The organism is Streptomyces decoyicus (assembly GCF_019880305.1).
Lineage (GTDB): Bacteria > Actinomycetota > Actinomycetes > Streptomycetales > Streptomycetaceae > Streptomyces > Streptomyces decoyicus.
The window spans coordinates 1,941,466-1,997,174 of sequence record NZ_CP082301.1 but is presented as its reverse complement, the minus strand read 5'-3'; the positions used below and the strand labels follow the sequence as shown (position 1 = coordinate 1,997,174).

The window sequence follows — 55,709 nt, the reverse complement described above, 5'->3', positions numbered from 1 at the left end:
CCGCCGTCAGCGCACCGCCGACGGCCCGCGCCTCCCGGCCGAGCGAGGTGCCGCCCAGCACGGCCCAGACCGTCGCCGCGGTCAGTGCGACCCGGGCGCCGTTGCGGAGGGGGGACGGGGAAACGGCAGCGCCCTTCACGGCGCGCTGAAGCAGCGCGGCACCGGCGGCGGCACCGCCCGCACACACCACGGCATGCGCCGTCCCGTATCCGCGGTGATCGCGCCACAGCCGGCGCTCGACGGCGCCCGCGGCCCGGCCGAAGGCGGCCACCGGGTGGCCGCGCCGAGGGTCCGCCGCGATCAGGTCGGCGAGGAAGCCGAGGGCCGCGCCGCACGCATATCCCGCGTGTTCGCCGCGCATCGGATCAGACCGCCGTCAGGCCTCGAAGGGGCCCTGCGGCAGCGGGCAGTGGCGATCTGGAAGGGCGGCCGGGCATGGCGGTATGTCCTCACTCAGGGTCCGCGCCCTGGCTCGACGTGACGGCGACAAGAGTCTCCTGGCTCCCCGGATCGGCGAGTCCTCCGGCCTTCCAGTCCCTGTGTACGTCATCGGACGTACACGAGGCGGACCGTGACCTTCGTCGGAGGAACGCTCCCCGGTGACAGTGGCGGGACCGCGCCGGATTCTCACCGGACTTCCTCATCTGTCGCCGAATGGCTCCGGCAGTCCACCACGCCCCGCGAATGCCCGTCAACTCACCCTTGACCTGCGACGCCGCCCTGTGGCACGGGCTGTGGTGCACGCCACAGCGTGGCAGTCGCGTCACAGACGGTTGCCCCCGCCCCTGATCTCACGTCACTATCTGGTGCACGGCGGCGAAGGGGCCGCCGGAAGGGGGCCGGGGGATGCCGCAGAGCGCTGACCGTCATGAGATCCGCATCAGGATCACGGGCACGAACAATCCTGACCAGGACATCGAGGACCTCAAGGCGTGGCTGGAGCGCGAGCCGTGGCTGGACCGGCGCCGGCACGACTGGCGGCTGCGGCCGCGGCCGCAGGACGAGAGCGACGACGGCCCCGGTGACATGGCCGTCGGCGTCGACGACCTGATCCTGGTCATCGTCGGCGCCGTCGCCGCCGAGATGACCAAAAGTCTCACCATCGCCCTCCAGGAGTGGCTGCGACGGCGCCGGGAGGAACGCGACACCGGCGAGCGGCCCGCCGTCGCGGTCGGGAGCGGCGACGGGGACCTGCGCGCGCTCGGCGACGCGGGTCCGGGCGCCGTGGCCCCCGAACACCCCGATCCCGGCAGCCCGGCAGACGGGAGCGGCCGCACCGCCGGGGACTGAGCCGGATGTCCGAATACGACGCACGGGGCAAGGTCAACCGGGCGCTGCTGATCTGTGTCGACGACTACCGCACGCTGCGCCCGCTCCCCGCGGTGAAGGACAACGCCCGGGAACTGGAGCGGGCCCTGCTCGCCCCCGGCACCGACCTGTTCACCAAGGGCGAGGTCGTCACCTGCCGGCCCCAGGAGCCCTGGGAGGTGGAACAGGCGCTGGACACCGTCGTCCAGGAGGCGCGCGGTCTGCTGCTGGTGTACTTCTCCGGCCACGGCCGGGTGGGCCGCGACGGCGGCAATCTGCAACTCATGGTCGGCGCCTCGGAACGGCGTCACAAGACCGTCTCCTGGCAGGACACCGTGCTGTCCTATCTGGACAACGCGCGGGCCGACCGGATCGTGATCGTCCTGGAGTGCTGTTACGCCGGCAATGGGAGCGAGGCCTTCCACTCCTGTCGCAACCCCACGTCGCTGCTGATGGCCGCGCAGCCCAACCGCCGTATCTTCAGCGGCGAGGAGCCCACCGGCGGCAGCGTCTTCACCCGCGCCCTGGTACAGACCCTGGAACGGGGCATCCCCGGCAAACGGTTCGTCACCTTCGAGGACCTCGTCCGGGACCTGCGCGAACAACTGGCCGGTGAACGGACCCCGATGGGCGATGTCTGGGAACCGCGCTCGGCGAAGCACAACACCGTCGACGACGTCATCCTGTCCTTCGCCACTCCCGAGGACCGCCCGCCGACCCCGCTGCGGATCCGCTTACGCCGCTGGCTGAAGTCCTACTTCCGGCACTGGCCCAGACTCCTGCTGATCCTGGCGATCGTCTTCGTACCGGCCACCACGGGCGTCGTCCTGCTCCACCTCGCGAACGGCGAGGCGCCCTGCCCGCCCGCCCTCGAACTGCGGCTGCTCACCGCCCCCGAGGCCGAACCCGCGCTGCGCCAGGCGGCCTTCGACTACGAGATGTCCCAGGCCAACACCCGGCCCCTCAGCGGCGAGGGCGACCTCCCCGACGGCTGCCGGCGCGCCCAGATCACCGTGTACTCCGCCGCCAAGGACCAGGTCGCCCAGGGCTTCGCGGCCGCCGACCGCTGGCAGGGCGAGGCACACGGCACCGGCAAGGGGCGGCCGGGCGACCAGGGCATCGACCCCCTCCACCGGCCGGGACCGCAGCCCGACATCTGGATCCCGGAATCCACCGCCGACTACTACGAGGCCCGCCGCGGTATGCCCGCCACGGGCTCCCCCGCGACCCTGCACTACTCCGCCCCGGTCGCCTACACCCCCCTGGTCGTCGGCATCCCGGCGCGCCGGCGGCTGGACGACGTCGAACTGGCCGGCGCCTCCTGGCAGGAGCTGCTCACCGGAACCGACAGCACCCACCACGACCTCAAGCTCCTGCGACCGAGCCCCGTGCTGTCCGGCACCGGTCTGCTGCACACCATCGGCCTCTACCTCGCCCACGACGGCTCGGGCACCGCAACGGGCGCGCCCGACCTCACCCTCGCCCGGCACGCCGAGGAGCGGCTCGCCGCCCCGGGCAGCCAGTACGCGGGCAGCACCGAACTGCTGTGTTCGCTGCGGCCCGATACCGACGCCGCCGGCTCCGTCGACCGGACGAAGTCCGCGCCCCTGGTGTCGGAGAAGTCCCTCGCCGACTACAACCTGGGCCGCGCCACCGGCAGTTGCCCGGCCCTGGACGCCCCGCTGCCGCTGCGCGACCGCTACGTCGCCTACTACCCCGCGAACGTCCCCGCGCTCGACCACCCCCTGGTCCGCGTCGACTGGCAGGGCGCCACGGACGCCACCCCGCGGCAGGCCGCCGTGGCGGACTTCGCGCAGTGGCTGCGCGCCCGGGACGGCGGCCAGCGCACCCTGACCGCGCAGGGCTACCGCGGGGTGCGGGACAGCGGCCCGCGGCAGGGTTCACCGCTGCTCGACAGCCGCGCGGACGTCAGCCCCCTCGCCTCCACGATCCCCTTCACCGCGGACCCGGGACAGGTCTCCCGGGTCCTGGACGGCTACGACAAGGCGCAGCGGTCCAGCCAGGTGCTGATCCTCATGGACGCCTCCACCTCCATGGCGGACGGCGGCAAGCTCCCGATCGCCCTGAGCGCGGCCGGACGCGCCGTGGAACTGGTCGGCGCACGGCACACCTACGGCCTGTGGACCTTCCCGGACCGCGCACATCCCGAGGACCGTGACGCGGTACGCGAGCTGGTCCCGCTCGGCAGCGCCGACCCCGCCCCGGGCAAGGCCGCGCTGGCCCGGATCGCGGGCAGTCCGGACGGCGAACTGGTCGACCACGGTGCCGCGATGGAGGAGGCGCTGACCCGCGCCGTGCGGAAGATGAAGACGTCCTCGGCCACCAACAAGGCCATCGTGCTCATCCTCGACCAGGACGACGGCGCGGGCGCCGGGCGCGCGGCGGGCGTGGAACGCACCCTCAGCGCACTCGTCAAGGAGGGGCCCCGCGTGCCCCTCCTGGTACTGGCGATGGGCAGATCGGGGTGTGACACCTTCGCCCTCCAGCAACTGGCCGGCGCCTCCCACGGCCAGTGCGTGCCCAGCGGTCCGCAGGCCGTCGACACGCTGGCCGGACGGATCGCCTCCATCGGCACGGCCACGAAGGGGGACCGATGACCACCCCGCGCACCAGGGCGGCCGCCACGCTGGTCTGTCTGGCACTGCTGCCTGCGGTCAGCGGCTGTACGCGGGGGGAGCAGACCCTCCCCGAGCAGGGCGCGATCGTCCTTGCCACCGGCAGCGACCTCAGCAGCTCCGGCATCCGTCAGGATCTGATCCGCGCCTGGGAGAAGGAGCACGGCCGCGAGGTACGGATCGTCAAGCTCCCGGACACCGCCGACGGCCAGCGCAGCCAGCTGCTGGCGGCGGGCCAGTCCGGCAACGGCGGCTATGACGTGCTGAACCTCGATGTCGCCTGGACCGCGGAGTTCGCCGAGGCGGGCGTCATCCGGCCCTGGGCCACCCAGCTGGACGGCGACTTCCTCGACAGCGTGGCCAAGACGGTGGAGTACGACGGCAAGGTGTGGGGAGTGCCCTTCAACACCGACGCCGGACTGCTCTACTACCGCAAGGACCTCCTCAAGGAGTACGGCCGTCCCGTCCCGTCCGACTGGGACGAGCTGGCAAAGACGGCGCAGGACGTGGCGGACGACTACAACCGCAAGGCCGCCGACGAGGCCGGGGGACACCGCAAGAAGCGCCCGACGATGTACGGCATGGTCGCCCAGCTGCGGCCCTACGAAGGGCTGACCGTCAACACCCTGGAGTCGGCCTGGGCCAACGGCGGCGACCCCGACGCCACCAGCTTCACCAAGGACGAGCAGGTCGGCGCGCTCCAGCAGGGCGTCACCGACCTCAAGGGCCGGCTCGACTCGATCATGCCGCACGAGGCCACCACGATGGACGAGACGGAGAGCCGCCGCTGGTTCGCCGACGGCCGCGCCCTGTTCATGCGCAACTGGCCGGTCGAGTACGCGTCGGTCGCCGAGAAGCTCACGCCCGGCGAGCAGTTCGACGTCACCCAGCTGCCGGCCCGCCGCAGCGACGGCAAACGGATGTCCGTACTGGGCGGCCAGAATCTCGCGATCTCGGCCGGCAGCAAGCGGCCGGCCGGCGCCCGGTCCCTGATCGAGGCGCTGACCAGCCCGCGCAGTGAGCGCTGTCTGCTGGAGCGGGGGTTCGCGGCGACCCGCGACTCGGCGTACCGGGAGAGCACCGAGGCGCCGCGCTGCCCGCCGCGGGGCGGTACGGAGCGCGGCGAGCACGGCGCCGCCGGGCAGCCGGAGCCGCGGCCCGACACCCGCACCCTGCACGAGGCGCTGCTGGCGGCCGAACCCCGCCCGCGCAGCGCCCACTACCAGACCTTCAGCAAGGTCGTGCAGCTCGGGGTGTCCGCCTTCCTCAACGGCCGCGGCGGTACGGCCATCGCCGACCGGCTGGCCAGGGAGGCCGATGACGCGCTCGGCGGACGCGGCGTACCAGCGACGAGGCGCCCGGTCCGTCGTCGTTGCCCGCTGCCGTCTCCGGACGGGTCAGGCGGCGACGATCAGATAGATGCCATAGGCCACGGCCGCCGCGCACAGGGCGAAGGCGGCCACCGCACCGGCCCGCGCGCCCGCAGCCGGCACGGCGAGCGCGACCGCGCCGCCTTCCTGCTGCGGCTTGCGGGACGTGCCGACGATGCCGACGGTGAACAGGCCCACGATCCCGACCGTCACCACGAGGGTGACGCCGAAGACCTGGCCGAGAGCTGCCCAATCGATGCTCATGGTGTTCCTTCAGGTGATGACAGCTAGCGGGAGACCGTCGCGGCCTTGGCACGCGGGGCGGATGTCGTGGAGGTTTCGGTGCCGGATGCCGGGGCCGGCACCTCGGCGGTTTCCGGTGCGTCGGCCACCGGGGCCGGCTGGCCTGCCGGGGGAGGGGAGACACTGCGCAGCGCGGTGGTCACCACGCCGGCCGGCTCCACGGCCGGGCCTTCGTTGACGTTGGTGTGGTCGATCGGCTTGCGCCGGGAGGCGGCCCAGATCGCGCCGCAGATGCCCAGCGCGAGGATCGCCACCGCCGCCACGCCCCAGTTGCCCTGTCCGGCGAGGAACGCGGCGCCCGCCGCGACCGCACCCGCGGCCGGCAGCGTCAGGCCCCAGGCGAGGACCATCCGGCCGGCCGTGGACCAGCGCACCACGCCGCCCTTGCGGCCCAGGCCCGAGCCCATCACGGAACCGGAGCAGACCTGGGTGGTGGAGAGCGCGAAGCCGAGGTGGGAGGAGGCCAGGATGGTGGCCGCGGCGCCGGTCTGGGCAGCGAAGCCCTGCGGCGGCTGGATGTCGGTGATGCCCTTGCCCATCGTGCGGATGATCCGCCAGCCGCCCAGGTATGTACCGAGCGCGATGGCGAGACCGGCCGAGGCGATGACCCACAGCGGCGGGTCGGCGTGCGGGGCGACCACGCCGCCGGTGATCAGCGCGAGCGTGATCACACCCATCGTCTTCTGGGCGTCGTTGGTGCCGTGGGCGAGGGAGACCAGGGCGGCGGAGGCGATCTGCCCCGCGCGGTAGCCCTTGGCGGTGTCCGTCTCGTCGCGGTTGCGGGTCAGCCGGTAGGTGAGCCGGGTCGCCGCCATCGCGGCCAGGCCCGCGACGACCGGGGCGGCCACTGCGGGGATCAGCACCTTCATCACGACGGCGTCGCCATGCACCCCGTTGGTGCCGACGGACACCAGGGTCGCGCCGATCAGACCGCCGAAGAGAGCGTGGGAGGAACTGGAGGGGAGGCCCGCGAGCCAGGTCAGCAGGTTCCAGACGATGGCGCCGACCAGGCCGGCGAAGATCACTTCAGGTCTGATGCCGGCGCTCTCGTCGATGATCCCCCCGGAGATGGTCTTGGCCACCTCCACGGACAGAAACGCACCGACGAGGTTGAGCCCTGCCGACATCGCCACCGCGGTCTTGGGTCGCAACGCCCCGGTGGAGATGGTGGTGGCCATTGCATTGGCCGTGTCGTGGAAGCCGTTCGTAAAGTCGAACACCAAGGCCGTGACGATCACGATCCCGATGAGAAGCGTGATGTGTTCCATTCACCCAGGCAATCAGTTCGAAGGTCAGTGTCGTTGGGACCGTACGGAGAGTGGGTGAACGGAAAGTGAACTGGGACAGGCGCAGTGATGACGCCCCCGCAGTGTTCACGCGGAGGCGTCTCCGACGTCACTCCCGTATCACCCGTTGGCTCACTTCATGAGCTGTGCCGGCGCCCCGTACAGGCGGCCCGGCTGTCGTCCCCGTACCTGGACGACGCTAGCGGAGGAGCGGCACATGATGCCCCAACTCCGGCCAATCCTCCGCAGTGGGGCAGATGGCCCTAAATGGCGGATACCGGCCGGGCGGGCCCCCGGCGTACAGTGCCCCGGCCTGCTCGTACGGTGTCGCGCACCACATCCGCTTTTCGCCGCACCGCGCCGGAGGACCCATGAAGGACCACGCCGACCGCCTCGCCGAAGCCTGGGGCGAACTGGTCGCCACCGCCCGCAGGACCGTCGCCGACGGCCTGGTCGTCGGCACCTCGGGCAATGTGTCACGCCGCATCAAGGACCTGATCCTGGTCACCCCCAGCGGCGTCCCCTACGACCGGCTCGGGCCCGGCGACACCACCGCGGTCGACCTCGAAGGACGCCAGATCATCGGCACGCTCCGGCCGACCAGCGAACTCCCGATGCATCTGGCGGTCTACCGCAGCACCCCGGCCACCGCCGTCGTCCACACCCACGCCCCGTATGCCACCGCCGTCTCCACCCTGGTCCCCGAACTCCCGCCGGTCCACTACATGGCCGCGGCGCTCGGCGGCCCCGTGCGGGTCGCCCCCTATGCCCTGTACGGCAGCGACGAGCTCGCCGCGCACATGCTCGACGCGCTCCGCGACCGCACCGGCTGCCTGTTGCGGAACCACGGCACCCTCACCTACGGCGACAGCCTCGACCAGGCACTGGACCGCACCGCCCAGCTGGAGTGGATGTGCCGGGTATGGCTCATCGCGAGCTCCGTACCGGGCCATACGCCGAGCCTGTTGTCGGCCGGTCAGCTCGACGCGGCCGCCGCACAGCTGCGCGGCTACGGCCCGCAGGGCTGACGGGACTTTGACGACAGGCCCCGGGGCGTCGGCCCGGACCCCGTCGCCGCCTCGCCGGTCACCCGCCCGTCTCCGCCAAGTGGCCGCCTCCGGCACCGCTGCGCACACTGGTGAGGTGCGCCTGGTTACCGCGGCGGCCGTGGCCGCCACCACCGTGATCGGTGCCGGGGCGGCCGCCGTGGCGGTCGGCCGGTACGCCAGCGACATTGCCCTGAAACCATCGCCCGACGACCCTTTCCCGGGCGACTCCCGCCTCACCGTGCACTCCGCCACCGAGGAGCGCATCGCCCTCACCCGCAGTCTGGCGTCCCTGCGCCCCGGCACCTACGGGCTCACCGGCTCCGGCTGCCATGCGGTGATCGGCGACGTCATCCACGGCGTCCCGCACCCCGCCGATGCGGTCGTACGCCGCCTGGTGCGGGTTACGCACGGCACCCTCAAACCGGGCAACCGGATGCGGCTCACCCCGCAGGTGCACCTCGGCAACCCCCGTGACGCCCTCGGCCTCGACTGCGCCGACGTCGACATCCCGGGTGAACTGGACGCCCTCCCGGCATGGTTCCTCCCCGGCGTCCGCGACACCTGGGTCATCACCACACACGGGCTGGGCACCACCCGCGAACACCCCATGGTGCTCATGCCGTTCCTGCACCGCCACCGGCTGCCCGTCCTCGACCTGGCCTACCGCAACGACATCGGTGGCCCGCGCACCGCCGACGGCATCAACCACCTCGGCGACAGCGAGTGGCGCGACCTGGACGCGGCGATCCGCTACGCGGTCCGCTACGGCGCCCAGGACGTCGTCCTCTACGGCTGGTCCACCGGCGCGACCATGGCGCTGCGCGCCGCCGCCCACTCCGCACTGCGCGCCCGGATCAGCGGCCTGGTCCTGGACTCCCCGGTCCTCGACCGCAACGCCACCATCCGCGCGCTGGCCACCGCCCGGCGCGTCCCGCGCGCCCTGCTGCCGCTGGTCGTACGCGCCGCGGAGGGCTCCACGGGGGTGCCCCTCGACCGGCCCGCCGACGCCGTCGACCCGGACGTGCTGAACGTCCCCATCCTGCTGTTCCACGGCCCGGACGACCTGATCGCCCCCTGGACGGCCTCCCGCTCCCTCGCCGCCCGCCGCGCCGACCTGATCACTCTTCAACCGGTCCCGCACGCACCGCACGCCGCGATGTGGAACGCCGATCCGCCGAGCTACGAAGAGGCCCTGCGGCGCTTCCTCACCCCGCTCATGTAGCGGCGGCCGGGCCGCCCCGGCCCGGCCGCAGAGCCGGGAACCCACGCCCACCGGACGGCTGCCGTCCCCGCCGGGAGCCGAAGCCCCGATGACGCACGGGCATACGGGGGGACAACTCCCCTCATCAGGGATGGGTCGGCAAGGTGGCGCGGCCCGGGCAGATCGCAAGCCGGGTTCCGATTGGGCTTTCGGGCCGACAGCGGCAACACTGCTCCTGTGACGTCCCGTACCCCGCGCGACTCCCGGCTCCGACTCGTCCCCCGTCAACCGGTTGCGGCCGCCCGCCGGGCGGTGACAACCCGGACCAAGCGTCCGGCGCCCCGCCCGCCCGAGGGCACGCCGCCGCCCGCGGAACTGGCCCGGCAGGCCCGTGCCGTGCTGGCCGGTGCGGCGCGCCTCGCCCGCTGGGCCGACGGCGCCGCCCTGCGCGCCGGTCCGGACGGGGCGCTGCCGAAGGCCGCGGCGGAACGTGCCGCCGAGGCCCTGGGCCTGACGCCGCAGCAGGTCCGGGCCGACTGGGACCGGGCCCGGCTCGCCGGACTCGTCGAGCTCCACGACGGCCTCGCCCGCCCCGGCTGGCGGCTGCGCGCCTGGGACCGCGACGACACGGCCGTGCTGCGCGGCTGGGTCGCGCTCTTCGACGCCTGGTCGCTGGCCCGCCCCGCACCGCCCGGCGCCGGCCCCGCGATAGTCGCCGAAGTCGTCGAGGCGCTGCCGCAGTTGCTGTCCCTGCTGCATCTGTCGGCCGGCCCGGTCCGGCTGCCGGTGCTGCTGGACATGCTGGACCAGCGCGTCGCCGAGCTGCGGACGGAACGCTGCGAGGTCCCCTACGGCCAGGACCCGGCCCCGGGCAGCACCGACGATGCCGCGGTGGCGGCCGACGACGCCGCGGGGGCGTCGCTGGCCGAGCTGCTGGGCTGGGCGCTGGACGCGCTGCTGACCGTCGGCGCGCTGGTGCCGCCGGACGGTGCGCACGACGACGGCTACGCGGCCGCCCATGACGCGTCCGAGGCGCAGCTGACGCCGCTCGGCAACTGGTCGGTGTGGGTCAAGCTGGAGCAGATCTGTGTCGCCGCGCAGGGCCCGGCCGGCCATATCGAACAGTCCGCGGAGGCGATGCTGCGCGGCTGTGCCCGGCTCACCCCCGGCCCGGCCCGCGCCGAATACCGCGCCTGGCTCGCCGCCCGCTCCGTCGGGGCGGCCGTCGAGGAGCTGCTGACCGTGGCCCGCGGTGAGGACGCGCTGCTGCGCGGCCTGGCCTTCGAGGCGCTGCGGGCGGTCGGCGCCCCGGCCGAGCCCGCCGTGCGGGCCGCCGCCGACGAGCCGGGCCTGCGGCCGTACGCCCTGCTGTGGCTGGTCGAGCACGAGGGCGGCGACCCGGAGACGGCGCCCGATGTGCTCACCCGCGAGGAGTCGACCTGGCTGTGGGTGGACACCGCGGCGGCCGTCGCCGACCACGGCGAGACCCAACTGCTGGTGCGGCACCTCGATTCGGCGGTCCAGGGCTCGGTGCCGCGCCTCCTGGCGGAGGTACGCGCCATCGGACACCCCCGTACCGTCCAGGTGCTGGTGGCGCTGGCCGCGGCCCACCCCGACCCGGCGCTCGCCAAGGCCGTCCGGCGCGCGGCGTTCCAGGTCCACACGGGTGGGGTCTGATCCCCACGTTTTTGGCTTTCCCGCCGTGGGGGTTTCTCGCCGTTTGTCGCCCGCTGCGCGGTGCGCTCGCCGTTGCGCCTGCGGCGGGCGGGTGGGCGGGTGTCGGGTGCGGTGACGGGCCTCCGGGGCCTGGTGTGTGGACTGCTTCGTTTTACGCTCCGCTGCGCTCCGCCTTTGCTCTTTCTTGGAGCCTTCGGAAGCAAAGCCCCACACACCAGGCCCCTCCATGGCCGTGCGGGCCCCTCTGGTCGCCTCGTGATGAACAACGTGTCCCGATGTGACCACGAAGTGCACCGGACCACCACCGTTCACCCCCACCTGGCTTTTCCCACCCCCAACGGGAGGGGACGGGCCGGAGCGGGTGGGGTGCCGGACGTAAAGCGAAGCAGTCCGGCACCCCACCCGCGGAGGCCCGTCACCGCACCCCGACAGCCCCGCGCAGCGGACCCCGCCCGCCGCAGGCGCAACGGCGAGCGCACCGCTCAGCGGGCGACAAACGGCGAACAACCCCCACGGCCGGACAGCCGAATACGTGGGAGGTAAACCACTTGCACAGGGCCGTTAGACTGCCTCCCATGGCAGTTCTCCCTTGGGTTCATTAGACGGCGCAGCCCGCTCTCGGACCGTCCGTCCAATCCGCCGTCTTCCTGCCCTGGAGCTTTTTTCCGTGATCACCGCCTCCGGCCTCGAGCTGCGTGCCGGCGCCCGCATCCTCATCGAGTCCGCTTCCTTCCGTATCGCCAAGGGCGACCGCATCGGCCTGGTCGGCCGCAACGGCGCCGGCAAGACCACCCTCACCAAGGTGCTGGCGGGCGAGGGCATCCCCGCCGCCGGCACGGTCACCCGCTCCGGCGACGTCGGCTATCTGCCGCAGGACCCGCGCACCGGCGACCTGGACGTGCTCGCCCGCGACCGCATCCTGTCCGCCCGTGATCTGGACTCCGTGCTCCGCAAGATGCGGGAGAACGAGGACCGGATGGCCAAAGGCAAGGGCGCCACCCGCGACAAGGCGATGAAGAAGTACGAGCGCCTGGAGACCGAGTTCCTGACCAAGGGCGGCTACGCCGCCGAGGCGGAGGCCGCGACCATCGCCGCCAGCCTCGGCCTGCCCGACCGCATCCTCGGCCAGCCGCTCCATACGCTCTCCGGCGGTCAGCGCCGCCGCGTCGAGCTGGCCCGGATCCTGTTCTCGGACTCCGACACCCTGCTGCTCGACGAGCCGACCAACCACCTCGACGCGGACTCGATCGTCTGGCTGCGCGACTACCTCAAGACCTACCGCGGCGGCTTCATCGTGATCTCGCACGATGTCGACCTGGTCGAGACCGTCGTCAACAAGGTGTTCTACCTCGACGCCAACCGCTCGAACATCGACATCTACAACATGGGCTGGAAGCTCTACCAGCAGCAGCGCGAGGCCGACGAGAAGCGCCGCAAGCGCGAGCGGCAGAACGCCGAGAAGAAGGCCGCGGCCCTCAACAGCCAGGCCGACAAGATGCGGGCCAAGGCCACCAAGACCGTCGCCGCGCAGAACATGGCCAAGCGCGCCGACAAGTTGCTCGCCGGCCTGGAGGCGGTGCGCGCCTCCGACAAGGTCGCCAAGCTGCGCTTCCCGGACCCGGCGCCGTGCGGCAAGACCCCGCTCACCGCCGAGGGCCTGTCGAAGTCCTACGGCTCCCTGGAGATCTTCACCGACGTCGACCTGGCCATCGACAAGGGCTCCCGGGTCGTCATCCTCGGCCTCAACGGTGCGGGCAAGACCACCCTGCTGCGCCTGCTGGCCGGCGTCGAGACACCGGACACCGGCGAGGTCCGCCCCGGGCACGGCCTCAAGCTCGGCTACTACGCCCAGGAGCACGAGACCCTGGACCCGGACCGCACGGTCCTGGAGAACATGCGCTCGGCCGCCCCGGACATGGACCTGGTGGCCATCCGCAAGACGCTGGGTTCCTTCCTCTTCTCCGGGGACGACGTCGACAAGCCCGCCGGGGTGCTCTCCGGCGGCGAGAAGACCCGCCTCGCCCTGGCGACGCTGGTCGTCTCCTCCGCCAATGTGCTGCTGCTCGACGAGCCCACCAACAACCTCGACCCGGCCAGCCGCGAGGAGATCCTCGGCGCGCTGCACACCTTCACGGGTGCGGTGGTCCTGGTGTCGCACGACGAGGGCGCGGTGGACGCACTGGAGCCGGAGCGCATCATCCTGCTGCCCGACGGCGTCGAGGACCTGTGGGGCCAGGACTACGCGGACCTCGTCGCGCTGGCCTGATCACGGCGGATGGATCATGCCGTATGGATCATTCGGCCGATGTGTGATCCATCATCTGAGTGAGAACGGCTCGTACACCGGCGAGTCTGCGGCATACGGCCGGGTCCCATGGGCCCGGCCGTCACCATTTCGGCGGCACACCACCTGACCTGCCACTTCTTGCGAAAGGTCGGGCCCGGACGGTCTCCCGGCTGGGCGGAATACGGGATTCCGGGCCGTGCGGGCGGGTGCCGGGCGGCAAAGGATGTCGTACTGACCTTGCGGAATGGGTGGCCAGGAAGCCGGGGAGGGGTGATCATGAGAGTCCAGAGCGCACTTCCCACGAGGAGGCACGGGTGGCCGAGACTCTGAAGAAGGGCAGCCGGGTAACCGGCGCCGCGCGCGAGAAGCTCGCGGCAGACCTGAAGAAGAAGTACGACTCCGGTGCGAGCATCCGGGCGCTGGCCGAGGAAACCGGCCGCTCCTACGGATTCGTGCACCGGATGCTCAGCGAATCCGGTGTGGTCCTGCGCGGTCGCGGCGGAGCCACGAGGGGCAAGAAGGCCGCATCGGCCTGACGGCTGCGACTCCGGGTGCAGCGGTGTCCCCCCGGTCGGCCGACCAGTCGGCCGGGAGGTTACCGTTCAGTCACTTACGCACGCAGGTGCGGCTGGCTGACTCGGAGGCGCTCATGACTCTGCTCGACAAGCACGGTGTGCGACTCACCGTTGACGGTGCGATCGCCACAGTGACCCTCGCCAACGCGGCGAAGCGCAATGCGCAGTCGCCGGCCATGTGGCGGGCGCTTGCCGAGGCGGGTTCGGTGCTGCCCGGAACTGTGCGGGTGGCAGTGCTGCGTGGTGAGGGCCAGTCCTTCTCCGCGGGCCTCGACCGTCAGGCGTTCACGCCCGAAGGCTTCGACGGCGAGCCGTCGTTCATCGATCTGGCGCGCGGCTCGGACAGCGAGCTGGATGCCACGATCGCCGAGTACCAGGAAGCGTTCACCTGGTGGCGGCGCAATGACCTGGTGTCCATCGCCGCCGTGCAGGGCCATGCCATCGGCGCGGGCTTCCAGCTCGCCCTGGCCTGCGATCTGCGGGTGGTCGCGCCGGACGTCCAATTCGCCATGCGCGAGACCAGCCTGGGACTCGTACCGGACCTGACCGGTACCCATCCCCTGGTCGGGCTGGTGGGCTACGCCCGGGCGCTGGAGATCTGCGCCACCGGGCGCTTCGTGCATGCCGAGGAGGCCGAGCGGATCGGCCTCGCCAACCTCGTGGTGCCCGCGGACGAACTCGATGCCACGGTGGCCGACCTGGCCGCCGCGCTCACCGCCCCGCCGCGCGACGCCGTCATCGAGACCAAGGCGCTGCTGGCCGGCGCCGCGGGCCGTACGTACGAGGAGCAGCGACGCGCCGAACGGGCCGCCCAGGCGCGCCGGCTGCGCGACCTCGCGGGCGTGGGGGAGTAGCACCCGCGCACCCGGGCACTGACGGGCGTCCCCGGCCGGGGGCGCCCGTCAGTCCTGTTCCACGGCGGTGACCAGCACGGCAACCGTCGACGGTGCCGCCGGTGCGGCCGCCACCGCCCGGCGTACGGCGCACGAGACATCCAGTGCCCGATAGCCGGGCGCGGTCGCCAGCTGGATCAGCACATGCCCGTCGCTGAACTGCAGCGGACGGGACAGCCCGCCGAGCGCCGGCGCCAGCCGGGCCACACCCGCAACCTCCCGTGCGACGGCGGCGACCCCCTCCGGGCCCTCCTGTGTCGCACCCGTCCGGTCGCCCGTCGCGGGGGTGGCAACGGGGCCTCCCGTATGGGCGGCGGGCGGCGGTGCCGCGGCGGCCGCCTCGGCCTCGTCCCCTTCCAGCAGTCCGGTGACCCGCAGATCCACCACTCCCACCACCAGCCCCAGCTCCCGGACCGCCGCCTCCAGCAGCGCGGTACGCACCTGGTCGGCGAGGGTGGGCAGCGGCCGGTCGGCGACCGCGGCGAAGTCCGCCTCGATCCGCAGCGGGCCGGGCGGCAGTGCGCTCGGCGGCGCCGGCACCGCGGGCTCGGGGGCGTGGGCGGGGTCGGCGACGGACAGCCGCAGCGTGCCGATGCGGACACCGGCCGGCGTCCCGGCGGCCGCCCGCAGCGCCCCGGCGGCCGCCTGCTCGGTGATCCATGATCCGTCCGCGGGCCCGCCGAGCGGCAGTACCCGGCCGATCCCGAGCTGAGCCCGTACCGTCTGCGCCAACTGGTTCGCGGCCACCGCGTCACCCCTTTCCCGGCAGGTCCCCGGACCTGTTCCCGGACACATCCCGGACAACTCCCCAGACTGCCGCACACCGGCCCGTACGGCAGGGCGGTGTGCCGGACGGCGCCGTAGGGAGCACTCTGCTGCCGCACCCCCGGAGCGGACCGGACAAACCGGACCTACTGTGGGCAGCGGAGCGGACCGGCCGCTTCTCCTCGCGGAAAGGGACGTACGGCCATGAGCGAGAGCCAGCAGCATGCGGAGGGACCCCGGACTCCTGCCAAGCGGGGCGGCGGCGACCCCGCGACCCGTGGGCGGACCACCATCGCCGACGGTGTCGTGGAGAAGATCGCCGGTCTGGCGGCCCGGGACGTCGTCGGCGTGCATGCGATGGGCAGCGGTTTCGCCCGTACGCTCGGCGCCGTACGCGACCGGGTGCCCGGCGGCGGCAGGTCCGCGACCGCGACCCGCGGGGTCAAGGCCGAGGTCGGCGAGGTGCAGACCGCGCTGGACCTGGAGATCGTGGTCGACTACGGCGTCGCCATCGCCGATATCGCGCGCTCCGTCCGGGAGAACGTCATCTCCGCCGTGGAGCGGATGACGGGCCTGGAGGTCGTCGAGGTCAATATCGCGGTCAGCGACGTCAAGCTGCCCGACGAGGAAGACGAAGAAGAAGGAGCGGAGCCCCGGCTCCACTGACCGGGCCCGTCCGAAGGGGTAGCGAAGGAGCGCACGATGAGCATGGCCGTGGCCGGCCTCTTGGCCGGAATGGCGCTGGGCTTCGCCGGATACTTCGGCGGATTTGGCGCCTTCGTACTGGTGGCGGCGCTGGGCGCCATCGGCTTCGTGGTCGGCAGATTCCTCGACGGGGATCTCCAGGCCGGTGAATTCTTCCGTCCGCGCAGCAGCGACCGCGACGACCGGCGGCGGTGAAGCCGGGTGGCGACGGTGTCCCCGGCCGCCGCTGCCGCCGGCGTGGCGGCGGGTGAGCGCGGCCAGACCAGAATCGCGGACCGGGTGGTGGCGAAGATCGCCGCGCAGGCGGCCCGGGAGGCACTGCGCGGCGAGTCCCCGCAGGCCCCCACGGACGCGCATGCGACGGTGACGGTGCACCGGCGCGATGACCGCGGGCACTTCGGCGAGGCACGGGTGCGGATCGCCGTGGAACTGGGCTACCCCTCCGACATCGGCGGGCAGTGCCGGGTGGTGCGCCGTCAGGTCGCCGAGCGGGTGAAGGCGTTGGCGAGCATGGAGGTCCCCGAGGTCGCGGTGGAGGTCGAGCGGCTGCACTCCCCGCTGCTGGAAGGCACCCGCGGGAGGGTGCGATGAGCGACGACGACGCGGAGCTGCCGGACACCCGGCGGCTGCCCACCCTCGACAAAACGCCGGACGCGCCGGCCGGGCCGACGCCCTCCGCCCCGGACCCGGCCGCCACGAGCACCGCGGACGACGACCGGACCGGGCGCTTCTGGTCGGACCGGCGGGTGCCGGCCACCGTGGTCGCGCTGCTGCTGCTGGCCGCCGCGGGCCTGCTGCTCTACGACGTGGCCGCGGTGCGCGCCGACCGCTCCGCGATGGCCTGGCGCCGGCGGCTCGCCCATGAACTGGCCACCCGTCATCTCGACGACCCCTGGGTGCTGGGCGCCGCCGCGGTCGCGGCGGTGCTCGGTATCTGGCTGATCGTGCTGGCCGTCACCCCCGGACTGCGCCAGGTGCTGCCGATGCGGCACGTGGCCCCGGACGTCCGTTCCGGGCTGGACCGGGCGGCCGCCGCGCTGGTGCTGCGCGACCGTGCCATGGAGGTCGCCGGCGTCCAGTCCGTGCGGATGAAGGTCAGCCGTCGCAAGGCCAAGGCGCACGCCGTCTCGCACTTCCGTGAGCTGGACGAGGTCCGCGCCGACCTCGACGCCGCGCTCGGCGAGGGTCTGCGGCAGCTGGGGCCGGCCCGCCGGCTCGGCCTGACCGTGGACGTCCGGCGCCCGAAGAAGAGGTGAGCGAGCGATGCGCAGGGTCCGCAGAACGATCAACCGGGTGCTGCTCGGCCTGACCGGTGTGGTGCTGCTCGGCACCGGTGGCCTGGCGCTGTTCGGCGGCCTCGGCCTGCCGGCGAAATGGCATCTGCGCCTGCCCGCCCACTGGCCCTGGTCCCGCCCCGACGACGTGCTGCTCCCCGCGCACCGGCGCACCCACTGGACCGGCCAGGGCTGGTTCTGGCCCCTTGTCATCCTCGTCCTGGCCGTCTTCGTGCTGCTGGTGCTGTGGTGGCTGCTGACCCAGTTCCGGCGCCACCGGCTGGACGAGATCCTCGTCGACAGCGGCGACGGCGAGGGCGCCCTGCTGCGCGGCCGGGCGCTGAAGGACGTCCTCGCGGCCGAAACGGAGTCGCTGGAGGGCGTCGACCGGGCCGGTGTGCTGCTGACGGGCCGCCGGAGCACACCGCGGATCCGGGCCGTGCTGGCCCTCGTCCCGCACGCCGACCCGGGGACCGTGGTCCGGCGTCTGTCGGACGAGGCGCTGGACCGTGCCCGCCGCTCGGCCGGGCTCGACCACCTGCCGGCGGACATCCGGCTGCGCGCGGTCAAGCACCGGCCCGAACGGGTCAGTTAGGCCCTGTCCGCCGGATCAGGGCCGGACAGGGCCCGGCGCCCGTCCGCCGGATCGTGGCGGGTGCCCCGTCAGAAGCCGTGCAGCGCCCCGCCGTCCACGGGCACCATCACGCCGCTGACATACGACGCGGCCGGCGACAGCAGGAACGCGGCGACCCGGCCGAACTCCTCCGGCTTGCCGTAGCGGCCCAGCGGGATCGACGCGGAGTTGCGGGCGCGGGAGCCCTCCGGGTCGCCGGAGAGCGCGTCGAGCTGGGTCATCCGGTCGGTGGCGATCCGGCCGGGCAGTACGCCGAGGACGCGGATGCCGCGTGGGCCCACCTCGTTGGCCAGCGACTTGGCGAAGCCGGCGAGGCCGGGGCGGAGCCCGTTGGAGACGGTCAGACCGGGGATCGGCTCATGCACCGAACCGGACAGCACAAAGCCGATCACGCCGCCCTCCGTCAGCTCGGCGGCGGCCGTACGGGCCAGCCGTACCGCGCCGAGGAAGACCGACTCGAAGGCCGTCCGCCACTGGTCGTCGGTGTTGTCGGCGGCGGTGCCGGGCGGCGGGCCGCCCACGCTGATGAGCACTCCGTCCAGGCGGCCGAAGCGTTCCCTGGCCGCGGCCACCAGACGGTCGGGTGCCTCCGGGTCGGCGTTGTCGGCCGCCACGCCCAGCGCGCGTGCGCCGAGGGGGGCGGCGGCCGCGGCCGCGCTCTCCTCGGTGCGTCCGGTGATCACGACATTGGCGCCGTCGGCGACCAGTGCACGGGCGGTGGCGAAGCCGAGGCCACGGGTCGCCCCGGTGACGACGTACGTCCGGTCGGTGAGTCCAAGATCCATGGCCCTAGTCTGCCTCTGCCCCGTCCCGCAGACCGAAGGCGGCCCCCACCAGGCCGATATGGCTGAACGCCTGCGGATAGTTCCCCAGCTGGCGGCCGGCGGCCGGGTCGTACTCCTCGGAGAGCAGCCCCAGATCGTTGCGCAGGTCCAGCAGCTGCTCGAACATCTCCCGGGCCTCGTGCCGCCGGCCGCTCAGCCGCAGCGCGTCGACGAGCCAGAACGAGCAGGCCAGGAAGGTGCCCTCGTCGCCCGGCAGCCCGTCGACCGAGCCGCCCTCGGTGCTGTAGCGGCGCACCAGTCCGAGGGGGGCACCTTCCATGCTGTCAGGGCAATGGGGGAGGGTCAGCTCGCGGCGGACGGTGTCGATGGTGCTCACGACCCGCGGGTCGTCGCCCGGCAGAAACCCGACACGGGGGATCAGCAGGGTCGCGGCGTCCAGCTCCCGGGAGCCGTAGAACTGGGTGAAGGTGCCGCGGTCGGCGTCGTAGCCGCGCTCGCACACCTCGCGGTGGACCTCGTCGCGCATCGCCCGCCAGCGTTCGACGTCCCCGCCGAGTTTCGGGTCCGCCTCGATCGCCCGCACCGCCCGGTCGGCCGCCACCCAGGCCATGACCTTCGAGTGCACGAAGTGCCGGCGCGGCCCGCGGATCTCCCACAGCCCCTCGTCGGGGTCGCGCCAGTTGGACTCCAGGTAGTCCACCAGCGCGCGCTGGATGCTCCAGGCGTGTGGTTCCGACGCCAGCCCGGCCGTGCGCGCGATGTGGAAGGAGTCGAGCACCTCGCCGTAGACGTCGAGCTGACGCTGTTCGACGGCGGCGTTGCCGATGCGTACGGGAAGGGAGTCGCAGTATCCGGACAGCCACGGCAGCTCGGCCTCCGGCAGCCGCCGCTCACCCGCCAGCCCGTACATGATCTGCAGATCGTCGGGGGCGCCGGCCACCGCACGCAGCAGCCAGTCCCGCCAGGCGCCGGCCTCCTCCAGATACCCGGCGGAGAGCAGACAGTTCAGGGTGAGGCTGGCGTCGCGCAGCCAGCAGTAGCGGTAGTCCCAGTTGCGTACGCCGCCCAGCTCCTCGGGCAGCGAGGTGGTGGGGGCCGCGACGATGCCGCCGGTGGGCGCGTAGGTGAGCGCCTTCAGGGTGATCAGCGAGCGGATCACGGCCTCGCGGTACGGCCCGTTGTAGCGGCAGCGCGCGGACCAGGTGTGCCAGTCGTCCAGGGTGTCCTGGAGCGCCTCGAACGGGTCGATCTGTACCGGCCGGGGCTCGTGCGAGGGGTGCCAGGTCAGCACGAACGCGGTGCGCTCGCCGGCGGTGACGGTGAAGTCCGAGCGGGTGCTGAAGTCCTTGCCGTAGGTGGTGCCCTGGGAGGGGGTGCGCAGCCACACGGAGTCCGGCCCGGCGACCGCCACCCGGCTGCCCTCGGCGGCGCGCACCCAGGGCACCGCCCGCCCGTAGTCGAACCGCAGCCGCAGCACACCGCGCATCTCGACGCTGCCGCTCAGGCCCTCGACGATCCGTACGACATCGGGCTGGCGGTCGCGCTGCGGCATGAAGTCGATGACCCGGACGCTGCCCGTGGGGGTCTCCCACACCGTGTCGAGGATCAGCGATTCGCCGCGGTAGGAGCGCTGCGCGCGGGCCTCGGAGGACCGGGGGGACAGCCGCCAGTGGCCGTTGTCCTTGCCGCCGAGGAGTGCGGCGAAACAGGCCCCGGAATCGAAGCGGGGCAGGCACAGCCAGTCGATGGAGCCGTCGCGGCCGACGAGTGCGGCGGTCTGCAGATCGCCGATGAGCGCATAATCCTCGATGTGTGGGTGCACTCAGCGCCTTTTCCCGCCCGGAGGGCGCGCCACGCGGGGGTGGCGGCTGTCCGGGCTACGGGCCGCCGGCCGGGACCGGCGGTGCGTCCTCGCCGGCTGCCTCGGCCTCCCGGGCGTCGCCCTGTTCGGCCTCCCGGGCCTGTTCGGCCTCCTCGGCCGCGGCAGCCACCCGGTCGCGCCGCTCCCGGCGGACGAGGATGACCCAGCCGACCGGCACCGCCGCCGCGAACAGCCACCACTGGACCGCATACGCCATGTGCGGGCCGATGGAGTCGTGGTCCGGCTCGGGGACCAGCTCGGGCTTGCCGCCGGGCGGCTCGGGCCCGGTCTGCTCGATGTAGCCGCCGAGCAGCGGCCGGCCGACCCGCTCCGTCTGCTCCTTGCTGTTGATCAGCATGATCTGGCGGGCGGGCAGGCCCCTGGTGTCCTTGATACCGCTGACGGCGGTGGTCTCGTCGGCCATCATCCGGCCGGTCACGGTCACCTTGCCGCGGGGAGCGGCCGGGACGTCCGGGAACTTGGTGAGGTCGTTGCCCGCCGAGATCCAGCCGCGGTTGACCAGTACGGCCCGGCCGTCGCCGAGGACCAGCGGGGTGAGCACGTAGTAGCCGATGCTCTGCTCGTCGGCGGCGGTGCGCTGGCGGACCACGACCTCGTGCGCGGTGTCGTAGGTGCCGGTGGCGGTGACCGTGCGCCACATGTCGTCGTGGGGCAGGTCCCGGCCGGGGGCGGTCAGCTCGGTGACCGGGACCGGCCTGGCGGCCAGGCTGCTCGCGATCAGCTGGTTCTGCGCCACCTTGTGCTCATGGCGGTGGAGCTGCCAGAAGCCCAGCTTGATCATGACGGGGATCAGCACGAGAGCCACGAGGGTGAGGATCACCCACTGCCGGGACAACAGGAAGCGGTACACGGCTTCGACGGTACCTGGGGCGCCGCGGTCCCCGGGCTGCGGGTCCCCCCAGCGGTGGCGGGGGCGGCTCCGGCCGCGCCCGGCCGGCGGGCCGTGCGGACCCGGCCGGCGGGCCGTGCGGACCCGCCCGGCGGACCGGGTGGATCAGACCCGGTCGACGATGCCCACCCTCCCGTCCGACCGCGCGCAGTGCGCACCGCAGTACCACTGCCCGTCGGCCTCGACGCCCTGGCCGATGATCTGGCACCGGCAGTGCTCACAGATCGGCGCCATGCGGTGGATGGCGCAGGCGAAACAGTCGAAGACATGCACCGCGCCCTGCGCGTGCACCTCGAACGTCATGCCGTATTCGTTTCCGCAGACCTCACAACGTGCCATGCGCCACAGGGTGCGGGCGGCGCCCCTGCGGGGCGAGGTGCCGACGGGTGTGTTGGGCGGGCTTCACCCGGACGCAGGCGCCGGGGCGGCCGGCTCGACATCCTGGAGCAGCTGCATGAAGGCCGCCTCGTCGATCACGACCGTGCCGTACGAGGCGGCCTTGGCGGTCTTGGAGGTGTTTGCGTCCGGGTCGTTGGTCACCAGCAGACTGGTCACCCGGGACATGCTCGTGGCGACATGGAGTCCGGCCTCGATCGCCCGGTCCTCCAGCAGCTCGCGGTCCACGGAGGTATCGCCCGAAAAGGCGACCCGCATCCCCTGGACGAGCCGGCCGCCCGCCTCGTAGCGCCCCGGGTTGGGGTACGGGCACGCCGGGCGCTTACGGGACGGCCGCCAGGTCGTGGGGCGGTACGCCGCGGCGCTGGAGTGCTGCCGGGGCGCGGGGGCGTCCGACCACTCCGTCAGCGGCTGGCAGTTCAGCAGCGGCAGCCGCAGATTCTCCCGCGCGGCCCGGTGCAAACCGGGACGGAATGCCTCGGCCAGCACCCGGGCGTCGTCCAGCGCATGGTGGGCGCGCTCCTGCACCACGCCGTAATGGGCGGCGAGGGACTCCAGCTTGTGATTGGGCAGCGGCAGCCGCAGCTCCTTGGACAGCGCGATGGTGCACAGCCGCTGCTGCACCGGTGCGGTCGCCGCGGCACGGGCGTACTCGCGGGCGATCATCGACCAGTCGAACATCGCGTTGTGCGCGACCAGCACCCGGTCCGCCAGGCGCCGGGACAGCTCCGGGACGATCGCCGGGAAGAGCGGGGCGTCGGCCAGCACGGCGCTGGTGAGCCCGTGGATCCAGACCGGCCCCGGGTCCCGCTGCGGGTTGACGAGGGTGTACCAGTGGTCCTGGACCTCGCCCTGTGCATCGAGTTGATACACGGCGGCGGAGATGATCCGGTCGTCGCGCGCCAGGCCCGTGGTCTCGACGTCGACCACCGCGTATCCCTCGGGGTAGGCGGACGGCCAGGGGGCCGGCGGCGTCTGCGGGCCCGGCTGCTGGCCGATCTTCGGCGCGATCGGGTCGGCTGCTGCCATGCGGTCTTCGAGCATGGTCACTGAGGATAAGGGCCGCCACCGACAGCCACCGAACCGGCGTGGGGCGCGCGGGCCGGCCGGTGCGCCTGGCGCCCCGGCACATCGGGGGTCCGCACGGGAGTTGACGGGCATCCACGCGGCCGGGCCCCCGGCGGGAAGCGGCCGCGTCAGGAGCCGGGGCCCACGGGGGAGAGCAGTGAGGTCACCAGTGCCTCCAGCGAGACGAGGAACAGCCGCCCGGTGTCGACCGGGCCGGCCAGCGCGCGGGCCAGCGCCGGATCGTGCCCGGCGGCGGGGGAGTCCCAGAGCTCGCCCTCGCTCGGATGCTGCGCGGGCGACCGTTCGCGGTTGCGCTCGACCAGGACGAAGCCGACGACCTGGAACTGGATGGCCCGCACCGCCTCGGCGGCCGTCTCGCCGCGCAGCCCGGCGGCGTGCATCTCATGGATCAGCGCCTGCTGCGCGGGCAGGAACATCCGCTCCGTCAGACCGCGTTCGTGCACCATCGCGATCAGCTGCGGCCGTTCGCGCAGCGCCGTGTGCAGCGTACGGGCCACCGAGATGATGCGCGCCTGCGGTGTGCGCCCGGTGGGGTGGATCTCGCCCATCTCCCGCACGGTGCGTTCGACGAGGGCGTCCAGCAGCGACTCGCGGTTGCCGACGTGCCAGTAGATGGAGGTGACGGCGGTGCCCAGTTCCGTGGCGAGCCGGCGCATGGTCAGCGCCCCGGGGCCGTGCGCCCGCACCAGCCGGGCGGCGGCCGCCAGAACCTCTTCGCCGGTCAGCGCCGTACGTGTCATATGCCCCTCCTTATCTCTCAACTCCCTTGCGCACAAGGCCCTTTACCCTTCGTCCCGCTCGGTGTAACAGTGTTACAGGCGTCTCGCGCAACCCCCGTAAGTCACCGACGACGAAGGGTGGTACGACATGGCACGCATTCGCTACGGAGCGCGCACCGAGGAGGAACTCACCGCGGCGCGCACCGCGAGCTCCCGGCTCCCCGACATCTGGTCCACCGGTGTGGTCGCCGTCTGGGAGAGCGACCCGGACGCCGTCGCGGCCGTCCTCCCGCCGCCGCTCGCGCCCACCGGACGTCCGCTGGTCCGCGTCAGCATCAGCAAGGTCGCGCTGCCCGGCTACCCCCTGGGAGCGGGCTCGGTCGCCGTGGCGGCCGCGCACCGGGACGTCGAGGGCTGGTATCCGCTCGTCATGCCGATGACTCACGAGCGGGCCCTGACCGGCGGCCGGGAGGTCTTCGGCGAACCCAAGAAGCTGGGCGAGGTCACGGTCGAGCGCGACGGCCCGGTGGTGCGTGCGGCGCTCGCCCGGCACGGCATCGCCTTCGTCGAGGTGCGCGGCGCGGTGAGCGGTCCGCTGCCGGTCCCCGAGCCGGCCGGGAAGACCGACTTCTACTTCAAGTTCCTGCCCGCCGTGGACGGTTCGGGATTCGACACCGACCCGGTGCTGGTGCACTGCCTGCGCCACGAGAAGGTCCGCAAGCTGGAAAAGATCACCGGCGATGTCGTCCTCCGGGAGTCGATGTACGACCCCGTGGCCGACCTCCCCGTACGCACCCTCGTCGAGCTCACCCTCGGCGAGAAGACCACCGACCAGCAGGGCCGGGTCGTCGAGCGGGTCAGCGCCCGGTCCCTGCTGCCGTACGTCCACCAGCGCTACGACGACCCACGTCAGCTGCACGACGGACCGCCCGAGGGGAGCGTCTGATGCGGTGTCCACCCGGAGGACGGCTCCCCGGACCCCGGCCGCAGAAGCGGGCGGCCCGACCGGCACGGAGAGGTGAACGGGCATGGAGCTGAAGGCCGGACAGGTCGCCGTCGTCACCGGCGCCGCGAGCGGCATCGGCCTGGCCATGGCGCGCCGCTTCGCCGCGGACGGGCTGCGGGTCGTCCTCGCGGACGTCGAGGAGGAGCCGCTGCGTGCCGCCGCCGACGAGCTGACCGCGGACGGCGCCCGCGTACTGGCGCGCACCGTGGACGTCGGCGTACGCGAAGAGGTCGCGGCCCTCGCCGACGCCGCGTACGACGCCTTCGGCGCCGTCCATCTGCTGTGCAACAACGCGGGGGTGGGCTCCGGCGCCGAGGGGCGGATGTGGGAGCACGACCCCAACGACTGGGCATGGGCGTTCGCGGTGAACGTCTGGGGCGTCTTCCACGGCATCCAGTGCTTCCTGCCCCGGATGCTGGCGGGCGGCGGGCCCGGCCATGTCGTCAACACCTCCTCGACCGACGGCGGTGTCGCGCCGCTGCCCACCGCGTCCGTCTACGCCGTCACCAAAGCGGCCGTGGTGACCATGACCGAATCGCTCTACGCCCATCTGAGGGCCGAGCGGGCCCCCATCGGCGCCTCGGTGCTCTTCCCCGGCCCGCACATGCTGCGCACCGGCCTGTGGGAGTCGCACCGCAACCGGCCCGCGCGTTATGCCAAGGCCCGGCCGCGCCGGACCCCGTACCGCAGCCTCGCGCAGTGGGAGTCGGCAATGAAGGAGGCCGGGAAGGAGGTCGCCTTCACGCCCGTGGAGGACGTCGCCGCGCAGGTCGTGGACGGCATCCGGGCCGCCCGCTTCTGGCTGCTGCCGCCCGGTGAGCACACCGACGCGCAGATCCGGGCGCGGTCCGCCTCGATGCTCGATCGCAGCACCCCCGCGTATCTGGAGCACTTCATTCTCGACCCGGACGACTGAGGGAGCAGCCGCCATGACGGACCCACAGGGCCCCACGGACCGGCCGGACGCGCAGGACCCCCGGCACGAGCCGTACCTGATCATCTCCTCCGACTGCCACGCCGGACTCCCCACCGAGGAGTACCGCCCCTACCTCGACGCCCGTTTCCACCGCGCCTTCGACGAATTCCTCGGCGGCCGGGACGCCCGCCGCGCGGAGGCCACCCGCCTCGGCATCCGCAACGAGGCCTTCGCCGACCGCTGGTTCCGGGACAACGAGGAGGGCCTGCGCGGCGGCTGGGACCCCGCACAGCGCAGCAAGGAACTCGACGGCGACGGCGTGGCGGCGGAGGTCGTCTTCCCGGACGCGGATGCCGTCGACAGCGGTACGGCGGCCCCCTTCGGTGTGGGCCTCGGCCTCTCCGGCGACCAGGACCCGGACCTCGGCATGGCCGGTGCGCAGGCGCACAACCGCTGGCTCGCCGACTTCGTCTCCGCACACCCCGAACGGCACTGCGGGGTGGCGCTGTTGCCGGTCACCGCCGAGGTCGACCGTGTCGTGGCCGAGATCCACCGTGCCAAGGAGTCCGGGCTCGGCGCCCTGATGATCCCCTCCATGTGGGTCGACAAGGAGCCCTACCACGACCGCCGTTACGACCCGGTGTGGGCGGCTGCGGCCGCCTGCGCGATGCCGGTGCTGACCCACTCCGGGGCGGCGCCCCGTCACGAGTACGGCAGCCACCTCGGGATCTATGTCTCCGAGGTGACCTGGTGGCCCGCGCGCCCCCTGTGGTTCCTGCTGTGGTCCGGCGTCTTCGAGCGCCACCCGGGTCTGAAATTCGGGATCGCCGAATCCGGCTGCTGGTGGCTGCCCAACCTCCTGTGGTTCATGGACCGCCTCTACCTGGGCGCCCACGGCGGCAAGAAGCTCTCCCCGTTCGCGGAGCTCAGGCAGCCGCCGCACGCGTACCTGGACCGGCAGGTCTTCGTCTGCGCCACCAACACCAAACGCCGCGAGCTCGCCCAGCGCTACGAGATCGGCGTCGACAACATCCTCTGGGGCAGCGACTTCCCGCACCCCGAAGGGACCTGGCCCGACACCCGCGCCTGGCTGAAGAAGACCTTCCACGACATTCCGGTCAGCGAGACCCGCCGGATGCTCGGCCTGGCCGCGGCCGAGAACTTCGGCTTCGACACCGCCGCCCTGGCCCCGCTGGCCCGCCGCATCGGCCCCACACCGGCCGAACTCGGCCAGAGCGCCGACCAGGCGGCGGTCGAGGCCTCCTGGGCCCGCTCGCGCGAGGTGGGCCGCCACTGGCTGACGGACCACGACTTCCCGGTACTGGGGGCCGCGCAATGACGCACCGACCCGACGACCGCTACACCGTCATCTCCGCCGACTGCCACGCCGGCGCCGACCTCCTCGACTACAAGCCGTACCTGGCCTCCCGGCACCACGAGGCCTTCGACGCCTGGGCGGCCTCCTACGTCAACCCGTACGAGGACCTGCTCGCCGACACCGCCGACCGCAACTGGAACTCCGGCCGCCGGCTGGCCGAACTGGAGGCCGACGGCATCGTCGCCGAGGTGGTCTTCCCGAACACCATCCCGCCGTTCTTCCCGAGCGCCTCGCTCGTGGCCCCGGCGCCCACCCGCGAGGAGTTCGCGCAGCGCTGGGCGGGCCTGCGCGCCCACAATCGCTGGCTCGCCGACTTCTGCGCCGACGCCCCCGGCCGCCGGGCCGGAGTCGCCCAGATCCTGCTCCACGATGTCGACGAGGCCGTACGCGAAGTCCGCCGCGCCAAGGAGGCCGGCCTCACCGGCGGCATCCTGCTCCCCGGCACCCCGCCCGGCTCCGGCCTCCCCGAGCTCCACTCGGAGTGCTACGACCCGCTCTGGGCGGTCTGCGCGGAGCTGGAGGTGCCCGTCAACCACCACGGCGGCTCGGCCTCCCCGCCGCTCGGCGACGAGCCCGCCGCCCGCGCCGTCTTCATGGTCGAGACGACGTGGTTCTCGCACCGTGCCCTGTGGCACCTGGTCTTCGGCGGTGCCTTCCGCCGCCACCCCGGCCTCCGCCTCGTCCTGACCGAACAGGGCTCCGGCTGGATTCCCGGCGTCCTGGACATGCTGGACTACTACCACGGCCGGCTGGTCGCGGCCGCGACCGCTTCCCGGTCCGCCACCGCCGAGTCCAAGTTCGGCACCGGCCTGGCGGCGGCCATGGGCGGCTCCCCCTCCGGGATCTGGCGCGAGCACTGCTTCGTGGGTGCCAGCTTCATGCGCCCGCATGAGGTCCCGCTCCGTCACCGCATCGGCCTCGACAAGATCATGTGGGGCAGCGACTACCCCCACGACGAGGGCACCCACCCGCACTCCCGCGAGGCCCTCCGCCTCGCCTACGCCGGCGTCCCGGCCGACGAGACCGCGGCCATGCTCGGCACCAACGCCGCCCGCGTCTACGGCTTCGACCTCGCCCGCCTCGCCCCCCACGCGGCCCGCGTCGGCCCCACGGTCGCCGAACTCGCCGCACCCCTGGAAAAGATCCCCCCGGACGCCACCAGCCCGGCGTTCGCACGGGGCGGGGCGGTGCGGGTGTGGTGAGGGACGGCCGGAGCGTGCGGGCCGGGAATCGGGGCGTCGGCGACCCGCCCACCCCCTCGGACCGTTTCGACCTGCACGCCGACGGCCTGGCCGGCCTGGTGGACCAACTCGGCACGGCCCACGGTCTGCCCGGCTGATCACGTGGCTGTCGCGGGGGCGGCAGGTGAAGCGAGCACCGCCAGGTGATCAATAGGGGCCCTTTACACCTGGGGCCCCAGTACCCGCGCCGTCTGCGCCACCTCCGCCACCGAGCCGTCCTCGCCGACGCCCACCCGGCGGAGCGTGGCCCCCGGCTTGCGGGTGACGACGTCCACCAGGCGGCCGTCGCGGAACAGCCCGGCGGCGCCGTCGTCGACCGCCCAACCTCCTGGCAGCGCACGGTCGTTGACGGCCGCCAGATAGCCGGGCCGGCGCCCCGGCTCGCTGTCGTAGTGCGGGCAGAGGCTGCCCGGCAGCAGCCCCAGCCCGTCGGACAGCGGCACCGGCGGGCCGAAGGAGTCGGAGAAGGCGCTCTCGAACCAGCAGCACGCCCCGGCGCTGATGCCGCACAGCAGCACCCCGGACTCGTACGCCTCGCGCAGGATCGTGTCCAGGCCGTGCACCCGCCAGACGGCAAGCATGTTGGCGGTGTTGCCGCCCCCGACGTAGACGATGTCCTGCGCGAGGACGAATGCCCGCAGACCGGTCACGGTGCGCCGGAACAGCTCCAGGTGGCCCGTTTCGCAGTCCCGCGCGCCGAACGCCGTGTGGAACGCCTCGATGTACCCCGGCGCATCACCGCTCGCGGTCGGCAGAAAACAGACCTTCGGCCGGTCCTGCCCGGCGGCGTCCAGCACGAAGTCGTCCAGCAGGGTGTCGGGGTCATCGGAGAAGCCGCCGCCGAGCAGGGCGATGGTGGGGGTGCGGGCCATCGGACCTCGATTCCGGGTCGTCGCGGGGAGCTGCGCCGGACCATCGTCGCGGAGCAGCTGACAGCACGTCTTACATACTTCTCGGTAACAACCCCTAGCGGCACCGCTGTCCACGCCTTTATGGTGCGTGGCATGCCGCACCTGCCCGATGTCGTGTTGTGGTCCGTACCTGCCTTCGTGCTGCTCGCCGTGGTGGAGATGGTGAGCTATCGCCTGCATCCCGACGAGGACGCGGAAGGCTATGAAGCCAAGGACGCCGCCACCAGCGTCGGCATGGGCCTGGGCAGCCTCGCGTTCGATGCGCTGTGGAAGATCCCCATCGTGGCGATCTACGCCGCGGTCTACGAACTCACCCCGCTGCGGATACCCGTGCTGTGGTGGACGCTGCCGCTGATGCTGCTCGGACAGGACTTCTTCTACTACTGGTCGCACCGCGGCCACCACGTCATCCGCGTGCTGTGGGCCTGCCATGTGGTGCACCACTCCAGCAAGAAGTTCAACCTCACCACCGCCCTGCGGCAGCCCTGGACGACCTGGACCGTCTGGCCCTTCTACGTCCCGATGATCGCTCTCGGTGTCCATCCCGCCGCGATCGCCTTCACCTCCGGGGCCAACCTCGTCTACCAGTTCTGGGTGCACACCGAGCGGATCGGCAAACTGCCCCGGCCCTTCGAGTTCGTGCTCAACACCCCGTCTCACCACCGGGTCCACCACGCCTCGCAAGGCGGCTACCTGGACCGCAACTACGGCGGGATCCTGATCATCTGGGACCGGATGTTCGGCTCGTTCGCCGCCGAGACCGAGCGGCCGGTCTACGGGCTCACCAAGAACATCGAGACCTTCAACCCGCTGCGGGTGGCCACCCATGAGTACGCCGCCATCGCGCGCGACCTCAAGGCCGCGGACAGCTGGCGCGAGCGCGCCGGGCGGGTCTTCCGGGGGCCGGGCTGGCAGCCGGCCCAGCGGGCGGCCGTGGCGGAGAGCCCGAAGGCCGGCCGGCCGGGGGCCGGGGCGCGTGCCTCCGTCGAGGAGCCGGCCGCGTGACCGCCCGGTGGCCGCGGGCCGTACGGCCGCTGCTGTGGGCCTTCGCCGTACTGGCCGCCGTGCACCTGGCGGCGCTGCTCGCCGGCGTCCCGGCCGTCGGGCAGCTCACCAAGCCCGTGCTGATGCCGGTGCTCGCCGGATACGCGCTGGCGCGCGGCGGCCCGCCGCTGCTCGCCGGTGCGCTGCTCTTCGGCTGCGGCGGCGACACCTTCCTCCAGATCGGCGGGGACCTCGCCTTCCTGGTGGGCATGGGCTCGTTCGCCGCGGGGCACGTCTGCTATCTGCTGCTCTTCACCCGGTACGGGACGGCGCCCGGGGACGGACGGCGGGGACGGATGGCCGCGGCCGGTGCCGCGTACGCCGTGCTGCTGGCCTGCACGGTCGTGCTCCTGTGGCCGGACCTCCCGGCAGATCTGCGGATCCCGGTCGCCGGCTACAGCCTGCTGCTCACCGCCATGGCGTTCGGCGCGCTCCGGGCCGGCCCCTGGGCCGCCGTCGGCGGGCTGCTCTTCCTGCTCTCCGACACCCTGATCGCGAGCGGTATCGCGCACTGGCCGCAGCTGCCGGGCCCACAGTTCTGGATCATGTTCACCTATCTCGCGGCCCAGTACGGGCTGGCCGAAGGGGTGTTGCGCGCCGCCGCCACGGCCCCGCGGCCCGCACCACGCCGGACGCAGGCGCCCCGGACGGCAGGCGTACCGTAACCGGGTACACCCTCCGGATAAGCAAGGACAACGCCCCCGCATGCGCGCCACCACCATCCATGCCGCCCACGACATCCGCATCGACGAGGTCCCCGACGCCGCCGTCCTCAAGCCCCACGACGCCGTGGTGCAGGTGCTGCGGGCCTGTATCTGCGGCAGCGACCTGTGGGCGTACCGGGGTGAGGCGGCGCGGGAGGCGGGGCAGCGGATCGGCCATGAGTTCCTCGGCGTGATCGCCGAGACCGGCGCCGAGGTGTCCGGTCTCGCCGTCGGCGACCTCGTGGTGGCGCCCTTCATGTGGTCCGACGGCCGCTGCGAGTACTGCGCCGACGGTCTGACCACCTCGTGCGTGGACGGCGGCTTCTGGGGCGAGCCCGGCTCCGACGGCGGCCAGGGCGAGGCCGTCCGGGTGCCGTACGCCGACGCCACCCTGGTCAGGCTGCCGGCCGAAGCGGCGGGCGACGACCGGCTGCTGACCGGCCTGCTGGCGCTCTCCGACGTCCTGGGCACCGGCCATCACGCCGCCCTCGGCGCGGGCGTACGGCCCGGCTCGACGGTCGCGGTGGTCGGCGACGGCGCGGTCGGCCTGTGCGGGGTGCTGGCCGCCAAGCGGCTGGGCGCCGAACGGATCATCGCCCTCGGCCGCCACCGGGCCCGGACCGATATCGCCCGGACCTTCGGCGCCACCGATGTGGTCGCCGAACGCGGCGAGGCGGCCGTCGCCGCGGTCCGCGAGCTGACCCGCGGCCAGGGCGCCCACGCCGTCATCGAGGCGGTCGGGACCGAGCAGTCGATGCGCACCGCGGTCGGCATCACCCGGGCCGGCGGGGCCATCGGCTGGGTCGGCGTGCCGCACGGCAGCGGCAGCGGCCTGGACATGCGCGCCCTCTTCGACCACAACATCGCCGTCCGCGGCGGCGTCGCCCCGGTCCGCAGCTACATCCCGGAACTCCTCCCCGACGTCCTGAACGGCACCCTCGACCCCGCGCCGGTCTTCGACCTCACCGTCGACCTGGCGGGCGTCCCGGACGGCTACCGCGCCATGGACGACCGCAGCGCACTGAAGGTGCTGGTCAAGCCCTGACCGGCGGGCCGCACAGGCGCGGGCCCGTCCGGCCGGACGGGCCGCCGCTTGAGTCTCCCGCCGTGGGAGACCCGACAGTGGACGGCATGTACGAGGACGGCACGGCCCTGCTCACCATCGGCGCGCTGGCGCGCCTGACCGGCATCCCGGTCAAGACCATCAGGAACTGGTCGGACCAGGACCTGCTGCCGCCCGCCGCCCGCACCCCCGCGGGCTACCGGCTCTACGGCCCGGGCGCCCCGGCCCGCCTGGAGATCGTGCGCAGCCTGCGCGACCTGGGCATCGGGCTGGCGGCGATCCGGTCCGTACTGCACCGCGAGCGCACGGTCGCCGAGACGGCGGCGCAGTGGGCGGACGCGCTGGACGCACAGATCCGCACCCTTCAGTTGCAGCGCGCCGTGCTGCGGGCGGTGGCCGCGCGGGGGAGCGCAGCAGAGGAGCTGCCGAACATGACCGAACTGGCCCGCCTGTCGGCCCGGGAACGCCGCCGGATCATCACGGACTTCGTCGAGGACGCCCTCGACGGTGTGCACGCCCCCGCCTACCGCAGCGGCCTGCTGGCCGCCGTCCCCGAACTGCCCGACGACCCCACTGCCGAGCAGATCGGTGCCTGGACCGAACTGGCCGCCCTGGTCCGCGAGCCGGAACTACGGGCGGCGCTGCGCCGGCTGGCCGAGTACAGCGCGCGTACGGGACCGGTGGCCGGCGAGGCGCACGCCGCGGGGGAGACGGACCCGGACCCGGCCGGGCGGGAGCAGGACGCCGTGCGCGTCGCGGAGCTGATGCGGCTCCGCGGAGAGGAGGCCGTCACGGCCGGCCTCGCCCCGGACTCCCCGGCCGCGGAACCCGTCGTCGCCGAGCTGGTCGCCGCCTGGCTGCCCACCCAGGCCGGTATTGCCGACCCGCCCGCCGAGGACGGCCCGCAGGCCCGCGGCCGGCTGCTGGAGCAGTTGGAGACCGCCGCCGAACCGGCCGTCGAACGCTACTGGCAGCTGCTGTGCACGGTCACCGGCCGGCCCGTTCCGCCCCGCTGGGACACCGCGGGCGCCTGGACCGCGGCCGCGCTGCGCGCCCACCCCCGGCCGTACGAGCTGGACCGGTCCGCGTTCGACGGCACCGATCCGGACCGGGTGATGCACGCCTACGTGCAGGTGACCCGGGACGTGGGTGCGCTGGTCGCCGCCGTACGGCCCGAGGACCTCGACCTGCCGACACCGTGCGCGGGGTGGAGCGTACGACAGCTGCTCGACCACATGGTGTGGGAGAACCTGATGGCCACCTCGATCGCCGAGGACGCCCCGCGGGGCGACCACGCCGCCGACCACCTCGGCGACGACCACCGCGCGGCCTTCGCGGACTCGGTGCGCGCCGCCCTCGCCGCCTTCACCGGCAGCGGGATGCTCCACCGCACCTACGGTCCCTACGAGGCGCCCGGCGCGATGATCGTCCAGCAGGTCGTGGTCGAACTCCTCGCACACGGCTGGGACCTGGCGCGCGCGACGGGCGCGCCGACCGGGCTGGCGCCGGAGGCCGCCGAGGAGACCCTGGCGGCGGCCCGCCGGATCTACGGTGCCGCGCCGCGCACCGAGGGCAGCTCGTTCGCCCTGGAGCGCCCCGCCCCGCCCGGCGCCGGCGCAGCGGACCGGCTGGCGGCCTACCTCGGCCGCGACCCGGTCTGACGTCCCCGCGGGCCCGCGCGCACCGCACGGAAGAGGGCCGGGTCACACACCACCCGGCCCTCCCGCGTCCCTCCCGTCTACCGTCCGGGAGTTACTTCTTCACCGCGTCCAGCGCGTCGACGATGCCGTAGCCGTAGTGGCCGTTGACATGCTTGGTGCCGGTGCAGGTCGCGTCACCCGTGGGGCAGCCGGGGTTGTCCGCCTGCTCCTTGAGGAGCCACTGGAGTTCCTGCGGGCTGGACTTGGGGTGGGCGCTCTTGAGCAGCGCCGCGACGCCCGCGACATGCGGGGTCGCCATGGACGTGCCGGCCAGGTAGGCCCAGTCGCCGCCCGGCATGGTGGAGAGGATGTTGCCGTTCTTGGCGGGCAGCTCGGGCACCTGCTTCGAGTCACCGCCCGGCGCGGCCACATCGATCTGGCCCAGGCCGTAGTTCGAGTAGTAGGACCTGAGCTTGTTGACGCCGGTCGCTGCGACCGTCACCGTGCCCGGCAGCTGGGTGGGAACGTCCCAGCAGGTCTTCGGGTTGATGGTGCGCTCGACGGGGGTGGAGTCGTTCGGGCTGGAGGCGTCGGGAAGCTGGGGCGCCGCCAGGTCGAGGTTGGAGTTGCCCGCCGCGGCGATGTTGATCGCGCCCTTGCGCTGGGCGTAGCTCGCCGCACGGCCGACCGCGTCGATGATGGCCGCCTGGTCGGCGTCATCCTTGCAGTTGAACATCCACGGGTCGACGTAGTAGCTGTTGTTGGTGACCTCGACGCCGTGATCGGCCGCGAAGACGAAGGCACACACCACGCTCTCGGCGTAGAAGAGGCTCGTCTCCGGCTCGCTGACCTTGAGGGCGGAGATCTTCACGCCCGGCGCGACCCCGGCCACACCGGCGCCGTTACGGGCCGCGGCGATCGTGCCCGCGACATGGGTGCCGTGGTAGTCCTCGTCCGGGTTCCAGGGGCGCCAGGCGCCCTTGGAGGTGTCGGCCACGCCGCCCACGCAGTTGGCGGACTGCTTCGCCGAGAAGTTGGGCTTCAGATCGGGGTGGGTGTCGTCCACACCGGTGTCGATGATGGCGACGGTGACGTCCTTGCTGCCCGGGTTCACCTTCGCGGCCTTGTCGGCCTTGATGGCGGGCAGGTCCCACTGGAGCGGTTCGAGCGGCTCCTCGCCGTTCGCCTTCGCCGCCTTGCCGGCCGCCATGAGCTGGGACTTCGGCAGGTCGATCTTCTGCGGCTTGCCGACGTCGGTGGTGCCCTGTGCCTTCAGCGGCGCGGTGCGGGTCGCGCCCGCCGACTGCACGCCCGGCACCGTCCGCAGGGAGGCGGCGAACTGCGGGTTGGCCGAGTGGACGACGATCACGCCTATCTGCTCATGGGCGATGATCACCTTCCCTCCGGCCTTGGCTATCGCCTTCTCGACCTTGCCCACCGTGGCATGGCCGGGCGTGGTGTTCACGACGTACGACAGCAGCGGGCCGTCGGCCGAGGCCGCGGCGGCCGGGACGGAGTCCTGGGACGCGGCGGTGGCCGCGTTCGGGAGGAAACCGAGGGACGCCGTCAGAGCCAGTCCGAGCGGTACGGCCAGCGCCCGCATGCGTCTGGATCGGGGATGTGCCATGGATACTCCACATCATCCGTGAGACCGTCCGTGGCGCGGTTTGCGCACGGGCGGATGCAATGAGATGTGAAGTTATCGGCGATCACTCCTGCGCAGCAATGGAATGCGGAGAAAAAACGGGGAGAAAACCCGCCAGGAGCGTGGAATTGATAGCGCGTCAGCCGATGTCGGCACCGTTCCGGCAGGTCGGCGGGCCGTTCAGCCGTGGCGTCGCAGCGTGGTGATGCTCAGCGGAGGCAGCGCGATCCGCGGACCGTACCAGCGGCGCACGGCCGTGGCCGTCTCCGGCCGTGGCTCCGACGGGGCGACGGCGAGCGGCGCCGGCAGCCGGATGCTGCCGTAGGGGCGCCGGCGGGGAGCGGGTGGCTGCGGGGCCTGCTGGGGCGGCGGATTCACACCGGGCTCAACGAAGCGGCCCGCGTGCGGTGGCGGTCGGCGCGGGCATTCCCGGTTTCTTCTGGGATTCAACCAACGCACCCCTGTCGTATCGTCCGATGCACCTCTACCATGCGTGATCTAGATCACTTACGTGAGCTTTATTGCCGGCCCGGGCTCTGCCTGCGCCGATCCGCCGGACCGGCACGGGAACCCGCCCCTTCGCGTCAGGAGATTCCGTGAGCGCCGCACCGACCCTCGACCCGGGAACGCACGAGCCGCCCGACTACATCCAGGTGCAGTCGAGTGCGGAATTCGATGAACTCCGCCGCGCACACCGCTCGTTCGCCTTCCCGCTCACCGTCGCCTTCATCCTCTGGTACCTCGGGTACATACTGCTGTCGAGCTACGCCGGCGGCTTCATGGGGACGAAGGTCCTGGGCCACATCAATGTGGCGTTCGTCCTCGGCATCGGCCAGTTCGTCACGACCTTCCTCATCGCCTGGTGGTACTCCCGGCACGCCGCCGCCAAGCTCGACCCCAAGGCCGAGGCCATCAAGGCCCGTCTGGAGGGCGACGCATGAGCCCCCTCCAGCAGCCGCTCGTGTCCCAGCTCGCGGCCGGCGGCGCGAGCGAGCACCGCGCCCTGATCATCGCCCTCTTCGCGGTCTTCGTCGCCGCCACCCTCGGCATCACCGTCTGGGCCGGCCGGCAGACCAAGGGCGCGGAGGACTTCTACGCCGGCGGCCGGCAGTTCAGCGGATTCCAGAACGGCCTGGCCATCTCCGGCGACTACATGTCCGCCGCCTCCTTCCTCGGCATCGCCGGCGCCATCGCCCTCTTCGGCTACGACGGCTTCCTCTACTCCATCGGCTTCCTCGTCGCCTGGCTCGTCGCGCTGCTCCTGGTCGCCGAACCGCTGCGCAACTCCGGCCGGTTCACCATGGGCGACGTCCTCGCCTACCGGATGCGCCAGCGCCCGGTCCGTACGGCCGCCGGCACCTCCACCATCGTCGTCTCGATCTTCTACCTGCTCGCCCAGATGGCGGGCGCGGGCGCCCTGGTCACCCTGCTCCTGGGCATCACCAGCGAGGCGGGCAAGATCCTGGTCGTGGTCCTCGTCGGCATCGTGATGATCCTCTACGTCACCATCGGCGGCATGAAGGGCACCACCTGGGTCCAGATGGTCAAGGCGGTCCTGCTGATCGCCGGCACCCTGCTGATCACCTTCCTGGTGGCGCTCAAGTTCCACTTCAACCTCTCCGAACTGCTCGGCGCCGCGGCGCAGAACAGCGGCAAGGGCGCGGCCTTCCTGGAGCCCGGCCTCAAGTACGGCGCCACCGCCACCTCGAAGATCGACTTCATCTCGCTGGGCCTCGCCCTCGTGCTCGGCACCGCGGGCCTGCCGCACATCCTCATCCGCTTCTACACGGTCCCCACCGCCAAGGCCGCCCGTAAGTCCGTGAACTGGGCGATCGGCATCATCGGCGTCTTCTACCTGATGACCATCGCGCTCGGCTTCGGCGCCGCGGCGCTCATCAAGCCGGAGGAGATCACCGCCGCCAACAAGGCGGGCAACACCGCTGCCGCGCAGCTCGCCGAGGTGATCGGCGGCGGGGCCGGATCCACCGGGGGCGCGGTGCTGCTCGCCGTCATCTCCGCGGTCGCCTTCGCGACGATCCTGGCGGTGGTCGCCGGCCTCACCCTCGCCTCGTCCTCGTCCTTCGCCCACGACATCTACGTCAATGTCATCCGCAAGAACAAGGCCACCGAGAAGCAGGAGGTCGGCGCGGCCCGCTGGGCGACCGTCTGCATCGGCGCCGTGGCCATCGTCCTGGGCGTCTTCGCCCGCGGTCTGAACGTCGCGGGCCTGGTGGCGCTCGCCTTCGCGGTCGCCGCCTCCGCCAACCTCCCGACGCTCCTCTACAGCCTGTTCTGGAAGCGCTTCACCACCCAGGGCGCCCTGTGGTCCATCTACGGAGGCCTCCTCTCCTCCGTCCTCCTGGTCCTCTTCTCCCCGGTCGTCTCCGGCAAGGAGACCTCGATGTTCCCCGGCGCCGACTTCGACGTCTTCCCGCTGGAGAACCCGGGCCTGATCTCCATCCCGCTGGGCTTCCTGCTCGGCTGGCTGGGATCGCTGCTGTCCAAGGAGGAGCCGGACGTCCAGAAGTACGCCGAGCTGGAGGTCCGCTCGCTGACCGGGACCGGAGCCCACTGAGGCGGTCCTGCCGAGCCGTCCCCGCGGAACACGGGCGGGGCGCTGTCGTAGATCTCTACGACGGCGCCCCGCCCAGCTCGTGCTTCTCCTCCCTGCTCCCTGTCACACCCATCGCGTAGGCTCGATGATGTACTGATCCACCGAAGGAGACGTACGGAGCCATCACTCTTGGGGAGGGGGCCCAGTGCTCATCGACACTTACGGTCGCGTGGCCACCGACCTGCGCGTTTCGCTCACCGACCGGTGCAATCTGCGGTGTACGTACTGCATGCCGGAAGAGGGCCTGCAATGGCTCGCCAAGCCCGACCTGCTGACCGACGACGAGATCGTCCGGCTGATCGGCATCGCCGTGCGGGACCTGGGCATCGAAGAGGTCCGCTTCACCGGCGGTGAGCCGCTGCTCCGCCCCGGGCTGCCCGGCATCGTCGAGCGCGTCGCCGCCCTCACCCCGCGCCCCCAGATGTCACTGACCACCAACGGCATCGGTCTGCAGCGCACCGCCGCCGCCCTCCGCGACGCCGGCCTGGACCGCGTCAATGTCTCCCTGGACACCCTGCGGCCGGACGTCTTCCAGGCCATGACCCGCCGCAAGCGGCACGACGACGTCCTGCGCGGTCTCGAGGCCGCCCGCGCGGCCGGTCTGACCCCGGTGAAGGTCAACACCGTCCTGATGCCGGGGCTCAACGACGACGAGGCCCCCGACCTGCTGGCCTGGGCGATCGCGCATGACTACGAGCTCCGCTTCATCGAGCAGATGCCGCTCGACGCCCAGCACGGCTGGAAGCGCGACGGCATGATCACCGCAGGTGACATCCTCGCCTCGCTGCACACCCGCTTCGCGCTCACCCCCGAGGGCCAGGACGAGCGCGGCTCCGCGCCCGCCGAGCGCTGGATCGTCGACGGCGGCCCGCACCGCGTCGGTGTGATCGCCTCCGTCACCCGCCCGTTCTGCCGGGCCTGCGACCGCACCCGGCTGACCGCCGACGGCCAGGTCCGTACGTGCCTGTTCGCCACCGAGGAGACGGATCTGCGCACGGCCCTGCGCTCCGAGGCCCCCGATGACGAGATCGCCCGCATATGGAAGCAGGCGATGTGGGGCAAGAAGGCGGGCTCCGGCCTGGACGACCCGTCCTTCCTCCAGCCGGAGCGCCCGATGTCCGCGATCGGCGGCTGAGCCGGCCGGGTCTCGCGAGCGGCGGTTGCGCCGGTCCGGCGTCAGCGGCCGGCGGCCGGCGCCTCCCACTCCTCCAGCGTCACGACATCCTTGAGGAAGCCGCGCACCCCGAGGAACTGCGACAGATGCTCCCGGTGCTCCTCGCAGGCCAGCCAGGTCTTGCGCCGGTCCGGAGTGTGCAGCTTCGGGTTGTTCCAGGCCAGCACCCATACGGCGGGGGCGCGGCAGCCCTTCGCGGAACAGATGACGGCGCCCTCGGCGGCTTCCTGGGGATTCGGGGAGTTCACGGCCTCAACCCTACGTCCTGCGCTCACAGCCCCGGGCCCGGCTTCTTCACCCCGGGGCCCTTGCGGACATGACGACGCCGGGCAGCCACGGGGGGAGCCGCCCGGCGTCGGTCCGTCGCTCCGACGGGGGATGCGGAGCGCGTACGCAGTATGTCACGGGGGATGGTGCGTAGTGCACCGGAACTCCATGATTGATCTGAGCTTTTCTTGAGCTTTGCAGACCGGGTGATGATCAGCTGGGGTCATGTGGCGAGGCGGAAGAGTCCGCTGCCGGCCGCTCCGGAACGGATTCCGCCGGAGCGTCGTCGGCGCCCGGCGTCAGCATCGGCCTGGTCGGGCCCGCGACGAAGGTCTGCGGGAGCGAAGGGGCGTTCTCCCGGCCCGCGTTGGCGATGACCACCGCGATATACGGCAGCGCCAGCCCCAGCACCAACGTCGCGATGGCAATGGGCCGTTCGACGTTCCACAGCACGACGGTCAGCACCACGGCCACCGTCCGCACCGCCATCGAGATCACATACCGCCGCTGCCGTCCGCGCACATCCTCGGACAGTCCCTGCCGGGCCCCGGTGATCCGGAAGGCCTGGCCGCTGCTCTGCTTCCGCATCACGTTCCACCGCCTGGTCAGTCATGCCGGATTCTCCCCGGTATCCGGTCGGTTTCCACGGTACGCCCCGGCTGCGCCGCCTTCGAGACCGGGTCGGGCCCCCCTTCGGCCGGGTCTGCCTGCGCACCTTGCGTACGGCGGCCCCCGGCGTGCGCCGTAGCCGATGCGGAGCGACACTGACGAGGCGACCGTCATCTGCACCGTGCCGCAAGAGGAGTCGACATGACGTGGTTGTGGGCCATCATCGTGGGCCTGGTGCTGGGCCTGATCGCGAAGGCCATCATCCCGGGCAAGCAACAGATCCCGCTCTGGCTGACCGTGATCTTCGGCATGCTGGGCAGTGTCCTCGGCAACTGGGTTGCCACCGGCATCGGGGTCAATGACACCAAGGGCATCGACTGGATCCGGCACCTGCTGCAACTGGCCGGCGCGGTGGTTGTCGTCGCCGTCGGTGACCGTCTCTGGGTCTCGATGCGGGGCCGCAAGAGACACGCCGCCTGAGGGAACGACACGGGCGGCCGGCGCGCATCCATGCGCACCGGCCGCCCGCCCCTCTGCCGTATCAGCGGCCTTCGAGCTGAGCCAGCTTCCGGCCGGCCTTGAGGTAGGCGACCCCGGCCGTGTCCGCCAGCTTCTCGGCCAGCACCTCACCCAGCGGACGGACCGAATCGGCCTCCGCGAGCACCACGGTCTGCTGCCCGTCCTCGCCCTCCACGACCAGCCGCAGCGCATTCTGCTTGGCCAGCCGCCGCGCCGCCGAGGCGCTCGGCGTGAACTCCAGGATCTTGGTCAGGACCGTGGCCACCGTCTCCGCGCCGTGCGCGGCGACGTCGACGACCGGCAGCGACTCCACATCCGAGAACGACTTCTTGGAGAACTGGGCGATGAAACCGGCCCGCGCCGCCATCGCCGCCTCCAGGCCGTACAGCGCGGCCACGACCTCGCCCGCCAGGACCTTCTTGAGGTCCATCGGGTGCAGCGAGCGGTCCGCGACCCGGCCCAAGGCCAGTGCGATCTCCTCGTCCGTCCACTCCGTCCAGGCCTTCAGGTACGGCTCCATCAGCCGGTCCGGCACCGACATGATCTTGCCGAAGACATCGTCGGCGGACGCGTTCAGCCCGACGTAATTGCCCTTGGACTTGGACATCTTGGCGCCGGTGCCGTCCGTGCCCTCGATCAGCGGCATGGTCACCACCAGCTGCGGCTGCTGCCCGCGCAGCTCCATCAGTTTGCGGCCCATCTGGAGGTTGAGCAGCTGGTCGGAGCCGCCCAGCTCCACATCGCACTCCAGCGCCACCGAGTCCAGGCCCTGCGCGACGGGGTACAGCAGCTCCGTCATGGTCAGGCCGGAGCCGGCCGCGAGACGGTTGCGGAAGTCCTCGCGCTGCAGCAGCTGGGAGGCCGGCACCTGGGCGAGCAGCGAGAGCAGCTCCGGGAAGGTGTACGGCGCCAGCCACTCGCTGTTCTGCCGGAAGCTGACCTTCTCGAAGTCGAAGAAGGGCCGCACCTGTTCCCGGTACGTGGCGAGATTGTGTGCGATGTCCTCGTCGGTCAGCGGCGGCCGCTCGGCCGTACGGCCCGACGGGTCGCCGATTTTGGCGGTGAAGTCACCGATGATCAGCGTGACGTCATGGCCCAGCCGCTGGAACCGGCTCAGGACGATCAGCGGCACCGCATGCCCCAGGTGCACATCGGTCGCCGTCGGGTCGATGCCCAGCTTGATGTGCAGGCCCTTGCCGGCCGCCCGGCGCTCCTCGATCCGCTCGGCCAGCTTCTCCACGCCCGGCAGGACCTCGACCGTACGGGCCGCGATCAGCTCGGCCTGCTCCTTGGCGGGCAGGTCCGTCAGGTCGAGATAGCGCCGCGCGCCCGTCTCCTTGAGCAGCTCCTGGACCGTGGCGTCCGAGGAGAGGTCGGCGGAGAGCTGGGTGGTGGCGCGGGCGACGGATTCGCCGAGGCGTGTCATGGCGTTCCTGATCGATCGTGGTTCCCAAACGGGAGGACAAGCGGACAGTCTATTAGCCCCGTACGACACTCCCGCGCCGTCCGCCCGCCGTCCGCCCGCCGCCCGTCCCGCCCGGCGGGCCCGCCGCCACCGGCCGGGCGTACGCCGACGGCCTCACACCCCGCGGCTGACCGAGCTCATATTGAAGTCCGGGATGCGCAGTGCCGGCATCGCGGCGCGGGTGAAGTAGTCGCCCCACTCGCGCGGCAGGGTCCGCTCGGTACGGCCCGCCTCCACCGCCCGGGACAGCAGATCCACCGGCGATTCGTTGAACCGGAAGTTGTTCACCTCGCCGACCACCTCGCCCTTCTCGACCAGGTAGACGCCGTCCCGGGTCAGCCCGGTCAGCAGCAGCGTCGCCGGGTCCACCTCGCGGATGTACCACAGGCAGGTCAGCAGCAGCGTCGGGCCGTCATGGCCGGCGGCCGCCACCATCTCGTCCAGCGAGCGTGAACTCCCGCCCTCCAGAAGGAGGTTGTCGATGCCCGGGGCCACCGGCAGGCCGGTCAGTCCGGCGCTGTGCCGGGTGGTCGGCAGCCGGTTCAGCACGCCCTCGCGCAGCCACTCCGTGGCCGTCAGCGGCAGCCCGTTGTCGAAGACCGAGGCATCGTCGCCGGAGGAGTGCGCCAGGACGAACGGCGCACACTCCAGACCGGCCGCCCACGGGTCGCTGCGCAGCGTCAGCGGCAGCTCGCTGAGCCGCTCGCCCACCCGGGTACCCGCCCCGGGCCCCGTCGCCCCGCCGTTGCCGTCCGACGGCCGGGAGAAGACCGTACGGCCCTCGGAGGCATCCCGGGCGCCGGACGACCACATCTGGTAGACGAGCAGGTCGGCGACGGCGGTGGGCGGCAACAGCGTGTCGTACCGCCCGGCGGGCAGCTCGATCCGCCGCTCCGCCCAGCCCAGCCGCCGGCCCAGCTCGGTGTCGAGCAGCCGCGGATCGACGTCGCCGAAGTCGCGGGTCGCCTGTCCGGCCCATGCCGAGCGGGTGCGGTCGGGAGACTTGGCGTTCAGCTCCAGCGTCCCGGTGGGCTGGTCGTGCCGGAGCCGCAGCCCGGACGAGGTCCCCAGATACGACGAGACGACATCGTGCTGGGCGAAGCCGTACAGCTCACGGCCGCCCGCACGGGCCTGCCGGAAGGACTCGCCCAGGGCCGGGGCGAACGCCGCGAACACCTCCGAGGAGGTCTCGGCAGGCGCATCGGTGAAGTCCGCGGACGCCTTCTCGCCCCCGACCAGCGGCTGGGCGTCCTCGGCCGGACCGGCGTCCCGGGCGGCCGCCTCGGCGGCCCGCACCAGCGGCTCCAGGTCGTCCGCGGTCACCGCGGAGCGCGAGACGACACCGGACGCCGTGCCCTGGCCGCCGTTCAGGGTCGCCACGATCGTGAGGGTGCGGCCGCGGGTGACCCCGTTGGTGGTGAGCGCATTGCCCGCCCAGCGCAGATTGGCGCTGGAGCTCTCATCGGCGATGACCACACAGCCGTCGGCCCGGGAAAGTTCCAGGGCCCGCTCGACGATCTCGTGCGGCCTGTTCCTGCGCGGCGTACGCGTGCTCATCGACCGGCCTCCTGTGTGGTGTTCGGGCTGTGCCTTTGCGGGGGCGGCCCCCGGGCGCGACCGCGGACATCGGACCCCACCGGCTCAAACCGGACGCTGCGGGGTCTGGTGATGACTCGGTGCCGACCTGGGAGCAGAGCTTACCGAGCGCTCTGCGCACGGGCGGAGACGCAGATCGGCCGCGCGGCGCCGGTGGCGGGGAGGCCGTCGCTGCGAAGGCTCGCCCCACCGGGGGGCGCCGTGCGCGAACGGCTCCAGGCCGTTTGTCCCGTGCGGAGGGGCTCGGCCGGGCTGCCGGAGGGGCGCTCACGTGGCTGCACCCGTACCTTCCTCCTATGGACTTCCACATCACGGCGGAGGAGGAAGGCATTGTCTTCCGTATCGCCGAGCGCCTCCGGGCCGGTGACTCCCCGACGGACGACGACCTGGCCGAAGAGCTGGGGGACGAGGTCCGGCCCGATCTCCGGTCCCTTCTGGAAAAGGGGTGGCTCGTCGTCGACGCGGACCGCTCCCTGAAGCTCTCCACGATTGGCCAGGCGGCTCTTTCCAGTCGGCGCGACGTCGGGGGCTCCCAGGCGTGAGGAAGCCCCGTTCGCCGGCCGCCGAGGGCTCACGGACGGGGCTTCACCGAGGCCGGACAGGCATTACCGGACCGGACTACCGGACCGGACTACCGGACAGGGCGACGGGACAGGACGACGGGACAGCCCTCAGCCGTCGTTCGTGCCGTCGTCGGGCACCCAACGCAGCACGTCGCCGGGCTGGCACTCGAGTGTGCGGCAGATCGCGTCGAGCGTGGTGAACCGCACCGCCTTGGCGCGACCGTTCTTCAGGACGGCGATATTGGCCGGCGTGATACCGACGGCAGCGGCGAACTCGCCGACCGACAGGTGGTGTTTGGCGAGCTGGAGGTCGAGGTCGACGATGATGGCCATCAGATCACCTCGGCGATCTCGGTCTCCAGATCCGTCGCCTTGCGCAAGAGGCTGCGCATGATGACGACGAGCATCGCGAATGCCGCCCCCACGCCGACGCCCGCGACGGCGGCGGCGAGGGCCCCGATGAGCTCCATGCCGTCATGGGGAGAGGGAATGTCGGCCACGGCCAGATGCCCGGTGACGCCGATCGCCAGCAGCGTCGCCACGATCGAGGACCCGATGATGGTGTCCACCCACCGGAAGGCCAGCGGCGTGAAGATCGCGCCGCGCCGGACCATGGCGAGCAGCATCCACACTGCGACGAGCGCGACTTGGACGCAGGCGATGCCGATGATCGCCACGGTCACGTACGGCGCGGCGAAGGGGGCGTAGGGAGGGAAGCGCTCGACCTCATCGGCCGCCGTCGTCGGGATGATGACGACCTGGCCGAAGAGGCCGACGGCCATGGCGGCGACGACGCCGATCCGGAGCGTGGCGATGAAGAAGCGATGCATGTATCGATTATCGATTGGTTCCTATCGAAAATCAATCGATCTCGCCCCGGGGGTGTTCCAGCGGCACGTGAGGCACGTGAGACACGTGAGACACATGAAGCTCGTGAAGTACGTGGGGTGGGTGAGGTGTTGGCCGGTTTCCGGTGGCTCGCCTGCCCGACCGGCGCCTTCGCCATGACTGCGAGATCCCAAGGCGCTGGGCGCCGGTGCGGCCGGCCGGAGACAGGCTCATCTAGGGGAAGTCCTCAGCAGGACCGCCCCGGCCAGGTGCCACGGAAGTGCCGAAGTCCCCCTCGTGCGGCAGGGGTTGCGTCCATCACTCGGACGTGCGGTGCGTATCGGATTGGTGGCAGGCCCGTGGCGCGGGTGCACATCAACCGGAGTCCGGCGCCCGATCCGTGCGAGTGCATTGCTCGGTGCAACGGGTCAGGTGCGGAGTTGAACCGTGCTGCGACGCGCAGGGTTCGGCGGTCGGGGAGCTGGGATGACGCTCGGGCGGGCGGGTCGTCCGAAGTGCACGGCAACGCCTGGTGAGTAGAGCACGCTCGCCGGTGTTCCGCTCTGCTCGGGAAGTCCCGCGGCCGTCACCAGGTTCTCGTGACACTCGATCAGCTCGGCGCGGTGCAGTGGCCACCGTGGGTGGGTGTTCGGCAAGTACATCGACTGCCCGAAGAAGCTGTTGTGCATGCCCCAGCGCGCGGTCAGGAAGTGCTCGAGCGCGGTGGGCTCCTCGATCCGTTCACCGAGCCGTATGGTCACCCTGCTGTGTGCGCCGTGCGGTCCGGGCCAGCGGCGACGGCTGTGGTAGCTGATCGTGTCGGCGCGGCGAGTGATGGTCATGCGGGACCACAGATACGGCAGTCGGAAGAAGGTCCGCGCGATCGCCACGGGGATGAGGCGGGAGGCATCGAGCGAGCGGAAGACAACGCCTCGGCGCCCGAGGGCATCCACGGTGTACAGGCGCACGTTCGTCTCCGGGAAGGTGCCCAGATACGGCACGCCGGGCAGACGGAACCATCCGACGCGATGCATGCGAAAGGCGACCAGTCCGACATAGGTGGCGCCATCGAACGTATCGGGCACCGTACCCGCGGGCAGGAGTGGCGCGACGTCGGCGGGGTCGACGGCCCAGTGCACAAAGGCCAGATCCAGCCACGACTGGGTGAGGAGAGGGCGCGGTGTCGAGTGCACTGGATCCGGGGTCACGGATTCAGGGGCGAGCGGGGCGGGCGACACTTCGGCAGCATCGCACACCCTCCATTCCCAGCTCCGGGGTGGCCCGTGCTCGACGATTGCATGTCGACCTGGTGCAGGCTTCGGGCCCCGGTGCGCTGCCGCTCAGGAACGCCCCGACTCCTCCGCGGTGTTCAGGATGTTCACGTTCCGGAACAGTGCCGAGGGGCAGCCGTGGGACACCGCGGCGATCTGTCCGGGCTGCGCCTTTCCGCAGTTGAAAGCCCCTCCGAGGACGTAGGTCCGGGGCCCGCCGACGGCTTCCATGGAGCCCCAGAACTCAGGGGTGATTCCCTGGTAGGCGACATCCCGGACCTGCCCGCAAAGGCGTCCGTTGCGGATCGTGTAGGCCCTCTGCTGGGTGAACTGGAAGTTGTACCGCTGCATATCGATCGACCAGGAGCGGTCGCCGACGACGTAGATGCCGCGCTCCACCCCCGAGATCAGCTCCTCGGTGGACGGTCCGTCCGCCGCCGGCTGAAGCGAGACATTCGCCATCCGCTGGACCGGCACATGGCCCGGCGAGTCCGCGTACGCGCATCCGTTGGAGCGCGAAAAGCCCGTCAACTTCGCCATTCTGCGGTCCAGTTGATAGCCGACCAGGGTGCCGTCCTTGATCAGGTCCCAGGACTGTGCGGCCACCCCCTCGTCGTCGTAGCCGACCGTCGCGAGCCCGTGCTCGGCGGTCCGGTCGCCCGTGACATTCATGAGCTCGGAGCCGTACGCCAGCTTCCCGAGCTGGTCGAAGGTGGCGAACGAGGTCCCCGCGTAGGCCGCCTCGTAGCCCAGCGCCCGGTCCAGCTCGGTCGCATGGCCGATCGACTCGTGGATCGTCAGCCAGAGGTTGGAGGGATCCACCACCACGTCGTACGCGCCGGGCTCGACGCTCGGTGCCCGCATCTTCTCGGCGAGGTGCTCGGGGATGCGGGCGAGTTCGCCGTCCCAGTCCCAGTGGTCCCCGGTCAGGTACTCCCAGCCGCGCCCGGCCGGCGGGGCGAGGGTGCGCATCGAGTCGAAGTCGCCGCTCGCCGGGTCCACCGCGACCGCCGTCAGCTGCGGATGCAGCCGCACCCGCTGCTGGGTGGTGCTGGTGCCCGCGGTGTCGGCGTAGAACTTGTTCTCCTGGACGGTCAGCAGCGAGGCGTCCGCATGGGTCACGCCCTTGGCGGCCAGCAGCCGTGCGCTCCACTCCGCCAGCAGCCCGCTCTTCTCGGTGTCCGCCACGTCGAACGGATTGATGTCGTACGACGAGACCCAGGTGCGGTCCGGGTGCGCGGGCTCCTCCGCCAGCTCGACCCTGCCCCCGCTACCGCCCAAAGTGCCCTCGGCGGAGCCGGCGGCCGCGATCACCTTCGCCGACAGCTTGGCCATCGCCACGGCCTGTGAGGCCACCCGCGCCGCCGCGTCCATCGTGAGATCCACGCCGGAGGCGAACCCCCAGGCCCCGCCGTGCACCACCCGGACCGCGTACCCGAGGTCGGTGGTGTCCGAGGTCCCGGACGTACGGGCGTCCCGCAGCCGCCAGGAGGCGCTGCGGATGCGCTCCAGGCGGAAGTCCGCGTGGTCGGCGCCCAGCGCGCGGGCGCGGGCCAGCGCCGCATCGGCCAGCGCAGGCAACGGCAGCGCCAGGAATGCTTCGTCAACGGCATGGGGTGCAGGCAAGGAGTCCTCCCGTGGTCGGCGCCTGCATCATGCCCTGCGGCGCGCCCGCGGCCCAGGGCGCGGCGGTGCGCGGCGTGGAGAGTCGGCCGGTGCGGCGCCGTGCGCCCGGCCTGTACGGCACGGCCCGCGGGGCCTGCCCAGGGGCGGGCTCCGGTGGTGGTTCTGTGGAGACCCGACAGTGACCGGCGCGCGTGCCTGTCCGTGCTGGATTCCACCTAAGGGCCCCGTGACCGATAGTTTCGTATCGAACGCAGGACGGACAGAAAACGGAAAGGGTGATCTCTTGAGCCGCTCGGTTCTGGTCACCGGAGGTAACCGCGGCATTGGCCTCGCCATTGCCCGTGCCTTCGCCGAGGCAGGCGACAAGGTCGCCATCACCTACCGCTCGGGCGAACCGCCCGCGGGGTTTTTGGCCGTGAAGTGCGACATCACGGACAGCGAGCAGGTCGAGCAGGCGTACAAGGAGATCGAGGAGAAGCAGGGTCCGGTCGAGGTGCTGGTGGCCAACGCCGGCGTCACCCGTGACCAGCTGCTGATGCGGATGTCCGAGGAGGACTTCACCTCGGTCCTGGAGACCAACCTCACCGGCACGTTCCGGGTGGTCAAGCGTGCCAACCGGGCGATGCTGCGGGCCCGCAAGGGCCGGGTCGTGCTGATCTCGTCCGTGGTGGGCCTGATGGGCGCCGCGGGCCAGGCGAACTACGCCGCTTCCAAGGCCGGCCTGGTGGGCTTCGCCCGCTCGCTCGCCCGGGAGCTGGGCAGCCGCAACATCACCGTCAACGTCGTCGCCCCCGGCTTCGTCGACACCGACATGACCCGCGTGCTCACCGACGAGCAGCGGGAGGGCATCGTGAAGCAGGTGCCGCTCGCGCGGTATGCACAGCCCGAGGAGATCGCCGCCTCGGTCCGCTTCCTGGCCTCCGACGAGGCCGCGTACATCACTGGAGCCGTCATTCCTGTCGACGGCGGATTGGGCATGGGTCACTGATCAGCATGAGTGGAATCCTTGCAGGCAAGCGCATCCTGGTCACGGGTGTCCTGACCGAGTCGTCGATCGCGTTCCAGGCGGCCAAGGTCGCCCAGAACGAGGGCGCCGAGGTCATCCTCACCGGCTTCGGCCGGCTCTCCCTCGTCGAGCGGATCGCCAAGCGGCTGCCCAAGCCCGCCCCGGTCATCGAGCTGGACGTCACCAACCAGGAGCACCTGGACGGGCTGGCCGACAAGATCCGCGAGCACCAGGGCGAGGGCGCCCGCCTCGACGGCATCGTGCACTCCATCGCCTTCGGCCCGCAGGGCGCCTTCAACTTCCTGGAGGCGGAGTGGTCGGACGTGGGCACCGCGGTGCAGGTCTCGGCGTACTCGTACAAGTCGCTGACCATGGCCTGCCTGCCGCTCATGGAGCACGGCGGCGCGGTCGTCGGCCTCACCTTCGACGCGCAGGTCGCCTGGCCGAAGTACGACTGGATGGGCGTGGCCAAGGCGGCGCTGGAGAGCACCAACCGCTACCTCGCGCGTGACCTGGGCCCCAAGGGTGTCCGCTGCAACCTGGTCTCGGCCGGCCCGATCAAGTCGATGGCCGCCAAGTCCATCCCCGGCTTCGAGGAGCTGGCGGACGTGTGGAACCACCGCGCCCCGATCGGCTGGGACCTGGCCGACCCGGAGCCGGCCGGCCGCGGCGTCGTCGGCATGCTGTCCGACTTCTTCCCCCGCACGACGGGCGAGATCGTGCACGTCGACGGCGGTGTGCACATGATGGGCGCCTGACGCCCGCAGCGCATCCGTACTGCCCGTTCCGGTCCGCCGGGGCGGGCAGTACGCGTTTGCGGGGGAGGGGCTGCTCGAGGCCGGTGCCACCCGCCGAGGTGAGATGCCCCGGGCGTCAGCCGCGCTCCGGGAGGATCCGGCAGCCGAAGGGGTGGGCGCTCGCCTCGGCGGCGGCCAGGTCGCCGTCGCCCGCACGGATCGCCTCCACCAGCCGGGCATGGTCCATATGCGCCTCGGGCCGCAGCTCCTCGCCCACGTCGGCCCGCAGGAAGTCGCGCAGCACACCCCCGAGGTCGGCGTAGATCTCGGCCAGTACCTCGTTGTGCGAGGCCGCCACGATCGCCATGTGCAAGGTCGCGTCCGCCTCCACGAAGGCCTCCGCGCCGCCGGACTCCCAGGCCCGCTCGCGCCGCTCCAGCAGGTTGTCGATCTGCCGCAGGTCCTGCGCGGTGCGACGCTGCGCGGCGAGCCGGGCGGCCGTCGCCTCCAGGGCGCTGCGCAGCTCGGCGACGTGGCCGGGCTCGGCCGCCGCGAACCGGCGGTTCATCACCCCGGCCAGTTCGCTGGTCGCCACCACGTACGTGCCCGAGCCCTGCCGGATGTCCAGCAGCCCGTTGTGCGCCAGCGCCCGTACGGCCTCGCGGACGGTGTTGCGGGCCACCCCGAGCTGCTCGACGAGCGCCGGCTCGGTCGGGATCCGGGATCCCACCGGCCATTCGCCGGACGTGATCTGGGCGCGCAGCTGCGCGATCACCTGGTCGGCCAGCGCGGACCGGCGGGGCGAGGTCAGAGGCATGGCTGCGCTCCGGGGTGAAGGTGCGGACGGACGGCGGCGCGGCGCCCGGCGGACCCTGCCGGTCCCCGGCGCGGACCGGCACAGCAGAGGCTATCGACATCGGCTGGACAAGCATTCATCCCATGATTCTATGATGGCGTCTATGGCAGACGACGACCTCGCGACCCTCGGACCCGCCGCCGAGCCCCGTACGACCCCCGCCCCCCGGCCCGCCGACGGCGCCGGACACCCGCAGCCGGGCCCCGCAGAAGCCGCCCCGGAGGCCCTCCCGGCGACCGGGCCGGCCGGCCGCTGGCTGCCGCGGATCGTGATCGCCGGTCTCGTCCTCGTCGCGCTCAACCTCCGCCCGGCCATCACGAGCCTCGGCGCCCTCCTGGAGGAGGTCCGCGACGGCCTCGGTATGAGCGGCACCGTCGCCGGGCTGCTGACCTCCGTACCCGCGCTGTGTTTCGCCGCCTTCGGCTTCGTCGCGCCCCGGCTGGCCAGGCGCTGGGGGCCGGGCGCGGTCGTCTGCGCCGGTATGGCGGCGATCGCCGTGGGTGTCGCGGTACGCCCGTACGCCGGCGGCACCGGCGGCTTCCTCGCGGCCAGCGCGCTGGCCCTGGCCGGCATCGCGGTCAGCAACGTCCTGATGCCGGTCGTCATCAAGAGCTGGTTCGCCGACCGGGTCGGCTCGATGACCGGGCTCTACTCCATGGCGCTGGCCCTGGGCACCTCGCTCGCCGCGGCCCTCACCGTCCCCATGACCGATGCGCTGGGCGGCAGTTGGCGGACGGGTCTGGCGGTGTGGGCGGTGCTCGCCGCGGCCGCCGTGCTGCCCTGGCTCGTGGTGGTACGCCGGCGCAGGGCCGCCGCCGCACCGGCCACGGACGCCGCGGCAGGCGCCGGGGAAGCCCCCCTGCGGATCACCTCGTCGCCGACCGCCTGGGCGCTGGCCGTCTTCTTCGGCCTCCAGGCCACCGCCGCGTACATCACGATGGGCTGGATGCCGCAGATCTTCCGGGACGCCGGGGTCTCGGCGGGCACCGCGGGGGTACTGCTGGCGGTCACCATGGCGATGGGCGTCCCGCTCTCCTTCGTCCTGCCGCGGCTGGCGTCCCGGATGCGGCATCAGGGCCCGCTCGCGGTGCTGCTGGGCCTCTGCGGCCTGGCCGGCTACGCCGGACTGTGGCTGGCACCGGCCGCCGGCGCCTGGGCCTGGGCGCTGCTGATGGGCATCTCCAACTGCGCCTTCCCGCTGGCCCTGACGATGATCGGGATGCGCTCGACCAGCTCCGCCGGGGTCGTCAAGCTCTCGGCCTTCGCGCAGAGCGTCGGCTATCTGATCTCCATACCCGGACCGCTGCTGGTCGGCACGCTCTACCAGCACAGCGGCGGCTGGGGGCTGCCGATCGCCCTGATGGCAGGGCTGATGGTGCCGCAGATCGCGGTGGGGGTGCTGGCCGGCCGGGACCGGCGCATCGAGGACGAGAGCTGAGTGCGACACTGGGCGGTATGCCAGTGCTCGAACCGAATCCGCAGGGCGGCCAGAAGAAGCTGCTCCTCGTCCTGGGCGCCATGCTCGGCGTGACCGTCCTCGTCGCGATCATCGCGAGTATCGCCGCACCCTAAGCGTTACGGGACAACCCTTAGGGCTGTCCCGGCGGACCGCTGCCGAGGTCCCGCGCGGGGCGGGTAGGGGGTATCCCCACCATCCCCTAGGGGGCCCGGGTCAGGGGTAAGTGGGTGGTTTCCCGGGTGGGAACGGCCGCCGGAGATCCGTAGCTTCGAAGGACACCGCACGCCGCGGTGGGCGCCGCAGCCGCGGCCGCGCAGCCCTTCGAGCCGCCCCGGAGGCGATCCGCATGTCCGCCGCGTCCAGACGGTCACCCTCAGCCAAGGACCCCGGCCGGCGGACGCGGCTGCCGTGGTGGGCGCCCGCGCTCCCGGTGGTCTCCTTCACGGCCTTGCTGGTGCTCGCCGCGAGCCCCGCAGCGGCGAGGGCCGCGAGCACCCCGCAGGGCCTGCCCCCGCTGCTGGAGCTCCTGGCCCAGATCCTCCGCGCCGGTGCCTGGTGACCGCCCGCGCCCGCGCGTAACCCAGCAGGGGGAGCACTTCAACACCCCGCGCCCCGCGCCGCCTTTCGTGCGAAGCTGGGACGCATGAGCGCCGATACACCCCGCCGGATTGTCCTTCTCCGACACGCCAAGGCCGAATGGTCGGAGACCAGCGATCATGAGCGTCCGCTCGCCGAGCGCGGCCGCAAGGATGCCCCGGTCGCCGGCCGCTGGCTGGCCGGAGCCGGGATCACCCCCGACCTGACCCTGTGCTCGACGTCAGTGCGCACCCGTGAGACCTGGAAGCTCGCCGTCCATGAACTCCCGCAGCGACCCAAGACCGTCTATGAGGAGCGGATCTACGAAGCCTCCCTGGGCGAGCTCATCGCGCTGCTGAACGAGACCTCCGACGACGTGACCGACCTGATGCTGGTCGGGCACAACCCCGGCGTGCACGCCCTCGCCGATGCGCTCTCCGGCGACGCCGAGGGCGATCTGCTGCCGCGGATGAACCGCAGCGGCTTCCCGACGGCCTCCCTGGCCGTGCTCTCCTTCAGCGGTCCCTGGAAGTCCCTCGAGCACGGCGTCGGACGGCTGGTCGCCTACTGGACGCCGCACGAGTGATCCCGCCGCCCCGGCGCACGAAGCGTGCGGGGCAGCGGCAGGACGCGACGAGGGCCCCGGCTGTCTCTGCCGGGGCCCTCGTGCGTGCGGAGTCGCTGCTCAGCAGGGGTACGCCGTGCCCGGGTCGTCCGGGCCGGGGCGTTCACCCGACGTGGGTGTCCGCCGCCTCGACCTCTTCGCGGGTGATGCCCAGCAGATACAGCACGGTGTCCAGGAACGGCACATTCACCGCGGTGTGCGCCGCCTCCCGCACCACCGGCTTGGCGTTGAAGGCGACACCGAGCCCGGCCGTGTTGAGCATGTCGAGATCGTTGGCGCCGTCGCCGATCGCCACGGTCTGCGCGAGCGGCACCCCGGCCTGCTGCGCGAACTCCCGCAGCAGCCGCGCCTTGCCTGCCCGGTCCACGATGTCGCCGGTGACCCGCCCGGTGAGCTTGCCGTCGACGATCTCCAGAGTGTTGGCCGAGGCGAAGTCCAGCCCCAGCTCCTCCTTGAGTGCATCGGTGACCTGTGTGAAACCGCCCGAGACGACGCCGACTTGGTAGCCGAGCCGCTTGAGGGTGCGCACCAGGGTGCGGGCCCCGGGGGTGAGCCGTACCTCCTTGCGCACGGCCTCGACCACGGACGCGTCGAGCCCGCCGAGCAGCTCGACCCGGGCATGCAGCGACTGCTCGAAGTCCAGCTCACCGCGCATCGCGGCGGCGGTGACCTCCGCGACCTCGGCCTCACAGCCGGCGTGCGCCGCGAACAGCTCGATGACCTCGTCCTGGATGAGCGTCGAGTCGACGTCCATCACGACCAGCCGCTGCGCCCGGCGCTGGAGCCCGGCCGCCACCACCGCGATGTCCACCCCGAGCTGTGCGGCCTCGGGGGCCAGCACCGTGCGCAGCGCCTCGGTCGCCGCACCGGAGACCGCGAACTCGACTGCGGTCACCGGATACTTGGCAAGCCGGAAGATCCGGTCGATGTTGCCGCCGCTGGCCGTTATGGCGGCGGCGATCGCGGCCGCGGTCTCCGCGGTGAGCGGATGCCCCAGCACGGTGACGTGCGAACGTCCGGTGCCGCGCGGACGGTTGTCGCCCCGGCCGGAGATGATCTCCGCCTGGAGGTTCAGCGACTCGGCCCAGCTGTGCACGGTGGCCCGCAGGTCGCCCTCGGAGGAGCCGGTGGTGCCCTGGGCGGGGGAGGGGGAGGTGACCAGTGCGCACAGCGTGATGCGTCCCCGGGTCACCACCTGTTCGATGTCCACGACATCGACGGAGTAGGCAGCGAGGGTGTCGAAGAGACCTGCGGTGATGCCGGGCCGGTCCTTCCCGAAGATCTTGACGAGAAGGGTCGGTACGTCATCGCCCGGTACGGCGGTGGCAGGCGGGATCTGCGATGCGCTCATGGTGCCCTTACGGTAACCGCCGGGCGATCGCGTCCGTACGCGTGTCCGGGGTTCGGACCGGCACGGCCCGGTGGCGCCGCGCCCGCACCCCCGCCGCCTCCGGGCCCGGCGCCCCGTCGATCGTTATGGAGTCGTGTCCGGGCGCCGGGCCAGGGGCACCCGCTCCGGTGCGCCAACACCCTTGCCGTGGTGACGGGTTCGGCACGTTCACGGAACGCGACCGCGACGGACCGCGCCGTCGGTCAGGTATTTCATCCGTTTCCTCCCATGATGCGGCCTCCGGGGCGGACGTGCAGGACATCCCCGGCGGGCGCTGCCGCTCCCCGCCGCAGCCCGCTCCGTCCGGAACACCCGTAATCCGGTGATCCCTGCCCATCCATGGGTTCTTCCCGTGCTCCGGGGGAGTTTGACGGGCACCGCAGCGAGCCCCTCGCACCCCGGTCCCGTCCCGGTTTCCGGTCGGAGGGCCGAGCCTGAAATAGTTCCTCACGATGTTCGCCATCCCTAGACTTCCCATACAGGGCGTCACTCGGGGGACTATGTAATGGGGCATGGAGTGCCTGAACTCGTACTCGAATTGAACGGCAGGACCTGGACGCTCGACCCGTCCCGGTCCTACAACGTGGGGCGTGATCCGCAGGGCGACATGGTGCTCGACGACGCCAGGGTCTCCTGGCGGCACGCCACCGTGCGCTGGGCCGGGCGCGGCTGGATCATCGAAGACCAGGGCAGCACCAACGGCACGTACGTCCAGGGCCAGCGGATCCACCAGATGGAGATCGGCCCCGGCTCGACCGTGCATCTGGGGAATGCCACCGACGGTCCCCGGGTGACCCTGTCCGCCGGGGCGCCGGCCGCCGACGCCTTCAGCGCACAGCCCGCGATGGCGCCGCAGCAGCAGGCCGCGCAGGGCCGGCAGGCGCCGCCCGCGCACCAGCCGCCGCCCGCCCAGCAGGGCTGGCAGGCGCCGCCGCAGGGCGGGCAGCAGCCCTACGTCCCGCCACAGCAGGCCCAGCAGCCTCCACAGGCCCAGCAGCCTCCACAGGCCCAGCAGCCTCCGCAGCAGGCCCGGCAGGTCCAGGAACGCCCCGCGCAGAACGCGGGCGGCGCGCCGGTCCACGGTGACCGCAGCCCGACCACGTTCCACCGCCTCGACACGGGCCGGGTGATGCGCATCGGCCGTGCGCTGGAGAACGAGCTGGTCGTCTCCGACCTCCAGGTCTCCCGCCACCACGCCGAGTTCCGTGCCACCCCCGACGGCCGTTTCGAGATCCACGACCTCGGCAGCCACAACGG

At 72.2% G+C, this 55,709-nt stretch carries 57 protein-coding genes, 1 pseudogene and 1 riboswitch (2 of these 59 only partly in view); of the genes and pseudogenes, 35 read left to right on the top strand and 23 right to left on the bottom strand.

Translation table 11 applies throughout. The features are described 5' to 3' along the window. Positions 1-361, bottom strand: partial view of a cobalamin biosynthesis protein gene (locus K7C20_RS08800; RefSeq protein WP_053209900.1) — the start only. 707 nt of this gene lie to the left of the window's left edge; the window shows 361 of its 1,068 coding nt (coding positions 1-361); its start codon is at positions 359-361; the stop codon falls past the left edge of the window. A 129-nt stretch (positions 362-490) separates the two neighbouring features. Continuing rightward, a riboswitch (cobalamin riboswitch) is annotated at positions 491-642 on the bottom strand. Between the two features lie 204 nt (positions 643-846). Here K7C20_RS08800 and K7C20_RS08795 point away from each other — a divergent pair. The 3 genes and pseudogenes from K7C20_RS08795 to K7C20_RS08785 form a co-directional block, all read left to right on the top strand. Then, positions 847-1,290, top strand: a complete 444-nt coding sequence (locus tag K7C20_RS08795; protein ID WP_053209899.1) for a hypothetical protein — start codon at positions 847-849, stop codon at positions 1,288-1,290. 5 nt (positions 1,291-1,295) lie between these two features. After that, positions 1,296-3,926 (top strand): caspase family protein, encoded by a 2,631-nt coding sequence (locus K7C20_RS08790; RefSeq protein ID WP_053209898.1) that lies wholly within the window; start codon positions 1,296-1,298, stop codon positions 3,924-3,926. Continuing rightward, positions 3,923-5,005, top strand: a pseudogene (locus tag K7C20_RS08785) (extracellular solute-binding protein); the annotation flags it as partial. The gene K7C20_RS08790 and the pseudogene K7C20_RS08785, both read left to right, overlap by 4 nt. 336 nt (positions 5,006-5,341) lie before the next feature. Here K7C20_RS08785 and K7C20_RS38125 read toward each other — a convergent pair. Both K7C20_RS38125 and K7C20_RS08780 read right to left on the bottom strand, forming a co-directional pair. Continuing rightward, positions 5,342-5,578: a hypothetical protein gene (locus tag K7C20_RS38125; RefSeq protein WP_053209896.1), complete on the bottom strand. Its 237-nt coding sequence runs from the start codon at positions 5,576-5,578 to the stop codon at positions 5,342-5,344. Between the two features lie 23 nt (positions 5,579-5,601). Further along, positions 5,602-6,885, bottom strand: a complete 1,284-nt coding sequence (locus tag K7C20_RS08780; RefSeq protein WP_030089081.1) for an inorganic phosphate transporter — start codon at positions 6,883-6,885, stop codon at positions 5,602-5,604. Between the two features lie 389 nt (positions 6,886-7,274). Between K7C20_RS08780 and K7C20_RS08775 the strand changes: the two genes are divergently transcribed. From K7C20_RS08775 to K7C20_RS08750, 6 genes are all read left to right on the top strand, one after another. After that, positions 7,275-7,931 (top strand): class II aldolase/adducin family protein, encoded by a 657-nt coding sequence (locus tag K7C20_RS08775; RefSeq protein WP_030089083.1) that lies wholly within the window; start codon positions 7,275-7,277, stop codon positions 7,929-7,931. A gap of 115 nt (positions 7,932-8,046) precedes the next feature. Next, positions 8,047-9,174: an alpha/beta hydrolase gene (locus K7C20_RS08770; protein WP_030089085.1), complete on the top strand. Its 1,128-nt coding sequence runs from the start codon at positions 8,047-8,049 to the stop codon at positions 9,172-9,174. A 216-nt stretch (positions 9,175-9,390) separates the two neighbouring features. Next, complete coding sequence (locus K7C20_RS08765; protein ID WP_078953442.1) at positions 9,391-10,830, top strand: hypothetical protein; 1,440 nt, start codon at positions 9,391-9,393, stop codon at positions 10,828-10,830. A gap of 667 nt (positions 10,831-11,497) precedes the next feature. Beyond that, positions 11,498-13,096 carry an ABC-F family ATP-binding cassette domain-containing protein gene (locus K7C20_RS08760; RefSeq protein ID WP_030087498.1) on the top strand — a complete coding sequence of 533 codons (1,599 nt, stop codon included), beginning with the start codon at positions 11,498-11,500 and terminating at the stop codon, positions 13,094-13,096. A 335-nt stretch (positions 13,097-13,431) separates the two neighbouring features. Beyond that, positions 13,432-13,653, top strand: a complete 222-nt coding sequence (locus K7C20_RS08755) for a helix-turn-helix domain-containing protein (RefSeq protein WP_006606369.1) — start codon at positions 13,432-13,434, stop codon at positions 13,651-13,653. A gap of 113 nt (positions 13,654-13,766) precedes the next feature. Then, on the top strand, positions 13,767-14,546 hold the full coding sequence (locus K7C20_RS08750; protein WP_030087501.1) for an enoyl-CoA hydratase/isomerase family protein: 780 nt from the start codon (positions 13,767-13,769) through the stop codon (positions 14,544-14,546). A gap of 48 nt (positions 14,547-14,594) precedes the next feature. On the opposite strand, the gene K7C20_RS08745 is transcribed toward K7C20_RS08750, so the two are convergent. Beyond that, positions 14,595-15,332 (bottom strand): hypothetical protein, encoded by a 738-nt coding sequence (locus K7C20_RS08745; protein ID WP_053209894.1) that lies wholly within the window; start codon positions 15,330-15,332, stop codon positions 14,595-14,597. A gap of 222 nt (positions 15,333-15,554) precedes the next feature. Here K7C20_RS08745 and K7C20_RS08740 point away from each other — a divergent pair, with 222 nt between their 5' ends. The 5 genes from K7C20_RS08740 to amaP are packed head-to-tail and all read left to right on the top strand — an operon-like array spanning position 15,555 to position 17,924. Beyond that, positions 15,555-16,016, top strand: coding sequence for an Asp23/Gls24 family envelope stress response protein (locus tag K7C20_RS08740; protein ID WP_030087504.1), 462 nt, complete (start codon positions 15,555-15,557; stop codon positions 16,014-16,016). 36 nt (positions 16,017-16,052) lie between these two features. Next, on the top strand, positions 16,053-16,250 hold the full coding sequence (locus tag K7C20_RS08735) for a hypothetical protein (RefSeq protein ID WP_030087506.1): 198 nt from the start codon (positions 16,053-16,055) through the stop codon (positions 16,248-16,250). A 6-nt stretch (positions 16,251-16,256) separates the two neighbouring features. After that, entirely contained in the window at positions 16,257-16,646 is a 390-nt protein-coding gene (locus tag K7C20_RS08730) for an Asp23/Gls24 family envelope stress response protein (protein WP_209443993.1), read from the top strand. Continuing rightward, entirely contained in the window at positions 16,643-17,311 is a 669-nt protein-coding gene (locus K7C20_RS08725) for a DUF6286 domain-containing protein (protein WP_053209893.1), read from the top strand. Before K7C20_RS08730 ends, K7C20_RS08725 begins: the two co-directional genes overlap by 4 nt. Before the next feature lie 7 nt (positions 17,312-17,318). Then, positions 17,319-17,924 (top strand): alkaline shock response membrane anchor protein AmaP, encoded by a 606-nt coding sequence (gene amaP / locus K7C20_RS08720; protein ID WP_030087509.1) that lies wholly within the window; start codon positions 17,319-17,321, stop codon positions 17,922-17,924. A 68-nt stretch (positions 17,925-17,992) separates the two neighbouring features. Here the strand turns inward: amaP and K7C20_RS08715 are convergent, their stop codons facing one another. From K7C20_RS08715 to K7C20_RS08690, 6 genes are all read right to left on the bottom strand, one after another. Next, on the bottom strand, positions 17,993-18,748 hold the full coding sequence (locus K7C20_RS08715) for an SDR family oxidoreductase (RefSeq protein ID WP_053209892.1): 756 nt from the start codon (positions 18,746-18,748) through the stop codon (positions 17,993-17,995). Positions 18,749-18,752: 4 nt separating this feature from the next. Then, entirely contained in the window at positions 18,753-20,570 is a 1,818-nt protein-coding gene (locus K7C20_RS08710) for a glycoside hydrolase family 15 protein (RefSeq protein ID WP_030087513.1), read from the bottom strand. 55 nt (positions 20,571-20,625) lie between these two features. Continuing rightward, positions 20,626-21,480, bottom strand: coding sequence for an SURF1 family cytochrome oxidase biogenesis protein (locus K7C20_RS08705; protein WP_030087515.1), 855 nt, complete (start codon positions 21,478-21,480; stop codon positions 20,626-20,628). A 144-nt stretch (positions 21,481-21,624) separates the two neighbouring features. After that, positions 21,625-21,858, bottom strand: a complete 234-nt coding sequence (locus K7C20_RS08700) for a hypothetical protein (RefSeq protein WP_030087516.1) — start codon at positions 21,856-21,858, stop codon at positions 21,625-21,627. A gap of 63 nt (positions 21,859-21,921) precedes the next feature. After that, positions 21,922-22,959, bottom strand: coding sequence for a DEDDh family exonuclease (locus tag K7C20_RS08695; protein ID WP_078953441.1), 1,038 nt, complete (start codon positions 22,957-22,959; stop codon positions 21,922-21,924). A gap of 152 nt (positions 22,960-23,111) precedes the next feature. After that, positions 23,112-23,744 carry a TetR/AcrR family transcriptional regulator gene (locus K7C20_RS08690; RefSeq protein ID WP_030087522.1) on the bottom strand — a complete coding sequence of 211 codons (633 nt, stop codon included), beginning with the start codon at positions 23,742-23,744 and terminating at the stop codon, positions 23,112-23,114. 127 nt (positions 23,745-23,871) lie between these two features. On the opposite strand from K7C20_RS08690, the gene K7C20_RS08685 reads away from it, so the two are divergent. From K7C20_RS08685 to K7C20_RS38970, 5 genes are all read left to right on the top strand, one after another. Further along, positions 23,872-24,669, top strand: a complete 798-nt coding sequence (locus tag K7C20_RS08685; protein ID WP_030087524.1) for an acetoacetate decarboxylase family protein — start codon at positions 23,872-23,874, stop codon at positions 24,667-24,669. A gap of 82 nt (positions 24,670-24,751) precedes the next feature. Beyond that, on the top strand, positions 24,752-25,645 hold the full coding sequence (locus K7C20_RS08680; RefSeq protein ID WP_030087526.1) for an SDR family NAD(P)-dependent oxidoreductase: 894 nt from the start codon (positions 24,752-24,754) through the stop codon (positions 25,643-25,645). A gap of 13 nt (positions 25,646-25,658) precedes the next feature. Continuing rightward, positions 25,659-26,984, top strand: a complete 1,326-nt coding sequence (locus K7C20_RS08675; protein WP_053209890.1) for an amidohydrolase family protein — start codon at positions 25,659-25,661, stop codon at positions 26,982-26,984. Continuing rightward, positions 26,981-28,225 carry an amidohydrolase family protein gene (locus K7C20_RS08670; protein WP_053209889.1) on the top strand — a complete coding sequence of 415 codons (1,245 nt, stop codon included), beginning with the start codon at positions 26,981-26,983 and terminating at the stop codon, positions 28,223-28,225. The genes K7C20_RS08675 and K7C20_RS08670 overlap by 4 nt, the downstream gene beginning before the upstream one ends. Positions 28,226-28,239: 14 nt before the next feature. After that, a complete protein-coding gene (locus tag K7C20_RS38970; protein WP_280922021.1) occupies positions 28,240-28,362 on the top strand; it encodes a hypothetical protein in 123 nt (40 codons plus the stop codon). Positions 28,363-28,425: 63 nt separating this feature from the next. Here the strand turns inward: K7C20_RS38970 and K7C20_RS08660 are convergent, their stop codons facing one another. Beyond that, positions 28,426-29,136: a Type 1 glutamine amidotransferase-like domain-containing protein gene (locus tag K7C20_RS08660; protein ID WP_053209888.1), complete on the bottom strand. Its 711-nt coding sequence runs from the start codon at positions 29,134-29,136 to the stop codon at positions 28,426-28,428. Positions 29,137-29,268: 132 nt separating this feature from the next. Between K7C20_RS08660 and K7C20_RS08655 the strand changes: the two genes are divergently transcribed. From K7C20_RS08655 to K7C20_RS08640, 4 genes are all read left to right on the top strand, one after another. Further along, positions 29,269-30,180 (top strand): sterol desaturase family protein, encoded by a 912-nt coding sequence (locus K7C20_RS08655; RefSeq protein WP_030087538.1) that lies wholly within the window; start codon positions 29,269-29,271, stop codon positions 30,178-30,180. Beyond that, positions 30,177-30,884, top strand: coding sequence for a lysoplasmalogenase (locus K7C20_RS08650; RefSeq protein WP_053209887.1), 708 nt, complete (start codon positions 30,177-30,179; stop codon positions 30,882-30,884). Before K7C20_RS08655 ends, K7C20_RS08650 begins: the two co-directional genes overlap by 4 nt. 40 nt (positions 30,885-30,924) lie before the next feature. Then, the gene (locus tag K7C20_RS08645; protein ID WP_030087541.1) at positions 30,925-31,968 is read left to right on the top strand and encodes a zinc-dependent alcohol dehydrogenase family protein; all 1,044 of its coding nucleotides are present in this window, start codon (positions 30,925-30,927) and stop codon (positions 31,966-31,968) included. An 86-nt stretch (positions 31,969-32,054) separates the two neighbouring features. Continuing rightward, positions 32,055-33,647: a TIGR03086 family metal-binding protein gene (locus K7C20_RS08640; protein ID WP_053209907.1), complete on the top strand. Its 1,593-nt coding sequence runs from the start codon at positions 32,055-32,057 to the stop codon at positions 33,645-33,647. A 91-nt stretch (positions 33,648-33,738) separates the two neighbouring features. Here the strand turns inward: K7C20_RS08640 and K7C20_RS08635 are convergent, their stop codons facing one another. Together K7C20_RS08635 and K7C20_RS08630 are read right to left on the bottom strand one after the other, a co-directional pair. Then, a complete protein-coding gene (locus tag K7C20_RS08635) occupies positions 33,739-35,253 on the bottom strand; it encodes a S8 family serine peptidase (RefSeq protein WP_030087546.1) in 1,515 nt (504 codons plus the stop codon). A 198-nt stretch (positions 35,254-35,451) separates the two neighbouring features. Then, positions 35,452-35,649, bottom strand: a complete 198-nt coding sequence (locus tag K7C20_RS08630) for a hypothetical protein (RefSeq protein ID WP_053209886.1) — start codon at positions 35,647-35,649, stop codon at positions 35,452-35,454. Positions 35,650-35,867: 218 nt separating this feature from the next. Here K7C20_RS08630 and K7C20_RS08625 point away from each other — a divergent pair, with 218 nt between their 5' ends. The 3 genes from K7C20_RS08625 (at position 35,868) to moaA (ending at position 39,020) form a co-directional block, all read left to right on the top strand. Beyond that, positions 35,868-36,212, top strand: a complete 345-nt coding sequence (locus K7C20_RS08625) for a DUF485 domain-containing protein (protein WP_030087548.1) — start codon at positions 35,868-35,870, stop codon at positions 36,210-36,212. Next, positions 36,209-37,846: a solute symporter family protein gene (locus tag K7C20_RS08620; RefSeq protein ID WP_030087549.1), complete on the top strand. Its 1,638-nt coding sequence runs from the start codon at positions 36,209-36,211 to the stop codon at positions 37,844-37,846. The genes K7C20_RS08625 and K7C20_RS08620 overlap by 4 nt, the downstream gene beginning before the upstream one ends. 184 nt (positions 37,847-38,030) lie before the next feature. Then, positions 38,031-39,020 (top strand): GTP 3',8-cyclase MoaA, encoded by a 990-nt coding sequence (gene moaA, locus K7C20_RS08615; protein ID WP_030087550.1) that lies wholly within the window; start codon positions 38,031-38,033, stop codon positions 39,018-39,020. 41 nt (positions 39,021-39,061) lie between these two features. Here the strand turns inward: moaA and K7C20_RS08610 are convergent, their stop codons facing one another. Beyond that, positions 39,062-39,307: a hypothetical protein gene (locus tag K7C20_RS08610; RefSeq protein WP_053209885.1), complete on the bottom strand. Its 246-nt coding sequence runs from the start codon at positions 39,305-39,307 to the stop codon at positions 39,062-39,064. Positions 39,308-39,539: 232 nt separating this feature from the next. Continuing rightward, the gene (locus K7C20_RS08605) at positions 39,540-39,914 is read right to left on the bottom strand and encodes a DUF3099 domain-containing protein (protein WP_030087551.1); all 375 of its coding nucleotides are present in this window, start codon (positions 39,912-39,914) and stop codon (positions 39,540-39,542) included. Positions 39,915-40,136: 222 nt separating this feature from the next. Between K7C20_RS08605 and K7C20_RS08600 the strand changes: the two genes are divergently transcribed. Next, entirely contained in the window at positions 40,137-40,415 is a 279-nt protein-coding gene (locus K7C20_RS08600; RefSeq protein WP_030087552.1) for a GlsB/YeaQ/YmgE family stress response membrane protein, read from the top strand. A 61-nt stretch (positions 40,416-40,476) separates the two neighbouring features. Here the strand turns inward: K7C20_RS08600 and tyrS are convergent, their stop codons facing one another. Together tyrS and K7C20_RS08590 are read right to left on the bottom strand one after the other, a co-directional pair. Then, positions 40,477-41,880 carry a tyrosine--tRNA ligase gene (tyrS, locus tag K7C20_RS08595; RefSeq protein WP_030087553.1) on the bottom strand — a complete coding sequence of 468 codons (1,404 nt, stop codon included), beginning with the start codon at positions 41,878-41,880 and terminating at the stop codon, positions 40,477-40,479. A gap of 153 nt (positions 41,881-42,033) precedes the next feature. Next, on the bottom strand, positions 42,034-43,476 hold the full coding sequence (locus tag K7C20_RS08590; RefSeq protein ID WP_053209884.1) for a metallopeptidase TldD-related protein: 1,443 nt from the start codon (positions 43,474-43,476) through the stop codon (positions 42,034-42,036). A gap of 335 nt (positions 43,477-43,811) precedes the next feature. Between K7C20_RS08590 and K7C20_RS08585 the strand changes: the two genes are divergently transcribed. Next, positions 43,812-44,057 (top strand): hypothetical protein, encoded by a 246-nt coding sequence (locus K7C20_RS08585; protein WP_048830184.1) that lies wholly within the window; start codon positions 43,812-43,814, stop codon positions 44,055-44,057. 129 nt (positions 44,058-44,186) lie between these two features. Here the strand turns inward: K7C20_RS08585 and K7C20_RS08580 are convergent, their stop codons facing one another. From K7C20_RS08580 to K7C20_RS08565, 4 genes are all read right to left on the bottom strand, one after another. Then, positions 44,187-44,411 (bottom strand): helix-turn-helix domain-containing protein, encoded by a 225-nt coding sequence (locus K7C20_RS08580; protein ID WP_030087557.1) that lies wholly within the window; start codon positions 44,409-44,411, stop codon positions 44,187-44,189. Next, positions 44,411-44,908: a DUF2975 domain-containing protein gene (locus tag K7C20_RS08575; RefSeq protein ID WP_030087558.1), complete on the bottom strand. Its 498-nt coding sequence runs from the start codon at positions 44,906-44,908 to the stop codon at positions 44,411-44,413. The genes K7C20_RS08580 and K7C20_RS08575 overlap by 1 nt, the downstream gene beginning before the upstream one ends. Before the next feature lie 426 nt (positions 44,909-45,334). After that, on the bottom strand, positions 45,335-46,114 hold the full coding sequence (locus tag K7C20_RS08570) for a YqjF family protein (RefSeq protein WP_245171592.1): 780 nt from the start codon (positions 46,112-46,114) through the stop codon (positions 45,335-45,337). A gap of 132 nt (positions 46,115-46,246) precedes the next feature. Continuing rightward, complete coding sequence (locus K7C20_RS08565; protein ID WP_053209883.1) at positions 46,247-47,803, bottom strand: TldD/PmbA family protein; 1,557 nt, start codon at positions 47,801-47,803, stop codon at positions 46,247-46,249. Positions 47,804-48,086: 283 nt separating this feature from the next. Between K7C20_RS08565 and fabG the strand changes: the two genes are divergently transcribed. Then, the gene (fabG, locus tag K7C20_RS08560; protein WP_030087572.1) at positions 48,087-48,791 is read left to right on the top strand and encodes a 3-oxoacyl-[acyl-carrier-protein] reductase; all 705 of its coding nucleotides are present in this window, start codon (positions 48,087-48,089) and stop codon (positions 48,789-48,791) included. Between the two features lie 5 nt (positions 48,792-48,796). Further along, positions 48,797-49,567 carry an enoyl-ACP reductase FabI gene (fabI, locus tag K7C20_RS08555; protein WP_030087574.1) on the top strand — a complete coding sequence of 257 codons (771 nt, stop codon included), beginning with the start codon at positions 48,797-48,799 and terminating at the stop codon, positions 49,565-49,567. 115 nt (positions 49,568-49,682) lie between these two features. Here the strand turns inward: fabI and K7C20_RS08550 are convergent, their stop codons facing one another. Then, entirely contained in the window at positions 49,683-50,363 is a 681-nt protein-coding gene (locus tag K7C20_RS08550; RefSeq protein ID WP_053209882.1) for a FadR/GntR family transcriptional regulator, read from the bottom strand. A 142-nt stretch (positions 50,364-50,505) separates the two neighbouring features. Here K7C20_RS08550 and K7C20_RS08545 point away from each other — a divergent pair, with 142 nt between their 5' ends. The 4 genes from K7C20_RS08545 to K7C20_RS08535 all read left to right on the top strand — a co-directional run bounded on the left by K7C20_RS08545 (position 50,506) and on the right by K7C20_RS08535 (position 53,023). Next, positions 50,506-51,840: a CynX/NimT family MFS transporter gene (locus tag K7C20_RS08545; protein WP_053209881.1), complete on the top strand. Its 1,335-nt coding sequence runs from the start codon at positions 50,506-50,508 to the stop codon at positions 51,838-51,840. A gap of 17 nt (positions 51,841-51,857) precedes the next feature. Next, the gene (locus K7C20_RS38965) at positions 51,858-51,974 is read left to right on the top strand and encodes an SGM_5486 family transporter-associated protein (RefSeq protein WP_267959227.1); all 117 of its coding nucleotides are present in this window, start codon (positions 51,858-51,860) and stop codon (positions 51,972-51,974) included. Between the two features lie 233 nt (positions 51,975-52,207). Next, positions 52,208-52,420: a hypothetical protein gene (locus K7C20_RS08540; RefSeq protein ID WP_030087580.1), complete on the top strand. Its 213-nt coding sequence runs from the start codon at positions 52,208-52,210 to the stop codon at positions 52,418-52,420. An 84-nt stretch (positions 52,421-52,504) separates the two neighbouring features. Continuing rightward, a complete protein-coding gene (locus K7C20_RS08535; RefSeq protein ID WP_030087582.1) occupies positions 52,505-53,023 on the top strand; it encodes a SixA phosphatase family protein in 519 nt (172 codons plus the stop codon). A gap of 142 nt (positions 53,024-53,165) precedes the next feature. Here K7C20_RS08535 and serB read toward each other — a convergent pair whose 3' ends face one another. Beyond that, the gene (gene serB, locus K7C20_RS08530; protein WP_030087584.1) at positions 53,166-54,413 is read right to left on the bottom strand and encodes a phosphoserine phosphatase SerB; all 1,248 of its coding nucleotides are present in this window, start codon (positions 54,411-54,413) and stop codon (positions 53,166-53,168) included. Between the two features lie 544 nt (positions 54,414-54,957). Here serB and K7C20_RS08525 point away from each other — a divergent pair. Then, a protein-coding gene (locus tag K7C20_RS08525) for an ABC transporter ATP-binding protein/permease (protein ID WP_053209880.1) crosses the window boundary here: on the top strand, positions 54,958-55,709 show its beginning. It continues 1,831 nt past the right edge of the window; 752 of the gene's 2,583 nt are visible here — the first part of the coding sequence; it begins with the start codon at positions 54,958-54,960; its stop codon lies beyond the right edge, outside the window.

Bases quoted from the DNA above. Each gene is read 5' to 3' on its own strand.
- K7C20_RS08795 (WP_053209899.1), top strand. From the start codon at position 847: ATGCCGCAGAGCGCTGACCGTCATGAGATCCGCATCAGGATCACGGGC.
- K7C20_RS08790 (WP_053209898.1), top strand. From the start codon at position 1,296: ATGTCCGAATACGACGCACGGGGCAAGGTCAACCGGGCGCTGCTGATC.
- K7C20_RS38125 (WP_053209896.1), bottom strand. From the start codon at position 5,578: ATGAGCATCGATTGGGCAGCTCTCGGCCAGGTCTTCGGCGTCACCCTC.
- K7C20_RS08780 (WP_030089081.1), bottom strand. From the start codon at position 6,885: ATGGAACACATCACGCTTCTCATCGGGATCGTGATCGTCACGGCCTTG.
- K7C20_RS08775 (WP_030089083.1), top strand. From the start codon at position 7,275: ATGAAGGACCACGCCGACCGCCTCGCCGAAGCCTGGGGCGAACTGGTC.
- K7C20_RS08750 (WP_030087501.1), top strand. From the start codon at position 13,767: ATGACTCTGCTCGACAAGCACGGTGTGCGACTCACCGTTGACGGTGCG.
- K7C20_RS08740 (WP_030087504.1), top strand. From the start codon at position 15,555: ATGAGCGAGAGCCAGCAGCATGCGGAGGGACCCCGGACTCCTGCCAAG.
- K7C20_RS08735 (WP_030087506.1), top strand. From the start codon at position 16,053: ATGAGCATGGCCGTGGCCGGCCTCTTGGCCGGAATGGCGCTGGGCTTC.
- K7C20_RS08725 (WP_053209893.1), top strand. From the start codon at position 16,643: ATGAGCGACGACGACGCGGAGCTGCCGGACACCCGGCGGCTGCCCACC.
- amaP (WP_030087509.1), top strand. From the start codon at position 17,319: ATGCGCAGGGTCCGCAGAACGATCAACCGGGTGCTGCTCGGCCTGACC.
- K7C20_RS08715 (WP_053209892.1), bottom strand. From the start codon at position 18,748: ATGGATCTTGGACTCACCGACCGGACGTACGTCGTCACCGGGGCGACC.
- K7C20_RS08700 (WP_030087516.1), bottom strand. From the start codon at position 21,858: ATGGCACGTTGTGAGGTCTGCGGAAACGAATACGGCATGACGTTCGAG.
- K7C20_RS08695 (WP_078953441.1), bottom strand. From the start codon at position 22,959: ATGCTCGAAGACCGCATGGCAGCAGCCGACCCGATCGCGCCGAAGATC.
- K7C20_RS08690 (WP_030087522.1), bottom strand. From the start codon at position 23,744: ATGACACGTACGGCGCTGACCGGCGAAGAGGTTCTGGCGGCCGCCGCC.
- K7C20_RS08685 (WP_030087524.1), top strand. From the start codon at position 23,872: ATGGCACGCATTCGCTACGGAGCGCGCACCGAGGAGGAACTCACCGCG.
- K7C20_RS08680 (WP_030087526.1), top strand. From the start codon at position 24,752: ATGGAGCTGAAGGCCGGACAGGTCGCCGTCGTCACCGGCGCCGCGAGC.
- K7C20_RS08675 (WP_053209890.1), top strand. From the start codon at position 25,659: ATGACGGACCCACAGGGCCCCACGGACCGGCCGGACGCGCAGGACCCC.
- K7C20_RS08670 (WP_053209889.1), top strand. From the start codon at position 26,981: ATGACGCACCGACCCGACGACCGCTACACCGTCATCTCCGCCGACTGC.
- K7C20_RS08660 (WP_053209888.1), bottom strand. From the start codon at position 29,136: ATGGCCCGCACCCCCACCATCGCCCTGCTCGGCGGCGGCTTCTCCGAT.
- K7C20_RS08655 (WP_030087538.1), top strand. From the start codon at position 29,269: ATGCCGCACCTGCCCGATGTCGTGTTGTGGTCCGTACCTGCCTTCGTG.
- K7C20_RS08645 (WP_030087541.1), top strand. From the start codon at position 30,925: ATGCGCGCCACCACCATCCATGCCGCCCACGACATCCGCATCGACGAG.
- K7C20_RS08640 (WP_053209907.1), top strand. From the start codon at position 32,055: ATGTACGAGGACGGCACGGCCCTGCTCACCATCGGCGCGCTGGCGCGC.
- K7C20_RS08635 (WP_030087546.1), bottom strand. From the start codon at position 35,253: ATGGCACATCCCCGATCCAGACGCATGCGGGCGCTGGCCGTACCGCTC.
- K7C20_RS08620 (WP_030087549.1), top strand. From the start codon at position 36,209: ATGAGCCCCCTCCAGCAGCCGCTCGTGTCCCAGCTCGCGGCCGGCGGC.
- K7C20_RS08605 (WP_030087551.1), bottom strand. From the start codon at position 39,914: ATGCGGAAGCAGAGCAGCGGCCAGGCCTTCCGGATCACCGGGGCCCGG.
- K7C20_RS08600 (WP_030087552.1), top strand. From the start codon at position 40,137: ATGACGTGGTTGTGGGCCATCATCGTGGGCCTGGTGCTGGGCCTGATC.
- tyrS (WP_030087553.1), bottom strand. From the start codon at position 41,880: ATGACACGCCTCGGCGAATCCGTCGCCCGCGCCACCACCCAGCTCTCC.
- K7C20_RS08590 (WP_053209884.1), bottom strand. From the start codon at position 43,476: ATGAGCACGCGTACGCCGCGCAGGAACAGGCCGCACGAGATCGTCGAG.
- K7C20_RS08585 (WP_048830184.1), top strand. From the start codon at position 43,812: ATGGACTTCCACATCACGGCGGAGGAGGAAGGCATTGTCTTCCGTATC.
- K7C20_RS08580 (WP_030087557.1), bottom strand. From the start codon at position 44,411: ATGGCCATCATCGTCGACCTCGACCTCCAGCTCGCCAAACACCACCTG.
- K7C20_RS08575 (WP_030087558.1), bottom strand. From the start codon at position 44,908: ATGCATCGCTTCTTCATCGCCACGCTCCGGATCGGCGTCGTCGCCGCC.
- fabI (WP_030087574.1), top strand. From the start codon at position 48,797: ATGAGTGGAATCCTTGCAGGCAAGCGCATCCTGGTCACGGGTGTCCTG.
- K7C20_RS08550 (WP_053209882.1), bottom strand. From the start codon at position 50,363: ATGCCTCTGACCTCGCCCCGCCGGTCCGCGCTGGCCGACCAGGTGATC.
- K7C20_RS08545 (WP_053209881.1), top strand. From the start codon at position 50,506: ATGGCAGACGACGACCTCGCGACCCTCGGACCCGCCGCCGAGCCCCGT.
- K7C20_RS38965 (WP_267959227.1), top strand. From the start codon at position 51,858: ATGCCAGTGCTCGAACCGAATCCGCAGGGCGGCCAGAAGAAGCTGCTC.
- K7C20_RS08540 (WP_030087580.1), top strand. From the start codon at position 52,208: ATGTCCGCCGCGTCCAGACGGTCACCCTCAGCCAAGGACCCCGGCCGG.
- K7C20_RS08535 (WP_030087582.1), top strand. From the start codon at position 52,505: ATGAGCGCCGATACACCCCGCCGGATTGTCCTTCTCCGACACGCCAAG.
- serB (WP_030087584.1), bottom strand. From the start codon at position 54,413: ATGAGCGCATCGCAGATCCCGCCTGCCACCGCCGTACCGGGCGATGAC.